Here is a 53,727-nt window from a genome sequence, read left to right as displayed (position 1 = left end):
AAAGGGGCATCGGAGTACATCTGTTGCTGAAGCAATGGGATAGCGAGCAAAAGGGAAGTCGGGGCTCATCTGCGGCTGAAGCGATGGGATACTGAACATAAGGATTGAATAACGACAAGCAGTAAGGGAAACCGTCTTTCAGCGGAACAAAGCCGCAGGTCGGGGCGGAAACGCTATGTTCCGGCCCCGAGCCTTGACTATTTCGGAGACAGGCTCGCCTCCGCAGCCGGCGCGTTCGCCTCTCCGGGCTTGTCATATTGAAGGAATATCCATACGCCGGCAATGAGCAGGACGCAGGCGGATGCCTGGAGCGCCGTCATCATCTCGCCGAGCAGAATCCAGGCCAGCAGGCTGGCTCCGACCGGTTCGCCCAGTACGCTCATGGAGATGGAGGTGGCGCTGACATATTTCAGCAGCCAGTTGAAGAGCATATGACCGAGCACTGTCGGAATGAGCGCCATCAGCAGGAATAAGAGCCACTCGCGTGAAGGATAGCCGGTCATCGGATTGTCGGCCCCAATGTTATAGAGGGCAAGAACGGCTCCAGCAACAAAAAAGACGGTAAAATTATATACGTAGGATGAGATGCGTTGACGTAAATCTTGGCCGAGCAGCATATGTACGACGACAGCAACGGTTCCGAGCACGGACAGCAGATCGCCGTACAGCGCTTGGCCCGATAAGCGGAGATCGCCCCAGCCGATCAGTAAGACGCCGAAGATGGCGATGACAATCCCGGCCAAAGCCGCCGGCGTCGTCCGCTGCTTGAACAGCCAGAATGAACCGAGCATGACAAGAATAGGCTCTAAGGACAGGATCATTGTCGAACTCGCCACGGTCGTATGCCGAAGCGATTCCATCCAGAGCAGGAAATGAATCGCCAGGAACAGGCCGGACATCCCCATGCGCAGCCAGTCCTTGCCGCGAACGGCGCGCCATTCCGTACGATAAGCGAACGCCAAGGGCAGCAGCACGAGATTCGTGAGCAACAGACGATACATGGCAATAATAGAAGCGGGCGCTTCCGACCATTTGACGAAAATGGCGGAAAAGGAGATTGCGATAATTCCGACAATGAGAAGCAGATGGAGATGGGATGATTTTCGGACAGACATCAGTTTATGCACCTCGTAGGTTATTTATCTTGTAGCGTCACGATCAGCTAGTATAGCGCATTTGGAAGGAACAATAAAGAGGGGGGCGGAAAGAGTTTCGAGCAGGGCGTTTGGCTGTAAGAAATGAGAAGCGGGAGTGTAATCAAAATGGAGGTGAGTCCGATGGATGTTCGGCTGGAACGGGACACATTCGGCGAATTGCAGGTTCCTGCGGATAAGCGGTGGGGGGCCCAGACTCAACGCAGCCTGGAGAACTTCAAAATCGGCGCGGAGAAGATGCCGCGCGAAGTTATTTACGCGCTGGCCTTGATTAAACAATGTGCCGCTCGCGTGAATGGCGAGCTCGGACAGCTGGAGAAGGAGAAGGGCGAGGCGATTGTTGCGGCGGCACAGGAACTGCTGGACGGCCGGTATGATGATCATTTTCCGCTGGTGGTATGGCAGACGGGAAGCGGAACTCAGACGAATATGAACGTTAATGAGGTGATTGCCCACCGGGCAAATGAGCTGCTGGCCGAACAGGGGAGTGGCATTCGGGTGCATCCGAATGATGATGTCAACCGTTCGCAGAGCTCGAATGATACGTTCCCGACGGCGATGCATATCGCCGCCTTCATCGCTGTCGAGGATCAAGTGCTGCCGATACTGCATCAGCTGAAGAGCACGCTGCTTAACCAATCGAAGCAGTTCCGCGATGTGATCAAGCTTGGACGGACGCATTTGCAGGACGCGACGCCCCTTACGCTGGGGCAGGAGATCAGCGGATGGCACCGGATGCTGGAGAAGTGCGAGGAGTACATTATTGAGAGCTCGGGCGCCCTGTTGGAGCTGGCGATTGGCGGAACGGCGGTCGGCACCGGGCTGAACGCGCATCCGAAGTTCGGACCATTGATGGCCAGGGAGTTGAGCAAGGCGACCGCGCGCGAGTTCATCACGGCCCGGAACAAGTTCCAGTCGCTGACCAGCCATAACGAGATCGTGCATCTTCATGGCGCGTTGAAGGCGTTAGCAGCCGATCTGATGAAGATTGCCAACGATGTGCGCTGGCTGGCAAGCGGTCCGCGATGCGGAATTGGAGAGATTCTCATTCCGGCGAATGAACCGGGGAGCTCGATTATGCCCGGCAAGGTGAATCCGACGCAAGCCGAGGCGCTTACGATGGTCGTCTGTCAGGTGATGGGCAACGATGTCACGATCGGGATGGCGGCCAGCCAGGGCAATTTTGAGCTGAATGTATACAAACCGGTGATTATATACAACTTCCTGCAGTCAGCGAAGCTGCTGGGGGATGCGATGCAATCATTCCATGACCATTGCGTCGTCGGCATTGAACCGAACCATAAGGTGATCGAACGCAATCTGGAGCAGTCGTTAATGCTTGTGACTGCGCTTAACCCGCATATCGGCTACGAGAAGGCGGCGGCGATCGCGAAGCTTGCGCATCAGGAAGGGCTTACGCTGAAGGAAGCGGCCCTTCGCACCGGCCTGCTTACGGAGGCGCAGTTCGATGATATCGTGAAGCCGCAATCGATGGTCTGATGATGTCAGGGAGGGAGCTGCCTGATCGTTCCGGCCAGTGGGCAAAAGAACATTCAGGCAGTTCTTTTCATAACATTTTGGACGTTCAATCGGCATCGCCTGTGGTATGATGATATCGATAAACGCACCTGGAAGGAATGAGAGAAATGACAGCTCATAAATACATATTGGCCGGTTATGCGGTGGATGGTGTCCTGCCGGAGATTACCCCGGTGGATGCGGCGAGATTGACGCATTTGAATGTGGCGTTCGGCTACGTGAAGGAAGACCGCATTACGGTTGCGCATTTGAAAAATCTTGGCTCGATTGTTCAATTGAAGGAATATAACCAGGGGCTCCAAGTGATTCTGTCGGTCGGCGGCTGGAGCGCCGGCGGATTCTCCGAGGCAGCGTCTACTGCGGAAGGCCGCCGCAAGTTCGCAGAGTCTGCGGTTGAGATTTTGCGGAACCATCCCTTCGACGGGATCGATCTTGACTGGGAGTATCCATGCTATTCGGAGGCGGGAATTCAATCCAGTCCGGCGGACAAGCAGAATTTCACGCTGCTGCTGCAGGAGACGAGAGAAGCCATCGATAGACAAGGGCAAGCCGATGGCCGTCACTATTTGCTGACGATTGCCGCCGGAGCCGACCAGTATTACATCGATGGTACCGAGATGGATAAGGTGCAATCGTACCTCGATTTCATTCAATTGATGACCTATGATATGCGCGGCGGATTCCAGACCCTGACCGGGCATCACACCAATCTGTATGCATCGACGGGAGACCTATTCCGCATCAGCGTGGACGCATCGGTTCGTCTGTTCACGAACGCGGGTGTGCCACGCGAGAAAATCGTCATCGGCGCCGCCTTCTATTCGAGAATGTGGAAGGATGTTCCTGCCGTCAATAACGGCTATCTGCAAATGACCCCGGGATCCGGCGGCTATGGGCCGGATTACTCCCGTCTCGCGGAAGAATATATCAACCGCAACGGCTTCACCCGCTACTGGGATGACGAAGCGAAGGCGCCGTATCTGTTCGACGGCAGCACCTTCATTACGTATGATGACGAAGAGTCGCTGGCGTGCAAGTGCAGCTATATACAAGAGCAGAATCTGAGAGGAATCATGTTCTGGGAGTACAGCTGCGACAAGACGGGCACGCTGCTGAGCGCGATGTACAACGGGTTCAGGGGCTAAGCAGGACAATTGGAGCTCCGGATCGACATATTCCAGTCCGGTGTATATCGAGGACAGGTAAAAAGGCAGAGAGACAGCGGCGAATCGATTGGTTCGCTGCTGTTTTGGATCCATGGGTAAGGGAATGCACCGCGAAGCGAGGAGCACGCGAGGCGGCAGTGAAAGAGGAAAAGGAACATTTTGTCACCATAAGTTCAAATATCGTTCACCTCTCGTTCATAATACGTCCATATTCGTGATCTAAATTATAGCTATACTGGTTGATGAGGGAGAGAAAATGATGAAGCATGACAGCAAATGGTTCATCCGCATCGCAGCCATCGCTCGCTTATAGGTTCCTTGCCCGGCTCTAGCCTCGCAGGAGCACAGCTTCTACGATGGTCCCGGCTCATGCGATTTTCGAAGGCGTCGGGTGACTGACGTGATTCGCTTAAGGCCTTTTCTACTACACATTTTCAGATCGCATCAACATGACAAATGACGGACGCTGCGTTGCTGATGTTTATTGTTTCCGTTTTCATTTTGCTGGTCGCTATTTTTCTCTTTCTTGCCATTGTCCTGTTCGACAAGCGGCTGTTCGCCAAGAGTTCACGCTCTTGGGCGGTAGGAACGAGTCAATTGGATAAGGAGGTCTTTGTGGTGAACAAGAAATTTGCTCTCGCGGCAATAACAATGCTGATGGCTGTCTCGTTGGCTGCCTGCGGCGGAGGGAACAAGGATACGGGTGCATCCGGCAATGAAGGAGCGGCTCCGGCAGCATCTTCCGGCGATGTGCAGGCGGTAACGCTGAAGGCCAAAAACTTCGCGTTCGATCAGACCGAGATTCGGGTCAAGAAGGGTCAGACCGTCAAGCTTACCTTCGAGAACGAGCAAGGCATTCATGGCGTGGAGATCCCGGATTTGAACGTGAAGCTCGATCAGCCGGGCACAACCGAATTCGTGGCTGACAAGGAAGGAACCTACGAGTTCAAATGCTCGATTATGTGCGGCTCCGGCCATAACGATATGGTCGGCAAAATTATCGTCGAGTAATCGGAATCAGGATGAATGTTTCAACACAACGCATGGCCTGTCTGCGCAGAGGCTGTGCGTTTCTTTGTTGGATGCCGCAGTCATCGCCTAAGGAGTGAATATGTTGTCTCGGAAAAAAGGCTGGGTTGCCGTCATTGCGGCCGCTATCGTTATCGGGACGCTCTTCGTCGTTCCGGTAACGCTTCATCCTCCAGATTCAACCCGGATTGTCTTGGAACATACCTATCAGACGTATATTACGCCTCCGTGCTACGATCGGGCGGAGGTCACCAACAATGTGGCGGAGGGCGCTCTCAAGCACTTGAAGGATTACCCGTCCTACTCGCCTGAATCAGCATGCACCCGAGATTCGCTGGTGCCGCAGAAGGTTACGGCCATCGTCTGGCTAGGCCAAATGATGGGCATCGGCAAGGGGCCATGGGATTAGTAAGCCTTCATATTGAAGCGAAGCTTCCGGTAGAGAACAAAGCAGCTCCTGTGAGCTGCTTTGTCCGATCATCGGCTTCTGCCGGTATGAAGCGGATTGGGCGGGAGTATTCCGCCGGCTCCACCCTTGGCCGTTCTCCGCGAGACGCGTGGAAGCTGGAAGCTAGTCGATCTTGGCGCCATGGGAGCGGGCGAAGGCGACGGCTTGCCCGCTATCAAGACGCACGCCCTGAATATCGAGCCCTTTCCAATTAATCCCCTCTAGATTGGCTCCGCGCAGATCGGCGCCTTTCCAGGATACCTTTGTCAATATCGCATGCGTCAGATCGGCGTCCCGCAAATCCGCCTTATCGAGCCGGCATTCCGACAAGTCGGCCTCGATCAGCCTCACGCCTCGCAGCTTCTGCTTGGTGAGATTCGCATGCCTCATATGGGTGTACGACCAATCGCCCCCAACTATCGTAATTCCGTCCCAGTTCGCATTGGCGAAATCGGTGCCGACCATTTTGCATTCCTCGAACTTGGAGGCGAACAGGTTGACGCCGGTGAAGCGGCAGTTGGTGAATGCGCTGCGCGTATGAATGGAGCCGTTCAGAAGGGCGCCTGTAAAATCGCAATCGATGAACTGGCAACCCGAAGTCCATGCTTCCTCCATACCGGTGCTGCGGAAGCGGCATTTGGTGAAGACGCAGTTCCGCAGCTCGCCGTCCCGCAGATCAGCATGGCTGAAATCAACGCCTTCATAGTGCTGGTCAACATATTGATACATCGCAATGAAGCCTCCAATAACTGTTTGCCTGAAGCGAAATTTTTCAACGGACAAGTTCGTTGCTAGCCTGATTATTCTTCATCGTACCAAGATTGCCGCCAGCGGGCAATGCGATATCGTTCCGGTGTTACCGTTACAAATTCGGGCTAGCTCGTCGGCTGCCCGCATCATACTCGGCGTGCTTACAACCGAAGCTTGAACGACTTGCCCCAGAGCGGGTACAGCCATTTGACGCCGCGCGGCGTGAGCGTATCCGCGATGAGATGGGACATATACCCGGCCGTGGCGACAACGGCGATCCCGTCCAGCTGCAGATCATGCTCCAGTCCCAATCCTATGTAACCCCAAGCACAGGCAGCCCATACCGTATGCGTCAGCCCCCGATGCCGGAGCCAGGGAGCGATCGCGATGAACAGGCCGAGTCCGATGAGCCAATACCGGTCCGATGTCCAGCCGGAATAAATAAGTGCGCAGCCTACCAAGCTGACCAGGCCATTGCGAATGGCTCCTTCCTTGGCGATAAAGCCGGTAAGCAGAAGAACGACGGAGATGACGGTCCATTCCCGGTACTCGATTCCATACACGGCATACAGAACCAGGACGGCCGAGACAAGCAGCCCTCCGGTCCATATCAGCAGCTCATGAAGCAGCTTCGACAGCTTGCCCAGCTTGCTGCTAAGCAGTGAGGGGCCGTCCAGATCCGCGCTTAGAGCGGAGAAGGCCGAGACCGCGACATACAGGGCGGCATGCTTCCAGCTGAACGGATAATAGATTGCAGCAGCCGTGCCGATTGCGGTTCCGATTGCAAGATGTGTTGAGCCTTTCATGATAACCTCCTCTGGTTCCCTTGCAAACATATGTTTGCGTATCCCTGATTATACTTGCTTTCGTTCCTTGGGGCAACCAGCAGCGGACCCAATTGTCGCTTCAGGACAAGGTATAAAAAGCAGGGAGGGTTTGCACATTATGAAAAGGCTGGAAACTTGGAATGGAGGGTCAACATGAGAGCGGTTACGTATCAGGGTCCGAAAAAGGTCGAAGTGAAGCAGGTGGAAGACCCGCGCATCGAGAAGCCGGACGATATCGTGATTCGCATTACGTCGACAGCGATTTGCGGATCCGATCTGCATTTGTATCAAGGCAATATTCCGCTGCCTGACGGATATATTATCGGCCATGAGCCGATGGGCATCGTGGAAGAGGTGGGCCCGGAGGTAACGAAGGTGAAAAAAGGTGATCGCGTGGTCATTCCGTTCACCGTCGCATGCGGCCAATGCGTATATTGTCAGGACGGATTAGAGAGCCAGTGCGATCAGTCCAATCCTCACTATGATTCAGGAGGCTATTTCGGCTATAGCGAGAAGTTCGGCAACTATCCGGGGGGACAAGCAGAGCTGCTGCGGGTGCCGTTCGGCAACTTCATGCCTCTCGTCATCCCGGAGTCATGTGAGCTGGAGGATGAATCGCTTCTCTTCCTCTCGGATGTGCTGCCTACGGCGTATTGGAGCGTGGAGAATGCCGGCGTCAAGGCGGGTGATACGGTCATCGTGCTCGGATGCGGGCCGGTCGGCCTGATGGCGCAGCGCTTCGCCTGGATGAAAGGGGCGAAGCGGGTTATTGCAGTTGATCACCTTCCTTACCGGATGCAGCACGCGGAACGCATTAACAAGGTGGAGATATTCGACTTCACCGCTCATGACGATATGGGCGAGCATCTGAAGGACATCACCTCCGGCGGGGCTGATGTCGTCATCGATTGCGTCGGCATGGACGGCAAAAAGTCGGCGCTGGAGTTCATTGAGCAGAAGCTCAAGCTGCAGGGCGGCACGCTCGGTCCGATTCAGATCGCGACCAAAGCGGTGCGTAAATGCGGCACGGTCCAGATTACCGGCGTATACGGCAGCACGTTCAACATGTTCCCGCTAGGCGCATTCTTCGCGCGCAATATAACGTTGAAGATGGGGCAGGCGCCGGTCGTGCATTTCATGCCGGAGCTGTACCGCAAAATTGTGAAGCGGGAGTTCGATCCGCGCGAGATCATTACCCATAAGCTCCCGCTGGCGGAAGCCGGGCGCGGGTATCAGCTATTCAATGATCACGAAGACAATTGCATCAAGGTCGTCTTGAAACCATAGCCGAGAACGTATCGGAATCGCAGTGCTTCTTGCCGGGCAAGCCATGAACGGAAGCAGTGTTGCTTCGGCCAAGCCTAGTCGGCGTAGCAGTAACGTCTCCTCCACCCCTCTCCAGTTGAAAAGGAAGCCTCACCCAATTAAACTAAAGAGATTACCGTTGCGCAACGTTTTAGTTGGGGGAGGCCGAGAAGGTTCTCGGCAAGCCGCCAACAATTCAGATTTAGAACATATCGTAAAAGAACGGCTGAAGACGGGGAAGGAGCCGCTCCAGCTTCGCGACCGCGGCTTCGGAACCGTGAAGCATGCCGAGCTGATGGAGCTCGCCTGGCCTCCGGTAACCAAAAAGAAGCGTAGTCAGCGCAAGGATAGACAACCGTAGTTCATGATCTGCGATGGTATCGGGCCTTGCATTGCGGGCGATGACTTTCATGTCGCCGTCCTGCAGGGAGACGCTGATATTGTTCCATTCCGCGTGCGGATCATCGATATGGAGGATAAGTGCCTCGTCCATGCCCTGCCACTGGAACGGATAGCGGGCAAGGAACGTCTCGGCGTCGACGATGCGTCCCATCACAAGCGGCGTCGCATCTCTCGTAATGCGCGGGTTGCGCAGGGCGAAGTTCAACGGCTCGTCCGGAGCGGCCCACAGTTCCACCTGCTCGACCATCGAATCATGCTGGCAGATGAAGTTCCACAGCCCGATGCGGGCTTCTCCGTTCAGCGGAACGAATTCCTTCACCTTCATCCGCGACTCCTTCACTTCATACAGTATATAGCCTTGCGGCTTCTGGCCTTCATCATAGTAGACGGCGGCGAACATATTCCCATAGACCGCATGCAGCCATCGGTCGGTGGTGCGCTTCAGCATGCCTGCATGCCGCCGGGCAAATTGATCGTACACCTGCTCCAGATCGGCGGAATGGTTCGCTTTCGAGTAGCGGCGTATGATGCCGTTGGGTGCAGGCTGCAGCGGGACGAGATCCGATTTGGCATAGACGCTGCGGCAGTAATCAGTGATCAGTTCCCAGCCATATTTGCGGTAAAAGGACACGGAGAACGGATGCAGCATGGATACGGTCTGCCCATCCTCCTTCATAACGGCAAGCAGATGAGTCAGCAGCCCTTTGACATAACCTTGACGGCGGTATTCGGGATAGGTGGCAACGCTGCCGATGCCGCCCATGCGGAGCCGCTCGCCTTCCAGATAGATCTCGAAGGGGATGAGATGCGCCTTGGCGGCCACCTCGCCGTCCTCCACAACGCCGAAGATGCGAAGATGATTAAGCCGCTCGAATCTCGATTCCCGTTCCTGCTCCGGTACCTGATATTGAAATGCGTATTCCGACAGACGGAGCGCTTCCGGGAAATGGGCTTCGGTCAATTGAATGATGTTCATCGAATCTCCTCCTTATCATTCCATTATGATCCAGGGCGTGGAAGGAAGCAAGCGGTTCCGGCATTCCGGCATCGCAAAAAAGGAGCCTCCCGAATCGGTTCGGACAGGCTCCTCTGTTACTCTTCTATGTGCCGGGATCAGGCTTGCTTCGACATCGAATAAGGAAGCGCCGCCTCATCGTAGTTGTCAGCGCCAGGCGCATCGGTCATCTCGAAGGAGAGCGTGCCGCCGGCTTTGACCTGGTCGTGCGTTACATACAGCTGATCGACCGGAGCTCCGTTCCACTGGACGCCGGCCACGTATTTGTTGACAGCCGAGTTGTTCCCGGCCTCGATGACGAGCTGATTGCCGTCTTCGAGATGAACGGTCATCCGCTGGAACAGCGGCGTGCCGAGCACATATTCCGGCACCCCCGGGCTGAGCGGATAGAAGCCCATCGCGCCGAAGACGTACCAGCCGGACAAGCTGCCGTTGTCCTCGTCGCCGGGAAGTCCGTCCGGGCGGGCGCTGAACAGCTCATCCATCGTCTTGCGCACCCAATGCTGCGTCAAGGACGGATAGCCGAGCGCCGCATAGATGTACGGGAAGTGGAAGCTAGGCTGATTGCTGATGGCGAACTGGCCGAAATCGATCGCCGCCATCTCTGACATCTCGTGAATCTCGAAGCCGTACGAGCCGACCTTGAACTCCGGCTTCGCCGCGAACAGCGCATCGAGCTGGCGCTTGCACGCTTCGCGTCCGCCCATTAGATCGGCAAGACCGCGCAGATCGTGCTGGACCGCCCAGCTGCTCTGGTAAGCGCCGCCCTCGGTATACGGTCCGCCCCACATCGTCGGATCGAACGGCTCCAGCCAGCTGCCGTCCTGAAGCTTGCCGCGCATGAAGCCGACGGACGGATCGAACAGGTGCGCATAGTTCTTCGCGCGCTCCATGAGCTGTGCGTATTCCTCCTCGCGGCCAAGATGCTTCGCGATCTGGGCGATGCAGAAGTCGCCGTAGACGTAATCGAGCGTATTGCACACGCTCTCATGCGTATGGATATCGGCAGGCATATAGTTGTATTTCAAATATTCGCCCATGCCTTTGCGCCCGTAGCGGTTGTCGCTGGATACAGTCATCGCATGCTTGAGCAAGCCTTCGAATGCCGTCTCGACGTCGAAGCCGGTATTGCCCTTGACGACGGCATCGGCGAAGGACACGTCGATGAGCGTCCCCGGCATCATGCTCCGCTCGCCGGGAGATGCCCACTTCGGCATCCAGCCAGCTTCCTTGTAGGCATTGACCCAGCCCTGCATCATCTCGTTCACGAACGAAGGATAGAGCAGGTTATAGAGCGGGAACGAGGTGCGGTACGTATCCCAGAACCCGATGTCCGCGAAGAGCGGCCCTTCTTCGATCTTGCCGTTGTACGGGCTGTAATGAATCTGCTTCCCGTTCGCATCATATTCATGGATCGCATGCGGATACAGGCTGGTCCGGTACAAGCAGGTGTAGAACGTGTCGAGACGTTCCGTGTCTTCACTCTCGGCTTCAATGACGCGAAGCTGCTTCTCCCATGCCTCGGTCGCCAGGCTTCTGACTTCGTCGAAGGAGCGGACGCCGATCTCGCGCTCCAGGGTGATGCGCGCTTGCTCCTCGCTGATGAACGAGGTGCTGACGCGGACTTGAACGGTTCCGTGTTCGGGAACGTCGAGCCCGACATACGCGCCGATACGCTCGCCCGTCGCAGACAGGCTGCCGACCGCCTTGTATTCCTGATCCGACAAGCCGCTGGCATTGGCCAGGACCGGACAATCGAATGTCATGACGAAGTACATGCGGTAGTTGTCCGGCGTGCCTCCGGCCTTGGCCGTCGTATAGCCGCTCAGCGTTCGCTTGTCCGGATCGATCGTCATCGACGCTTCGCCAGTGAACGTCGACAGGATGAAGCGCGCGTCGTCGCGGCGGTCGAACGTCAGGCGGATGCTAGCGCAGCGTGCGGTCGGAGTCAGCTCCATTGTCGTCTCGTAGCGGAGCAGGCGAACCTTGAAGTAGTCCGGCTTCACGACCATGTCCTGACGGCGGAACGAGGAAGAGCGCTCCGGCGCCCATACTTTGAGCGGACCGGTCTGCGGCATCATTGTCATATGACCGTAGTCGCCGATCCAAGGGCTTGGCTGGTGAGTGAGCCGGATCCCTTCCAGCCGGTTATGATTCGGGCTGAAGTACCAGCCGCCTGCGGCTTCATTCGTTTGCGGGCTCCAGGCGTTCATGCCCCAAGGCATGGAGATGAGGGGCAGTGTATTCCCATTCGAATACGGGTAGACCGAATCCGTGCCTTGCAGCGGATGGACATGCTTGAGTAAGCTCATGTATATTCGCTCCTTCGGAATGAATGTTATATTAAATATGGCTATCATAATTATTTTAGAGCGAAATGTTATAAATCACCTATCATTATTTTATAACATCTCTCATTTTTAATGATAAAATGGGCTTAATGCGATCTTCGCAAACATTCGGGTGAAAAGAGGGATCGGGATGTTCCCGGATAATCTGCATGGCGACGAGGAAATTCATGGCGAATTTCCGTTCACGTTGAAGATACATCGGCTGAAAGGCACCGTGCCGGCCCATGTCCATCATTTTATTGAGTATACGTATGCGATCCAGGGGAGAGGGACGGAGCGGATCAACGGCGTCGAGAAGGAGCTGGCTCCCGGCACCTTCACTTTACTGTTTCCCCATCAGGTGCACGAAATAGACATTCCACCCGAGGAGGAGCTCGTTCTCTATGTCGGGGCGATCGGGCTGAAGGCGTTTTTTGGCGCGGGGGATTCGTTCCTGACCTTGCACCGTCTGTTGAAGGATGCGGAGAATGACGAGAACTCGACCTACAAGCTGGACGACGCCACCGCGGTTGAGATGCTCCCGCTGTTGCATCAGATGTATGACGAGATCCGGGAGGAGAAGCCGTGGAGCCGCACCATGTTCCTGGCGAAGCTGACCCAGTTGTTCGTCCTGTTCGAGCGCTACCGTCTGGAGCGGTTGGAGCGCTGCCAGGAGGGCTACTCGGGCATGCAGCGCCGGGGGATGTGGGAAGTGATCCACTATGTATATCAAAATTTCAAAGAAGACATCACCTTGGAAATGCTGGCCGAGCGCTTCAGTTACAGCGTGCCGTATATTAGCGCCGCCTTCAAGCAGGCTGTGGGCGAAAATTATTATTCCTTCCTGGAGCGGAACCGGACTGCCCATGCGTGCAATCTGCTGATCGGCACCGATATGAAGATTACCGATGTCGCCTATGAGGCCGGCTTCAAATCGTATCCGACCTTCGTGCGCGTCTTCCAGGCCCGGATGGGCATGTCTCCGACCGCCTACCGCAAGCGAGAATATATCGCGCTGACATGACGGCGGAGGGTATGCAATGTCGGCCGGTGCGAAGTGGCGTCCAGCAGCAGTGCTCCCTGATTGGAATCCCGTTCCGCTTTCCGTTTCTGAATTCGTCCGGCGACTGATCCGGATAGCCTGACAACCCGAGGAAGTTTGGAGATACGGATTTTCAACGATCGTTTCCACCGTTACGCGGTCGGATTGTTGCAGTCTCTCTGGTACCAAGCGCCACCCGTATAGACACCGCCCGCTGGCCTGATACGATTTCTTGAACGACGATAAAACCAATCTTAAGCCTTTGTGGTTACTGGATTTTCGGATCGTTCAGCAAGCCCTGCATATCATCACCTCCAACAAGAAAAGAACGAGCCATTTTAAAGGCTCGTTCAACTGATCATCCGTCATCAGAATGGTTTTTTGTATTCTTTAAGATGATATCTGATAATAAATATCCCAACTATCAAAGCCAATATAGGAATTGTCACTAACCAATAACGTCCAGTATTTAAAATTAGGATAATTCCTACTACACAAAGCAACAAGTAAATAACGTCAGATATAAGTCGTCTTCTTATATATGTAATTCCTGATGTGTTTTTCATATCGAAGACCCTCTCTTTTAACCAAGGATAATTACATTGTAAATGGCATCATCTATCATTTGATCGTAGGTACGACCATCTCCACCATTATGCACTTGTTTAAGCACCCCGTTTACTTTCGCTTCTAAAATATATTGTTCACTTCTTAATCCAAGTTTGTCTTGCGAAAAAACTTCAATCTCTGTGAAGTATTTAGTAGCATCAAGGACTCCATACCAGGCCGTATCAATTGCTGCTCCAGTAATTGTAATAGCAAACGCTTTTAATATAGCGGTTAGTCCACCCTTTGTCCAAATAATATCGATGGCCGACAAAATTGTGGCTACGGCAGTTCCGGCAGAGAATTGTACATCAATGTGCGTCGTATCGGATACGGTAGTCTTTTTATATAATGAACCATACTGTTTCCAAGTAGAGTTATACTTTTTTTTCACAAAATTATAACCTGGTGAAGGTGAATCCGTAGCAGTCATCTCTACTGGACGTTTTAACTCTGTAACTAATTCATCGATATTCTGTATAATTTCTTCTCCAGTTTCGATATTTTTAGTTACAATCACGCCAGTTTTTGTAGTATATCTAGCCTCCGCTACCAACTTACCGTCAATGTAATGCTTCACATTTCTTACACCGTCCGACTCGTTGAGAGCAAGATGAGCAGTCTCATTTGTTGATTCATCCTTATAGACTCCCTGAATATTCTTTTCACCACGGTTCTCTGTATAAGAATAAGAGAGTTCTTCTAATGACTCGACATCTTGAGAAGAGGCATAAGATCTACCTGAAAATCCAGAAAACACAAATGTCACAAATACAACTAAAGTTAATAACATAGAAATTCTTTTCATGTAAGACCTCAGAAAATATAATTTTATAGTTTACACCTGCCCCCCCTTTCCTTAACTTGGGAATAATTTTAACATTAAAATGATTCTTTGTAAACACCTGGGTTTTATTGTTGCAAAGAAAGATAAATTTTTAAAACTCATCCTTCAGCAACTCAATATCTATTTCGATGAGCTTTTTCAATTCATCCACGGTCTTGATTTCGATCCGGCCGTCTTGAAAGTCCTTGACCCAGCGAGCGATTCCGGCTTTTACGATCTTCCGGTATTGCTCCAGCCTTGAATTCTTGCTTTAAAATGCGTACCGTAACGTTCCTTTGCGTAAGTGGTTAACGCTTACGAACCATTCGTAACATTACATTCATTACCTTATTCACCACAACCATACCCTTAATTTATTGCTGTAATGTTAACTTGCGTTGAACAGCTATTCAAGCCACTTTTAACCGGTTTCTGCGTCTGAATTTTGTCTATATAACTTTTGAAGTTGCTTCTTCATCATTTCATTAAAATCGTGATTCTCCCAAAGCGTTAACACTTCTTCTATACCCAATCGTTCTGCTAAATTAACGACAACCCTGTAACCAAGATAATATCCTAATCGCATATATATAAAGTGATTGCCGCCGTACCGTATCCATTTTTTACCTTCTTCAAATGCAAAATATTCATCTAAATCCGCTTGAATGATTTTTGTAGATAAATAAGTTGCAATTCCTTCTTGCAAAAGCCAAGTATGTGGATTGATCCAATCGACTTTATCCCATGAAATTTGATTTATATCGTTATATAAATGATGTGCGGCATGACCGAATTCATGAGCAATGATAATCTGGATGTATTTTTCGTTATAAGGTAACTTTTCCAAACAGAACGCAACTTCGGGATTATACTGGCGATATGTGTACGCATTACTGCCATATAACCCTACAAGTAAATGCACATCTTTTGTGAATGTAATAGGAAACATAGATTCGTAAGCATTTGTTATTTTGGGGATGATGAATAAATCTCGCATCGGTAAAAGATCTTGTAATTTTGCAGGATGTAAATCGATTGCCTTTTGCTTCTTTTCTTCAACATGTAAACAGTGATATTTAAAATATTCCTCATAATCGTTTTCATATTTGCTGTAGTAATCATTTAAGTACTCTACAGATGCTTCATAGTTTTTTACAAATGGCTCTACCAAATCGATTATTTTCAATATTATTTTTCTCCCTTTAGTACAGTTCCTGTCCTTTTCTTAACTAAAGAAATTTTTTCATTATAGATTATTCTGCAAATATTCCCAAAGGACTTTTCAAGCTGTCATTTTTCTCAAATCGATTCAACTTTTCATTTCATTGATAATCGCAAAAATCAAATATCATCAGTGTAGTGAAACATAGCCTTGCCGTGTGCAGTTGTGGATAACACTTTTAATCACACCGATCTTCCTCTTCAGCCGTATCCAGGAAGCTGGATGAAGCTTCCACATTAACGAATAAGGTTCTTTCTTTTTCCGGCATTTGGGCTAACAACGAATCGTATAGTTTGGGTAAGTATTTATTGTATCCGTTGTTCCAATATTAACCAATGGGCTAATGACTTGTCTGCTTCTGGACGTAAGTCCAGTGAGAATGGAAACGAGTTATTGAAGGAAGAGTATGTCGTAATTTCAGGCGGGATTGGCTTTTTTCTCGACTGTGACATCAAAATATTGCCCAGCTGTTGCTGCGGACTAGAGGATTGGGGTGAAGTGTACGAATCGGTAAGAAGTCGAACCAGCCCTTGGCTTGGACATGATCCGAGTCCGAGAAGCACGTATCATGACCAGACTGCCAGGGTCTGGGCCGATGCTCCCGCACCGATGCCGGAAGGAACGGAGCAAGGTGCGTTTATTATCGATTACAAGTACGAAGAATTGCTGTAATCTGGAACAGACGAAGCAGGATTTGAGCGATTTTGTGCATGGATTTGTATCATTGGGTGAGCAGACGCAATCGCGACGTGGCCAATGAACTGACACGCAGGATGGTTGACTGGTTCCTTGAATCGTTATGAAGGGGACGGTTCATTTTGAACTGAATTGTTGCTGCTTGAGCACCCAAAAAACGCTTGGACAACAATCCAAGCGTTTTCGAGTTATATCTTTATTTTTAACTTCCAGATTGTCTATTATAATTCCGCAAAATCATGCCATTGGTATTCATAATTCCGAACTTGCCATAATAAGGAACTAAGTCATCGTCACAGCATAAATCAATCATATAGATGTCATCCAGTTCTGTTAGCATCCGAGTTACTAATTCCTTGCCTATGCCTTTATTTTTGTATGCTGGTAACACTTCAAACAACGGAATGTAGGCAGATAGAATTCCGTCACTTATCGCTGTAATAAATCCAACCACTTGATTCGCAGTATCATCAACCGCAAGAATCACTTTACTGCTTTGCTTAAGTAGTCTTAAGTGAGTGTCTGGAGCCGGCGGATTCGGCCAATCCACAAAAAAGCCCTGTAACATATCCGAAGTAATCCCATCGAGTGAATTCTTATATATCATAGATATCATCTCCTAATTCATATGAATTGATTAGATAGATGATGTATATCAAAAGTAAAGTAACAAAATATGACCTCCAAGCATGCTACTATTCTACTTACATTTCAAAATTCCTTCTCTTTGTGATGAATACATATTCATGCTTTATGATCTTCATAGAGTCCGGTCACCACGAACCCTGCATCGATTTGCGCCTGGATCTGATCCTCCGCCCGATGCGAGACATACAACTCTCAAGCCGGTTAAGGCAGGGAACCAGGTGCGGGGGACAGGGCGTGTCGGCGTAAGCAAGATATCCCATTCTCCCTGTCTAGCTTTTTCGATCGTTGCGGATGAGACGGGCAGCGTCCACTCGTTGAAGGACTCGACATTGTGAGTCCAGGCCGAGCGATTATGTTCCAAAATATCCATGAAAACCTACACTTCCTTCCTGAATGAAACACCGCCGTTCCACGCATTGTTCATTTCATGCTTGTGTATTAGTATAGGGGGAAAGTGGAAAACGGACAATGAAATGACGGTGTTTTGGAGTCAACCCTATGATGAGGCATATACAATCGATAAGGTGGGGAAACGATGGAGAAGCAGAAGTTGATTCAAATTTTCGACAGGCAGGCGAACCAGTACGATAAGAAAAGAGAAGGCTCAAAAGTAAAGCAATGGCGGCAGCAGCTTCTAAGTGATGCGAAGGGCGAAGTGCTTGAGCTGGCCGTAGGGGCAGGCGCGAATTTCCCACTTTATCCTCCCGGCGTACAGGTTACGGCAGCCGACTTCAGCCCGGCTATGCTGGAGAAGGCGCAGCGGGCCGCCAAGGAGCATCGCCTTGATGCCCGATTTATTTGTGCGGATATTGAAGAGTTGGACTTCGCCGCGCATTCATTCGATACGGTCGTGTCCACGTTATCAATGTGCAGTTATGACCAGCCGCGCATGGTGCTGGAGAAAATGAAGCGGTGGTGCAGACCCGATGGCTCGATTCTTCTCATGGAGCATGGCATCAGTTCCAATCGTGTATTATCCGCCGCTCAGAAGGTATTGGATCCGTTACTGTACCGGGCATATGGATGTCATCATACCAGAGATATTCAGGAGCTGATACATGAAGCGGGTCTCGAGATCGTCAGGGCGGAAAGCTATTGGCTTGATATGGTCCAACTGGTCTGGGCACGGCCCGGAGCTCTGGGGGAGACAGGAGGATGATCGATTCTTCAAAGCGGGTTTGCGATGCATGTATATGATGGGGAGCGATTGGTTGGCACGGGGAGAGTCGTAACAGATGGATTTATTAATGCCTATCTGTGCGGAGTCGGGGTTCATCCCGATTATCAGCAGCAGGGGATAGGCAGCGAACTCATCCGCCGCCTGGGCAGAACTTGCAGGGAAGCCGGCCTGCATGTTCAATTATTTTGTTCAGCGGAAAAGATTTCGTATTATGAGAGATTTGGCTTCGACACATTTGCGATCGGAATGATGATGCGGGAAGAGTAGGGAATGAATAGACGTCTATCCCGAGCCAGATGGCATGATCTTTTACGAATCCGAGCTAATACATACAGATATCGTAGCAATAACTCTTTGATTACTGTCAGATCGGGGAAGCCATCATCATGGAGGAAGGCTGACAGTTCTTGATTTCGCAGCATGGCATTCCGTCTTTATTCGATATGAATGCAAAGAGCGGTTGGTTTGACTGACTTTTCAAAGACATGGATATGCCCGTATGATCCTGTTTGAACTGGAACGGCAAGCGGTGAAGCAAGGAATGAGGCGCCTCGTTGTGGCGACAGGAAGGCTATGAGCCGCCGGGATGGAGATCGAATGAAAGGAGAGCAAGAGGGGAGAGCATGTTATGAACTGGGCAGAAGCAAGCCGGCCTGCGCCGAGATCACTTTGCTGGATATGTATGAGCTGATGGATGGCGGCAGTTGGCTGGAAAAGGACGATGAAGGGCGGGCGGAAGCGGAGGAATATCGGCGTTGGCAAGAGCTTGCCTTACGGTTGAAGGACAGGCTGGCTTCCCGGCGCCATCATCATGGGGAGCAGGGAGGTTCGTCATGAAGAATTCGAACAAGCCAGGCGATGGACAGGAACGTCCTGCAGACGGGAGATTCGGCATTGGATGAAGAGGAGGCCCGGATGCCAAGCGGATTGGTATCCGGCCCCCTTGAATGAAGCTTGAACCGCTGTTAAATGAACTTATATTTTCGCAGGATATGATTCATCTCCGGCACGATATGCCATTCGGCTTCGCCCTTGACGGCTTCTGCGAACATTTTTGCGTGCTCCGGCGGCGTTTGAATATCGTTCGAGCCCGTGATGGCCAAAAGGGGACAGGACACTTTCTTCACGTACTCCGCGAGGTTCAGAGCGGCATGTTCTTGAAACCATTTGTCGCAAAATTTGGTGCCTTTAAATTGTAAAGTTGGCGTAGCGGAGGAAATCGCCATTTCCATAAAAGCGGCACGTTGCTTTCTGGTTTTCCCCGGCACATTGAACAAACGGAACAGCAAGCCTTTGATCCCTTTCGCGCTCTCCATTTCTTGCAGCACCTGTGCTGATTGACGCGGCATGGTGTCATGCACCAAATTCTCGAAGGCGCCGGCGATCAGCATCAGCCCCTGCACCGGCTGGTTCGCCTGCACGACGGGGGCGATTATTGCTCCTTCGCTGTGTCCCAATATGACAATTCGATTCGGATCGACTTCTGGCCGGGACTGCAGGAAGCGGACGCAAGCCGTACTGTCCTCCACCAGATCCCAGAATCCGGTTTCATAAAACTTCCCTCCGCTCGCATGTGTGCCGCGCTTGTCGTAGCGCAGCGTAACCAACCCCATTTTTCCCAATGCATCCGCCAGGTCTTTTTAAATATTCATGTTGAGGCCGCCACCGTTGCCGTCCGATCGCTCTCCCCCGTCCCGGAAATCAGTAAAATCGCGGGGACAGGTTGTACCGCCGCATGCTGCACCAACAATGTTCCGGCCAAAGGATAAGCGCTGTCAATCGTTACTTCGATGTCACTACAATGTGCGTTCAATCCATCTATTCTCCCTCGCTTTTATTTTCCGCTTCCGGAATGACGACGAGTGAAAGTGTTCGGCGCCGTCTCCCCGGCGCGGGGCCGTGCTGCATTGCTTTGTACAGTGCTTCCTGAAAAGGAACCATCACTTCTTCAAATTCATCGTCACTCAAATAGAGGGAGCTTTGGCGGTAACCGACGCCGTCTTGAGCCATATTAATATCGGGTTGTTCTAAATATTGAGAAAAATCATGGAGCAGACTGGAAACGAACGTAGTGAAATATCGCATATGGTCATCTTTTGTTATATTTTCTAGGTCGGCTTCCGTTAAGTTCACTCCTTCCTGAGACAATGCGTATACTTTCTCGACTACGCCGCGAACTTGATATTGCTCGACGACAATCAGCACCTCTGCTTCGGCTAATTTATGGAGATGACGATAGAGCGTAGCCTGCGGAACTTCGGGCAGCAGCTCGTGCAATTGCAAAGCGGTGGCCCGTTGTTGACGCATGACATTCAGAATGATCTTTATCCTTACCGGATGCAGGAGCAAATCGGCTTTATTCTTTTTCAAATGGATTCCCGCCTATTATTTATTGTTATCAAAAATGATTATATTCTCAAATATGATAATATAATTCGGTTCAAGGGATGTCAAGCAGACGTTGTCATCCTAGTGATAATGAGGAGGCAAGCAAATGGCGGCCAGCGGTGGATGAGATGAGCGGCATGCTTAACAGAGGCTGGAAAAACAGTTGAAACTCCATTATGATCGAACGGTAAGCGAGTTCGGGGGTCGTTACACATGAGCAATTAGGACGAAAATGGTAGAGACAGGAGGGGCAATTGCTTGGGCTTTCAGCTTGATGATCAGATGATTCGACTGCTGTGCGGCCGGTTCTCCTATGAGGACGGGGAAGTTTGGTTCCAATCGCACAAAGTGAGGATAGCAAGGGAGACAGGATCAGGTACGCAGCGTTACGAGGCATCGATCGAGGAGGGTGATCGCATCCTTCAGGTTACCGTTAAGTTCTCGCATGGGGAAGAGGTGAAGGCTTCATGTACTTGTCCGGCATTTCATCCCGAGGACCAATACTGCAAGCATATTGCCGCAGCGCTGATGGCTATTCACGCTATGCAGCTTGGGGATGAAGCCCCGGAGCAGGGAAGGGACGGCAGGCTGCAGACCGTCGAAGAGGCAGGGGAGCGGATATTGAAGCTGTTCGACGAGAAGCCGCTTCGTCCAACCGAAGCCCGTCCTCTCTTCGATCCCAGGGAAGTGCTTGACGTGGAATTCCTATGCAAGCCCGTGATCTGCAGGGATGAGAAGTATAGGTTCGGGATAGAGCTGAGAATCGGCCCGCGCCGGTTATACAAGGTTCAATATGTAGAGGAATTGCTCCGGCGCATCCAGCATCGCGAAGCGTGCAAGGTGTCCAGATATTTTACGTACGACCCGGAGCTTCACAGCTTCCGTTCTGAAACTAACGCGATCCTCCAGCTTCTGATACGCATGCTCGACAGTGATATGAGGTATTTAGAGGCGGGATATGATTCCGAACGGCTGCTGCTCATTCCTTCTTCCATGTGGGAAGAGCTTCTTCCCCTGCTCACGGCGGCTCCGGCAGTTAAGGTGATGCAGGGCGGCAGCCGCTTCGATGGGATCGTCATCGCGGACGGGCCGCTCCCGCTTGTCTTCGGCTTCGATCAGTCGCAGATAAAGGATCAAGGGTACGAGCTGGACATAGCAGGTCTGGAACGGGTTATCCCGATGACGGCCTATGGATGGGCGCTCTCCGAAGGGAAGCTGTGGAGCCTTTCGCAGGAGCTGCTCGAGCGTCTTGCCGATCTGCAGCGGATCGTCGACGCATCTCATAGCACCCGGATTGCGATTAAGCCGGAGCAAGCGGAGCCATTTATGGAGAAGGTCATCCCGGGCCTGATGAAGCTGGGCCAAGTCCGGATTAGCCAATCCGTCTCCGATCAAATGGTGCGGACGCCGCTTGTCGCCAAGCTGTATCTCGATCGGGTCAAGGATCGCCTCCTTGCCGGATTGGAGTTCCATTACGGCACGATGGTCATCAATCCGCTGGAGAGCAGAGGACAGGGGAGCGGCGAGGGCCGGATTCTGCTCCGGGACGGCGAGAAGGAGCGGCGGATTCTAGGGCTGCTGGAGCGCAATTCCTTCGTGAAGACGGAGGGGGGGTTCTTTCTGGCCAATGAAGAGCAAGAGTTCGACTTCCTCTATCATGTGCTGCCTGAACTGGAGAAGCTTGTCCACGTCTTCGCGACCACGGCGGTAAAGTTGAGGCTGCATCCCCTGTCTGTTCGTCCGGCTGTAAAGGTCGACGTTGATGAGCGCAACGATTGGCTGGAGTTCCAGTTCGAGATGGACGGGATTCCGGAATCAGAGATCCGCCGGATTATCCAGTCTCTCGAAGAAAAACGAAGATACCACCGGCTACCCAACGGCGCGCTGCTGCCGCTCGATCGCGCCGAGCTTCAAGAAATCATCGCCTTCCTCAATGATATGGGGATGCGGCAGGAGCATATCCAAGGGACGAGGCTGCGGCTGCCGGTTGCGCGCGGACTTCAATGGATGGATACGGTGCACACAGGAAGTGCGATCCGTCTCGGCAAGGGGTTCCGCAAGCTGCTGGAGCATATGCGCAATCCCGATCACCTGGAATTCCTCATACCCGCTTCGATTGCTCCGATTTTACGCGAGTACCAGCAGTATGGGTTCCAATGGCTGAAGACACTCGCCCATTATCGCCTCGGCGGGATATTGGCGGATGAGATGGGATTGGGCAAGACGATCCAGAGCATTGCTTTCGTGCTCTCTGTACTGCCGGACATCCGGGAAGCCGGCATGCCGGCCCTGATTGTGTCTCCGGCTTCTCTCATGTACAACTGGCGCAATGAGCTCAACCGATTCGCCCCCGAGCTTCGCGTCGTGATTGCGGACGGTAGCAAGGAAGAGCGAAGCCGCATCGTGCGCGATGCATCCCGCACCGATGTCATCATTACCTCGTATCCTCTGTTGCGCCAGGATATCGGGCAGATTGCGAGCACGAGGTTCCATACGCTGATATTGGACGAGGCCCAGGCGTTCAAAAACTATGCGACACTGACGGCCCAAGCCGTAAAGGCTATTCAGGCCCGGCATCGCTTCGCTCTGACGGGAACTCCTGTGGAGAACCGGTTGGAGGAGTTGTGGTCGATCTGCGACGTTATTTGTCCTGGACTGTTCCCGGGGAGACGGGAATTCAATGAGCTCTCGCGGGATGCCGTGGCGCGGCGGGTGCGCCCCTTCCTGCTGCGCCGAATGAAGACCGACGTGCTGAAGGAGCTGCCGGAGAAGATCGAATCGCAGCAAGCGTCGCAGCTGCTGCCGGAGCAGAAGAAGCTTTACGTAGCGTACCTCGCAGAGCTGCGGCAGGAGACAGTGAAGCATTTGCGCACAGGCGGCTTCCGGAAGAACCGGATCAAAATATTGGCGGGCTTGACCCGGCTGCGCCAGCTCTGCTGCCATCCCGCCTTGTTCGTCGAAGGCTATGCCGGCAGCTCGGCGAAGTTCGAACAATTGCTGGATATGATCGCGGAGTATCGAAGCGCTGGCAGGCGCATGCTTGTCTTTTCCCAATTCACGGAGATGCTCGGTCTGATTGCGCGGGAGCTGGGCAAGCATGGCGTGCCGTATTTCTACCTGGACGGGCAGACGCCTGCCCGCGAACGAGTCGAGCTGTGCGGCCGATTCAACGAGGGGGAGCGGGATCTATTCCTTCTCTCGCTGAAGGCGGGAGGAACGGGATTGAACCTGACCGGAGCGGACACGATCATTCTGTACGATCTGTGGTGGAATCCGGCGGTGGAGCAGCAAGCGGCTGATCGGGCCCATCGGATCGGGCAGAAGAATGTCGTTCAAGTTATCCGCCTCGTGACGCAAGGCACGATTGAAGAGAAGATGTATGAGCTTCAGCAGAAAAAAATGAACTTGATTCAAGAAGTGCTTGAACCGAATCAGGAAGCATTATCCGCCATCACGGAAGAGGAAATCCGGGAGCTGCTTATGCTCTGAACCAGCGCTCGGACCGCGAGGGGGCCGCGGGCGCACCAGCCCGTAGCGCGAATATTGCAATCCGCTTCCGCCGCAGGAGGCGCTAGCCCTCTCCGAGAAGAGTAAGGATATATGGCGTCCTGACAAAATGGAAAACAAATGATAAGCTGGAACAAATGGATCAAGGAAGGTGGACTATGCTTAATGAAGGCTATTTCGTTGGCTGGGGCACGTTGGCTCTGATCAACGCCGGCTTGGCCCAGGGGAAGAACCGGAGCGGATTGAACTGGTTCTTGCTGTCTTTGCTGCTTGGCCCGATCGCTACCTTATGTATCGTGCTGTCGGATAAAAAGTAAGCATGATTCATCCGTTTAGCTTACGTTTGCTATTGAATTCCAGATGGATCCTGCGATAATAGAGGCAATATAATGAGAGGGTGAGCGAAAGCCGATGATCTGCTAATACTATCCGCCGCAGAATGAAGAATGCGAAGTGCTATGGATAGGATCGGTCTGGGCTTTTGCCGCCATACGGGACAAGAACGACTCTGCTTATGAAGCAGAGCTTGTCTTTGTGCACGCATGCCAACCTCCTATCCGTTGATCGGATCAGGAGGTTTTTTGATGTGAGCCTCCTCTTTCCGGCGCATGACAAATTGAAGCGCTAAAAGGATGATGCGAAGATGGAAGGACCGAATCCGCAAGACAAATATCCGATCCCCGGAAATAAAAACGTGCAGTTCATCCGCAACGTCATTACGATGCCCAACATCGTCGCAGGGGAATATTCGTATTATGATGCCATGAATGGAGAATCGTTCGAGGAGCAAGTGCTGTACCATTATGAAGCGGTCGGGACAAGCTGATTATCGGGAAATTTTGCTCCATCGCCGCGGAGGCGCGATTATTATGGGCGGGGGCAATCATCGCATGGACGGCTCCACCTACCCGTTCAATATCTTCGGCCATGGCTGGGAGATCCATGCGCCGGCATTGGAGCAACTGCCGCTCAAAGGCGACACGGTCATCGGCAAGAATGTCTGGATTGGGCGGCGTGCGACCATTATGCCCGGCGTCACGATAGGGGACGGCGCCATCATCGGCGCGAAGCGGTAGTCGTCCGGGATGTGGAGCCATATACGATAGTCGGTGGCAATCCTGCCCGGGAGATACGGAGGCGCTTCTCCCCCGAGACGATCGCGAAGCTGCTTGAGATTCGATGGTGGGATTGCGGCATCGAGCTTATTAATCGCTATATCGGGGCGATTGTGAGCGGAGATATGGCTCTTGCCGGGTACAAGCTGCGGCAGACGGGGGGAAGGAGCAGAGAAAATGAGCAATATGCACCGGATTCAATGGTTCGATCAGCAGATCAGAGCAGGCTCTACCCGAACAGCAGCAAGCTGGCGGAGCAGGTCGAGATCTCGAAGCGGCAGGCGCAGCGGGATATCGGGTATCTGGAAGTCTCTCTTCGCGCTCCGCCGTTGTATGTTGCCAAGCATCGCGGTTATGTCTATGAGGATAAGGCCTATATGCTGCCGCTGCTGTACATTACGGAAGAAGAACAGGACGTGTTGAGATTCCTGGCTCATCGGTACCCTCAATATAACTATGAGAACGCGGCTGTAGTGCAGCGCATTGCCCATGTTGCTGCGGTCTTATAGCTTTCATTCTACACCGGCAAGCCCCCATCTGTTCTCCGTTCCGAGGAATAGATGGGGGCTGATTTGCGTATCTATGTGCAGCAGGGATCAAAAAAACTTCCCGTCCATGACGAGAAGCTGCATTTGCAATCCACACGAAAATGAAGGAAAATAGAGAATGCCAGAAATTGAAAAACCATCACTTCATCAATTATGTATTGAAACTATCACGAAAATATGATAAACTATCCGTTGCCAATTGTTTATGTGCACATTTAATTTCGATCTTAGCACATTCGGCATATTGTGTCAAGAATAATATATACATTCCAGCTAGCGGGTTACAGGGGGGATTGGATGCTTACGAACGATCAACAGGACTACGACCTGATGCTGCCACCCGGGATCAAACTCGATGACCCTGTGCGCATGTACTTAAAAGAGATTGGGCGCGTACCGCTGCTGTCCGCAGAGGAAGAGATCGAATTGGCCAAGCGGGTCGTCCAGGGGGATGCCGAAGCGAAGCAAAGACTCGCGGAGGCGAATCTCCGTCTGGTCGTCAGTATTGCAAGACGGTATATCGGGCGCGGCATGATGCTGCTCGATCTGATTCAGGAGGGCAATATGGGCCTGATGCGGGCCGTCGACAAGTTCGACTACACGAAGGGCTACAAGTTCAGCACGTATGCGACGTGGTGGATTCGTCAGGCGATTACACGGTCGATTGCGGATCAGGCTCGCACGATCCGGGTTCCGGTTCATATGGTCGAGACGATTAACAAGCTCAACCGGATCTCGAAGGAGCTGCTGCAGGAACTCGGCCGGGAGCCGTCGCCGGAAGAGATCGCGGTCAAGATGGAGATTACGCCGGAAAAGGTGCGGGAGATTATGAAGATCGGCCAGGAGCCGGTCTCGATAGAAACTCCTGTCGGCGACGAGAACGACTCCAGCCTGGGAGATTTCATCGAGGATCAGGAGGCGCTGGCTCCGGCAGATGCCGCGGCTTACGAGCTGCTGAAGGTCCAACTGGAGGATGTGCTCGACACGCTGACCGAGCGGGAGCAGAACGTGCTGCGTCTCCGCTTCGGACTGGATGACGGCCGCACCCGGACGCTTGAAGAGGTAGGCCACGAATTCGGGGTGACCCGCGAGCGCATCCGGCAGATCGAGGCGAAGGCACTCCGCAAATTAAGACATCCGAGCCGCAGCAAACGGTTGAAGGATTTTCTCGAATAAGCGGGGCTGTTGCTGCCATGATGCAATTATAAGATATAATATGCTGCCGAGGGGCACGCGTTCGCTGCGCGTGCCCCTTTTGCGTCTGTGAGGCGACACGAAATTTTCAGTTGAAGTGCGTATGATTCAAGTTATAATGAAGAACGGGGCATGACTGCCGCAAGGGTCAAGCCTACGACTGATTTGAATGAGGATCTTCAGGGCCAGGTGCAATTCCTGACCGGCGGTAAGGTGCTGTTCTCCAGCCCGAGCCCGCGACTCGCCGCTGTCTTAAGCGGCGACTGATTTGGTGCAAAGCCAAAGCCGACGGTATAGTCCGGATGGAAGAAGATCGCTTATCCCGATTCACGTGGTGTATGTTGTATGTCATCTTAACCACATATGATCATTGGCGAAGTAAGTCTTCTTAGGCCTAGATCCTGTTCAACGACCGTGGAGGTTATTGAATATGGACGAAGCATTGCAGCCGGGACATGGTGCTGCCCGAGCATCTAGAGGGATCTGGTACGTCGTGCTGGGTGCCGCTCTATGGGGGATCGGACCGGTCTTCCGCACCTTTGTGTTGGATTATTTGACATCCACACAGATCGTTTTAGTTGAACATCTTATTTTGCTGCTGTTCGCGGCGCCGGTATTGTGGGTGAACCGCCATGAGCTGAAGAGCATCACCTGGCGGCATCTTGTGGCGCTGCTCTTCCTGTCCTGGGGCGGATCCGTCACCGCTACCATTATGTTCACGGACGCATTTGTGATGGGCAATCCGAACGCGGTGCTTCTGCTGCAGAAGCTGCAGCCGCTGTTCGCCATCCTGCTGGCGCGCATTCTTCTCCGGGAGATGCTGCCGCGAGGCTTCGGGCTGCTGCTGGTGTTGGCGGTAGCCGGCACCTATCTGCTCACGTTCGGCTGGACTTTGCCGATCGGGCATGTGCGCGAGGTCATCGGCGTAAGCAGCCTGCTCGCGCTCGGCGCCGCCTTCCTGTGGGGCGGTTCGACCGTCATGGGGCGGTTGCTGCTGAACGATATGAAGTATGAGACCGTTACGGCGCTCCGGTTCGCGCTTGGCCTGCCATTATTGTTCGTCATCACCTGGAGCGAACATCCGAGCTGGGACATCCCCTCGGGCGAGTGGGGGAAGCTGACCTTCTACATTTTGCTGCAAGTGTTGCTGCCGGGTCTGCTGAGCCTGCTGCTGTATTACCGCGGCCTGGCCGTCACGAAGGCTTCTTATGCGACGCTCGCGGAGCTGTCCTTCCCGTTGGTCGGAATGCTGGTGAACTGGATTGTCTTTCATGAGGTCGTGACCGTGGCGCAAGTGGTTGGATTCGCTTTGATCTGGATTGCGCTGTTCTGCGTGGCCCGTCAGCAGGAATAATACCATCATAGATTGCCGCGAATAGGGGCTGTCTCATAATGTAGTTGTTAGCTACAGTGAGACAGCCCCGCCTTGCTTCTGACAGCCCGACTTGCCGAGAATCCCATCAGATAACGGCTAAAATAACGTAAATTCCTGCACAATGGCAGGATTCGCTGCTCAACCATCGTCCCCCGCTCATCCCGTCTCCCATTCTCTGTTGTTCCGTCTTGCCCTGCGTAATGACTCGATGCCCATAGGACAGTTCCTTTTATTGCTGGAAGGGCTGCAGCGCCTCCTTCAAGTGCTGGATGAAGCGAAGCCGTACAGTGCTTCTGGTGTGCTCCTGGCCTGCGACGACTCTCTTCCTACATTACCGGACCCAGTCTGTTGGCGGATGGTGGCTTAACGGCGCAATAATCGGATCGCGACAGGCCAGGCCGGCCGCTTCGCTGAACGTTGCGCTCCTTGAACGAAATATGAAGCTTGCCAATATACAATATCGCAAAGCAAGCGGTTGCTCAGCCGGGCGGTTGCCCTGGAGCGGCCGCTTGGTTTGCATTTGGCGGCATGTCGGCAATTGTAATCATTTGTCGGTTGTTCAATATGCCGATTCCATTTAATATCAGTACAGGACAGCCATTAGTTGGCATAATCTGCTGAATTATCTCGTTGTAAGGAGCAATGGGCATCATGGCTTTTTGTGCAAAAACATCTATGAGACAGTTAAGGCAAGAGAGAAGACGACAGGGCCAGTGCGCACAGTGCGGGAATGCATCTTCCCAATACCTATGTCAGCGCTGCAAAGCGATGCGGCGCAAGCCTGAACCGAAGGGGTTCCGGGAGTACCCGATTCAGCGCAAGCTCAAGAGCAGCTTGACGGACAAGCGCCTCTACGAGGATATGATCCGGCTGAAGCTGCGGACGGCCGATATCGCGCAGTATTGCGGCGTTACTCAGCGTACGGCCGAGAAGTGGGTATTCGAGGGCAGTGTGCCGAACCCGGAACGCGTAGTCAAATTATGCGAGCTGATGGGACGGGAAGTCGGCTATTATTATCCACTGTATAAATGGACGAACAAATAGCATGTATCTGCACGCGAGAAGGGCGGAGCCGCATGAATGCAGCCCCGCCCGATGCATGATCGGCAGCGGGCGAGGGATGCCCCTGTGCCCCCTGCAGCTATTCGCTGAGGAACTGAAGCGAATCGAGCGCCTGCATGACGAGCCCGTCCAGCTCGCCCAGATGACGCTCGTCGATAGGATGATTGAACGTCAGCACGATGCGGTGCGTTCCTGCGTCCGCGGCGGGAGAAGCTGTCCCGGTCCGAGGCAGGACGGGAACCGTTCGTTCCTGCCGCATGAGGAACGAGTCACCCCAGATGGCGGCCAACCGTTCACCCATCTCGTCCGCCCGCGCCGTATAATCGCCCGCCAGCTCGAAGGACAGCTCCAGCCGGGCGCCGGGCTCCTCCCCGACAAGCCGCAGACCCCGCAGCTCGGCTGCGAAATCGGCCAATCCGCTCGCAAGCGTCAATGCGGCTATACAGGCCTTTCCAGGCCGCTGCACCCGCATGCGGAATGTCCGCCCGAACCCGGCTAGATCGATCAGATCCTCCCGCCCGATGACGAGCCATTCTCCTTCCTGATCCAGATCATAGATTTTACCTTCCATCACGACCTTCAGATTGTCAAAAATCGTAGGATCAAACATGGCTAAGCCTCCTCGCAACATGCGAATGATGTGTACGATCATAATACAAATTTGCGCCTGCTGCAAAAAAGCGGGAGGCTGTCCGTTCGTAATCGATTCGTACAGCTCCTTCATCGGGCGCATCAGATTCTGCTTCATCATCGTCCCGGCCGCCTCAGCGGCCCGGGCTTCGAGCGCGCTGACCAAGGGCCGTATGCTCCTGGACGGATGCATCGTTAGCCGGAGCCCCGAGGCAGAAGGGCTCTCTGAACCACAAGAGCAGCCCTTCATCGGGCTGCTCTTCGTCTGTCCGGACGGATGTCCGGGGAGCTATGTTATTTGCGCAGCAGAATGTCGCGGATTCGATGATCGGCGGCCTTGCTTAATATGAGCTTGGCGCGGAAGCGGGTAGGCAATATATTTTCGACCAGATTGACCCGGTTGATGTCCCGCCAGATGTTCTTCGCCCTCCGAACCGCCTCTTCCTCGGTCAAGCTGGCATAGCGGTGGAAGTAGGAATCCGGATTGCGGAAGGCGGTGTCCCGCAGCAGACGAAAGCGCTCGATATACCATGTCTCCAGGTCATGCTCCTGCGCGTCGACATAGATGGAGAAATCGAAGAAGTCGCTGACGAACACGCTCGCTTCCTTGCTGACCTGCAGCACGTTGATTCCTTCGACAATCAGAATATCCGGCTGGCATACGGCAATGCGCTCCTCGGGGACAATGTCATAGGACAGATGCGAATAGACCGGCGCATGCACTTCGGTCTTGCCTGATTTAATATCCATCAGGAAGCGAAGGAGCCGCTTCGCATCGTAGCTCTCGGGAAATCCTTTCTTATTCATGATGCCCCGTTCCTCAAGCGTCCGGTTCGGGTACAGGAAGCCGTCCGTCGTCACGATGTCGACGCGGGGGTGTTCTTTATACTGGGACAGCAGCGCTTGGAGAAGCCTCGCGGTCGTGCTCTTCCCCGCTGCGACGCTGCCGGCAATCCCGATAATATAAGGTACGTTATCGGTGGCGGTGCCCAGGAAGGAAGATGACGACGCCTTCAAATGCTGCGCAGCGGTCACATAAATATGAAGGAGCTTCGTCAGTGGAAGATAGACCTCCTCCAATTCGTCCAGGGCGATACGCTCATTCAATCCCTTCAATTGATTGAACTGCTCGGGGGTAACCGACAGATGGGATTGGCCGTTCAAGCGGGCCCATTCTGACCGCTTCATTGTGATATAGGGACTAGGGTTATACATCGTTCTACCTCTCGCTCCGAGTAATGACTGCAACTGGAATTTAGATAAGATAATAGACTCACATATCATGTTCCAAAATGGGCGATCTTGTCAAGTAAGTTCGCCTTTCCGGCTGCCGGGAAGAGTCTGACGGAGGGGCGAAACCGATTGATTTCTTGCTTCGTATATGCTACATTCGGTTCATTCTTGGTTCGGAGCGAATCGCAAGCCAAATGCCCCGGCACGGGCCGCGGCATGGAAGGAAGGAGCATTGAACTTGTATAGAATCATGATCGTGGAAGACGATCCGAAAATCGCGCAATTATTGCAATCTCATATTGAAAAATACGGTGACAAAGGCATTATCGTCGACGAGTTCGATCGAGTGCTCGATACATTCCGGGACATTCAGCCGCATGTCGTCCTGCTGGACGTCAATCTGCCCAGCTTCGACGGTTATTATTGGTGCCGCCAGATCCGCACCGTCTCGACCTGTCCGATTCTGTTCATCTCGGCACGAAGCGGAGAGATGGATCAAGTGATGGCATTAGAGAATGGGGCGGATGATTATATTACGAAGCCGTTCCACTCGGAGATTGTGCTGGCGAAGATTCGCAGCACGCTGAGGCGGGTATACGGCGATTATGCGGTCAAGGCGGATGAGCGCACGCTGGAACGGTACGGGCTGGCGCTCTATCTTGAGCGGCTGGAGCTGCGTCTGGGCGAGAAGACGATTATGCTGACGAAGAAGGAAGCGATTCTGATCGAGACGCTGCTGGAGCGCTGTCCCCGCGCTGTCACCCGGGAGCTGATTCTGGACAAGCTGTGGGATGACTCGTTCGTCGATGACAACACGCTTAGCGTCAATATTACGCGGGTCCGCAAGAAGCTGGCGGAGCTCGGCATCGATGACGCCCTCGAGACCGTGCGCGGCGTCGGCTACCGGCTGAATGTGACCTGGGAAGCCCTATGAAGCTGTTCTGGCGTGAGCATCTTCCGTTGGCCGGATTCACCTGCGTCCAACTGCTGCTTGTCCTGCTTGTCTTCTGGTATGACGGTTATGATCGCCCGTTGACGGCGATGTATGCGATGTTCCTCGGCCTCTGCGTCTTCGCCCTATATCTCGGGTACCGCTATGCGACTCACCGGCTCATGTACAAGCGCCTGACCGATCCGCCGGCTTCGCTGACCTCCACGATTCAGCTCGCGGATGCGGCGCCGCTGTCCCGAGCGGTGGACGATACGATCGACCATCAATACCGCTACTATCAGCAGCAGTTGAAGGTGTGGGAGCGGAAGCAGCAGGATCATCTGGCCTTCATGAACCAATGGGTGCATCAGATGAAGACCCCGCTCTCGGTGATCGAGCTGATTACGCAGGATGCGGAGGATCCGAAGCTTGCCAGCATCTCGGAGGAGGCCGATCAGATGAAGCGCGGGCTTGACATGGTGCTTTATATGGCGCGGCTCGATACGTTCGAGCATGACTTCCATGTGGAGAAAAAATCATTGCGCGCCATCGTTCATGATGTTGTGCATGAGAACAAGCGCTATTTCATCCGCAGCTACGTCTATCCGGATATTCAGATTGGTCCGGAGCTGACGGTCGAGACGGATGTGAAGTGGCTGCGCTTCGTCCTGCAGCAGGTTGTGACGAACGCGATCAAATATTCCGCCGGCAGCCGCTCGAAAGTAACGGCCACGGCCTATACGGAGGGGCGGGCCGTCGTCCTGGAAGTGAAGGATCGCGGAGCCGGCATTCCGAAGCAGGATAGGAAGCGGGTGTTTCAGCCCTTTTTTACGGGGGAGAATGGACGGAAATATAAAGAATCGACCGGAATGGGGCTGTATTTGGCGAAGGAGATTCTCGACAAGCTGCATCATGAGATCGAACTGGAATCCGAGGAGGGCCAAGGCACGACGGTCCGGATTATTTTCCCGTTCGCCCGTACTTGAACGACCGATGAGGGAGCGATCCCTTGTCGGTTTTTTGTTCTGGGAACTATTATTTGGATCGAACCTTACAAAGCTGTAGACTTTTTGAAAGATTCGGCAATAGGACGAAAGGGAAAAGAGGATTACACTAGAATCATAAGCTCTACGCTCGCTACACTGGGCGTTCCAATGGATGCAAGTTATCGAATCAAGGAGGATGTGCACGTACGATGGAAATATTGCGAGTCAAGAACTTGAGCAAAATATACAAGGGAATGGTCTCTTTTGAAGCATTGTCCAATATTGATCTGTCAATTCAAAAGGGGGAGTTCGTCGGCATCATGGGCCCGTCCGGGAGCGGCAAGACGACGCTGCTCAATCTCGTGTCCACCATCGATGCTCCGACCTCGGGGGAGGTATGGGTTGACGGGAAGGATCCGCACAACTTGTCGATGGATGAGTTGGCCGTGTTCCGGCGGCGGGAGCTGGGCTTCGTGTTCCAGTCCTTCAACCTGCTTCAGACCTTGACCGTCAAGGAAAATATGATGCTGCCGCTGACGCTGGACGGCACAGACATTGCCACGATGCGGGAGCGGGCCGATCGGATCGCCGGCAAGCTGGGCATCGCCGACATCATGGATAAGCGCACCTACGAGATTTCGGGCGGCCAGGCGCAGCGCGCTGCCATCGCCCGCGCGCTCATTCATGGACCGAAGCTGGTGCTGGCCGATGAACCGACCGGGAACCTGGACTCCAAGGCGGCGCGCGACGTGATGGAGCTGTTGAGCCAGCTCAATAAGGAGGAGCAGGCGACGATGATGCTGGTTACCCATGATCCGGTGGCGGCGAGTTATTGCGACCGCGTCGTGTTCATCAAGGACGGCCGGCTCCACAACGAGGTGTACTGCGGTGACAGCCGATCCGCCTTCTACCAGAAGATTATTAATGTGCTGTCGCTGCTGGGAGGGAACGGCCATGAATTTTCGCCAATTCGCGTATAACAACATCGTCCGCAACAAACGGACGTACATTGCTCATTTTCTAAGCAGCGCGTTCTCGGTCATGATCTTCTTCACCTATGCCCTGCTGCTGTTCCATCCGGATCTGCAGGGCCAGCTCCGCTCGACAAGCGAGACGATGAGCATGCTCGGCACGATGGGGATGAGAGTCTCGCAGATTATGATTTTTGTGTTCTCGTTTATTTATTTGTTCTATTCAGTGGGCGCCTTTCTGAAAAACCGCAAAAAAGAATTCGGGCTTCTACTCGTGCTCGGCATCTCGCGCCGGCAGCTGAGGCAGCTAATCTTTATCGAGAACATGATTATCGGCACCGCCGCCATCGTGACCGGCATCGCGGTCGGGTTGATCTTCGCGAAGCTGACGCTGTTGATTTGTGCGAAGATGCTTGTCATCTACGAAGGGCTGCGCTTCTATATACCACTGCAGGCGATCTGGACGACCGCGGGCGCCTTCCTGGTGCTGTTCCTGCTCATCGCACTGTTCACGTCTCGAATCCGCAAGACGGAGCAGCTGGTAGAGCTGTTGAAGTCGGAGGACAAGCCTAAGCCCGAGCCGAAGGCTTCGCTGTGGCTCTCTTTGCTGGCGGCCGTTCTTATCGGACTTGGCTACTTCTGCGTCATGGTGTTCGCCGTTGAGCGAATTTTCTCGTTCGTGCTGCTATTCGGCGGGGTCGCGCTCGTCGTGGCCGGCACCTACTGGCTGTTCACACAGGTAAGCGTGTATGCGATCCGCGCTTTGAAGAAGCGCGAGCGGCTTTATTTTCATAAGACGAATCTGCTGACGCTGTCGGAGCTCGCATACCGGATGAAGGATAATGCGGTCATGTTCTTCATGGTTGCCGTTATCTCTGCCGTCGCGTTCACCGGCATCGGCACCTCGATGTCGATCGGCGATCCCGGCTTACAGGAGATGAAGAATCCGTATGCCTTCACCTATATTTCCAGTCAAGGCAACGATCGCGAGCAGGAGCATCTCACCGCCATCGAGAAGCGGCTGTCCGAAGCGAATTTCACGTTCCGGATGGGCAGGGTTTCCCCGTGGTATTCCGATAACGGCCTGCTCATTATGAAGCTCAGCGAATATAACGGCCTGGCTGCCGCCCTCGGCTATGAAGCGGAGACGTTGGGTGACGATGAGGCGATGCTCGTCCCGACGAGCGTCAACCTGCAGAACCAATACAAGAACGCGTCTGCGGAAGACTACGGGCCGGTAGACATTGTGGAAGGGGACTGGACCGCTGATTTCCGCATCGCGAAGCTGGGAACACACATTGTCTATCCGGAATACAGCATGCTCCTGGTGGTAAGCGACGCGAGCTTCGATCGCATCCCCGGCGTGAACGAGGCTTCCGTAACTTATTTCCTGTTCGTCGTCGACCATTGGGAGAAATCGAAAACCGTCTCGCAGCAGCTGCTGGATCAGTTTGAGAAGGATGCGGAGGAGCAGCCGGACCGGAATTTCATGCTGCACGCCCATATCTTTGACTGGCTTCAGATGAAGCAGGGGAACGGGCTGCTGCTGATCGTCAGCGTGCTGGTCGGAATCGTATTTTTCACCTTCGCGGCAAGCCTGCTCTACTTCCGGCTGTATGCCGACCTGGATCGGGATGAGCGGCAGTATCAAATGATTGCGAAGGTTGGCTTGAGCCGCAAGGAGCTGAAAAAGATGGTGACGCGCCAACTGCTGCTTATGTTTTTCCTGCCGATTCTCGTCGCCGTCATTCACAGCAGCGTCGCTTTCACTGCGCTGCAGCAGATTGTTAGCTTTCCTGTGGCATCGTCGGCTGTCATTATCTTTATTAGCTTCCTTTCGATGCAGACGCTTTATTTCTTTGTTGTCCGCTGGCGGTATTTGAATCATTTATATGGGAAAATCAAGTGAGGCGGCGGCTAGGGGCGAGGCTTAATAGCTTTGCAGGGCGCGGAATCGCTTGGGAAGACGAGGAAGAGGAGAGTGAGGGAGAGCGATTCATGATAGGAATTCGAGGCTGGAAAAAAGGACTCGCCGCCATACTAGCCATTAGCGTACTTAGCGCTTGCAGCCTATTCGGCGGGCCGAAGGAGGAGCCGCGGAACGGCATTCTGCTTGTCGGGGAGAAGGCCGCCCTGGAACAAGTGGCGGAGCAGCATCGCGATGCCATCGCGGCTAGCGAGATGTATCCGGTCAAGAGATCGGAGACGGAAGAGAAGCAGCTCTTGGTCCTGAGCCGGACGATCGCCGACAGCGTCGTGAAGACCGGCATTATCCGCAAGGCGGATAACAAGGATGATGTCTGGAGCTCCGATCCGATCATGTCGCTGCCGGATGCCGAAGCGGATCAGGCGCTTCTGCTCGGGCACCCGACGATGAAGGATGTGAAGCGGCTGAACGTCGGCGGACAGGAGATCAGTCTCGCTTACGGGAGCCAACAGCTGGATCGGACATGTGCGCAATACCGCCTATGCCGAACTGATATTGGTCTTCGATGACGCGGCCTATGGGCAGTTGGCCATCCCGGAGACGCAGTTGGCCCTGCTCCTTCTGAAGCAACAGTCATACGGAGAGACGAAGGACGGCTGGATGGAGCCGCCCCCGGATCGGGTGCTGGCCAATACCGAGTGGCTGAAGCTGACGAAGGATATGAAGGCAAGCGCAGACCACCTGGAAGGCGTGACGATCATCACGCAGAATCAAGAGTGAAGAAGGCCGCCGGCAAGGGGCGGTCTTTTGTTATGGCTTCAGAATGTATAATGTTAAGGAGCGAGAGCCTTTACTATATACAGTCAGGATGAGGGAAAGGCAAAGGAGGAGCGAGGCGGATGAAGCGGTAGGCCGGAGCAGAGGGCGCGCCGGATGGGAAAACTGCATTTCTGCAGTTATTTTTGCTGTAATAACATATATTTTGGATAATTGATGCAAAAATACATCTTTTTCGATGGTTTCTACTGCTTTTAGAGTGATATGGACGAAATTGATGTATTTGCGCAGGAATTCCATTACGGTGTAGGCTCGATCACATTAAAACTGCGGTTTTGCAGGCTTTTTGGGGCAAGCCGAGCCGAGATGAGCCAGAAGAACCGGATTAGCTGAACTAACTTCGCCCTCAGGCGCACCATCTCGATGCTGAGGAGATAGTTGGCATCGGGTCGATCGGGCATGCGGAAGGACACCTCCATCGGATTGGTGTCCGCCTCGTCCTTGCCGGGCAACGGCTTGAGGCTGACCGTGGCCACGCTCCCGGCCTGGATGTCCCCGGAAGGGAGGGAGGAGATGAGATCGAAGCCGTCCGTCTCCATCGAACCGCTTGCCCGTCCGGGAACGATAATCGTCTGCGGCGATCGCGATGCCGCGCGGCAGCCCGGGCGAAGCCCGCAGCTCATCCGGGCGGACGATCGTATCGGTCAATGCCGCGATGCCGGTTCCGCCGCCATCGGCTCCGCAGCGGAGGTCACAACCGCAGCGGCAGGATTGGCCTCCGCCCCGGAAGGAAGGCGGTCTGCTGCCGGTCCGGGGCCGAATTGGCTGCCGCAAACAGACAGCGCCATGAATGGGACGGCCCGAGGCATATCGCCGGATATGGCGGTTGCCCGTAGGCAATTCCGTGCAGCAAGAACGGATTCCGCTTGCCAATCGGTTCGCCACGAGTTATAATTCAGACCAATCGGTCTTTTTTTATTTATCAGGGAGGAGATGGCATGCGTAAGGGAGAACAGACGAAGGAGCATATTGTGAGCCAAGCCGCCAAGCTATTTAACCGGCAAGGCTTTCATGGTTCATCGATTACGGATATTATGCGGGAGACGGGGCTGCGGAAGGGCGGCATCTATAATCATTTTGCCAACAAGGATGAATTGGCGCTGCAGGCATTCGATTATGCGGTCGAGCTGATGAGAGAGCGCTACCTGCAGGCGATTGCAGGGAAGACATCGGCCTGCGAGCAGCTGATATCCTTGTTCTCCGTATACAATGAGATTGTCGAAAATCCGCCGCTCGAAGGGGGATGCCCGCTTCTGAATACCGCCATCGATACGGATGACACGCATCCGGCCCTCAAGGAGAAGGCGCGGACGGCCATGGATAGGTGGCGCGGGCTATTGCGTTCCATCATTCGCTCGGGCATCGATACGGGAGAGTTCCGGGCTGACGCCGATTCGGAGTCGGTCATTATACTTCTGACCGCGGCGTTCGAGGGTGGAGTGATGATCAGCAAGCTGTATGACAACAGTGAATATATGCGGGTCACCGTCAGACAGATGGCGCAGTATATAACGACGGAATTAATGGTTACCGGTGAACGGACGCTGTAGGAGGCGTCCTCTCTTTTGACAAAAAAACAGACCGTTCGGTCTCGAGTCGGAAGGCCGGCAAGTCTGTGTGCATGGTCCGATGCTGTCCAACCGGCTGCGTTGAGAGAAGACGCTCGAAGGAGCGGAGGGAGAAACAGGGGGAGCCGATCCTGCCTAGCGATGAAGATAGCGATGAAGATAGCGATGAAGATGAAGGAGGAGAAGCAATAAATGAAACGAAGACGAGTCGGCATATTCGTGTATGACGGCGCAGATCATTTGGATATTGCCGGACCGGCTGAAGTCTTATCGTTAGCATCGAAGTATAAGGCAGAGCAGTTGCTGATGCTATATCACAGCAAGCTGATGCCGACGAGACCGTTCCATGTATGCACCATATCCGCCGCAGGCCAGCCGATACAGACGCACACCGGTGTCCGGATTCATCCCGATTACAGCTTCGCCGACGCGCCCGAGCTTGATATCCTTATCATTCCCGGCGGATCGTTCCTGGCCGTCAAGGCGCTAAGCGGTAATCGGGAAGTGGCGAACTGGATCAAGCGGCATCAGAATGTTGAGTATATTTGTTCCGTCTGTACAGGCAGTTTCATTCTGAATGAGGCCGGTCTGCTGGACGGGAAGCGGGTCACGACGCATCATCTGGCTGCCGACATGCTGCAGCGGAGCAATGCCTCCCTGCAAGTGGAATCCAAGAGCAAAATCGTTCACGATGGCCATATCGTCACGTCCGGTGGTGTCACCTCAGGCATCAATATGGCGCTCTATCTCGTCAGGTTAATCCTAGGGGACAGGGCGGCGGCTCGGACAGCGGCGTATATCGAGTTCTCCGAGCCTGCCACCGATTATAGCGGCTTGACGAAGCCATAGGCCCTATCCTTCAAGAAGCCCAGCTTCTCATAGAAGCGGTGCGCGTCGCTGCGCCAGGTGCTGGAGAAGAGCATGACGCTGTGGCAGCCGCGCTCCTGTGCCGCTTGCTCCACCGCTTGGACGAGCATTTGTCCGATGCCGGAACGATGGAACTCCTCGGTTACAATCATATTTTCCAGCACCATGAACGGGCGGCAGTTCCCGGTCAGATCCTGGCATGTAATGCCCATTACCGAACCGACGAGCCGTCCCGATTCATGCACGGCGCCGAGCAGCAAGTAATCCGGGTGGTCCCGGAGCAGGGCGAATTTCTCCCGCAGCCGTTCCCGGTTCGTCGCGCTGCCGTCCAGCTCGGTATATAATGAGGCCAAGTCCTCAAGGTGATCGGCCGTAATGGGGGCAATTCGAATCATAGTTTCAGGCTCCTCTCTCCATGATCTCCGCTGCCAATGTTTGGCACACGATGACTCCATTGTAGTCACTCGCAGCCTGTCACGCAACACCCATTCGCAACACAAGGCGGCACATAGGCGCACATCATGGTTAGAAGAGCCGCTGCAAGCAGACAAAATGCGCTCCCCGCCGGACTGCCGGCTGGAAGCGCATTTGTGTCAGGGATTCATTAGTGGCTGCACGGAACAGTCGCGCCTAGCGGCCGCCCCATCTGAGCCAGGCGGCAAGGCGGGAAGGGTTGCCTATTCATCGGGCTGCAGGCTTGGGATCGCCGTGAAGAACACGTCGAGAAGATCTTTATGGAACGTCTGCCTGACATACTCCGTTATCTGTTCGAGTTCCAGTTCCGAAGTGTATTCGAGCACGGGGCGCCCCTCGCATTTTAACACCCGGCAGTTATATTTTTCCCTCACCTGATCGATAATGACATCCTGATTTACAGCAGCGGATCCCATTACTTCGATTGCCATGCCTTTTCCTCCTTAATGAGCTGCGTAGGGCCATGATATATGCCCTTTCTATCAAGTTCCTCGCTTATTGTCTGTGATGGATATCATAGAATGGGAGTGCTCCGCGAATCGCGAAATGGGCATGTTGCGACAGGGACTGACTATTGTTGACTTTTGCGTCCTGCCTTCTTATATTAATACTAACTCTAAAATGGAGAGCCGCTATGGCCCGCCAAGGATGGTTGACGGCTGGGCGCCGGACAATCGGCGGAATTACGCCCGCAAGCGGATCATCATCTGGCGGATCCGGGAGCCATCGCCGTCCGGAGGAGCGCGGCTTCCGCATGGAAGGCTTCGTCCGAAGCGGATCCCGCGGTGATGCCGGCACCATATGCGGACAGGAAGGACGGCTATGAGGCCGCCGAAGAGGAGTTTATTGGCAAAGGAGTGTGTGCGGCGTGCAGTCATGTGAAGACAACGGTTCCGTCGATGACGGAAAGACAATGACCTTTGCGGATGATGAATTGGGACAATTTTGCGAGACAACCCGGCGGATCGTGATCGTCAGCCCTTTCCCGGCTACGATCCGCTCGCTGTTCGTCGCGTTAACGATACACTGTAATGATGTGCTGCTCTTCCACCAGGAGCATGATCCGATGCTGCAGACGATGAACAGTGATCTGGTCATCGTCGATCGGACGAAGGCGGTTCCGGCTGACCCGTCGGCCACCATCCCGGGCAGCCATGGCGCCATCCTTCTGCTTCAGGGCGAAGGCTCGGAGAAGGGGCCGGATGAGCAGGGCAGGGAAGTGATGATCTGGCCTTGTCCGATCGAATCGGCATTGTCGCGAATCGAAGAGCTGGCCAGCCGGAACGCTGCCCAGCCGGCGGTGGCGGGCAGCGAGCTGCTGCGCTTCAAGGATGTCGTCGTCGATCTGAAGCGCATCACGGTGCATCAGGCGGGCAACAAGATCGAGCTGACACGAACCGAGTTCGATGTGCTGAAGGGGCTGCTGCTGAATGGCGGCGGCGTCATGACCCGGCAGCAGATAATGGAGTTCGTCTGGGGCGAATCGTATATGGGCGGCAGCAATTCGATCGATGTTCATATCAAGAGTCTGCGCCAGAAGCTCGGCGACGCGCCGAAGCATCCGAAGTATATTGTCACGGTCCGGGGAATCGGCTACCGGATAGCCGATTAACAACTATCGCGAGCATCTTCATGAACCCTTCATGATTCCTTCATGAAGGGTTCATTGTGTCTTCATCAAGCCTTCATGATGAACGGAGGCGGCAGATGATAAGATAGGTTCTGCAAGCAAGAACCCATTATGAGGATTCCATATCACTCGATAGAAGATGGAGATGATTCGATGTACAAGACGGTCATAGTCGGAACGGGACCTGCCGGATTGACGGCGGCGATTTATCTGGCCCGTGCGAACCTGAATCCGTTGATTATAGAAGGTCCGGAGCCTGGAGGCCAGTTGACGACGACGACGGAAGTGGAGAACTTCCCCGGCTTCCCGGATGGGATTATGGGGCCGGAGCTGATGGACAATATGCGCAAGCAGGCCGAGCGCTTCGGCGCGGAATTCCGCACCGGCTGGGTCACGGCAGCGGATCTGTCCAAGCGGCCGTTCACATTGTCCGTCGAAGGGGTGGGCGAGATTCAGGCCGAGTCGCTTATTATATCGACAGGGGCCTCCGCGAAGTATCTCGGCATTCCGGGCGAGCGCGATAACGTCGGCCGCGGCGTCAGCACATGCGCCACATGCGACGGGTTCTTCTTCCGCGACAAGAAGATTGTCGTCATCGGCGGCGGCGACTCCGCAATGGAGGAAGCCAGCTTCCTGACGCGCTTCGCTTCGGAAGTGGTGCTGGTCAACCGTCGTACAGAACTGCGAGCCTCCAAGATTATGCAGGATCGGGCGCGCCAGAACAGCAAGATTCGCTGGTCCCTGAACCGGACCCCGCTGGAAGTGATGGCGGGCGAGCATGGCGTTACCGGCCTGAAGGTGCGCAATAATGAGACCGGCGAGGAGGAGATTATCGCGACGGACGGTATCTTCGTGGCAATCGGCCATACGCCGAACACGAAGTTCCTGGCCGGCCAGCTTGATGCCGGTGAGCAGGGCTATCTGCTGGTTAAGCCGGGCACGACCGAGACGAACATTCCCGGCGTATTCGCCTGCGGGGATGTGCAGGACAATCGGTACCGTCAGGCGATTAGCGCCGCAGGAACGGGCTGTATGGCAGCGCTGGATTGCGAGCGTTACTTGGAGAGCGCAGAGAGTGCAGAGAGCGCGGGCGCTCCGGCAGCGGTACGAGCGTAAGCTGCCCGGGGCCGGCGCTGCGAGCGAAGCCTGTGCGGGGCACATCATGGAGCGGGCCGCGGGAACAAAGACAAGCGGAGAGCGAGTAAAGGAGAGAGATCATGGAGGAGAAAGTGATTATCTATACGAGCACCTATTGCCAATATTGCTCACATGTCAAAAAGTTCCTCGGCGAGCGCAACGTCGACTTCGAAGAGCGGAACATCGACAAGGATGAGAAGTATGCCGAAGAGCTGTGGAATACCGGCTTGCGGGCGGTACCGGTAACACTCGTCGGGGAGACGATGATTCTCGGCTTCAACCAGATTCAACTGAATCAAGCGTTGGCCGCTCGCGAATAATCGGGGAGCGGCGGAAGGCCTATGCAGCCTTGCATAGATACGACAGCGACGGAATCCGCTCTATGGGCGGATTTCTCCTTATATATAAAGATGACAGAGATGCAGCACTTGCTGGAGCTGTGGATTGGAGGCGATCATATGAATGCAGCAACTTTACTACTATTCGGAGCGACGGGCGATTTGGCGAAGCGCAAAATCTATCCGCCCTGTTCAACCTGCATCTTGACCGCAAGCTGCCCGCCGGCTTCTCCATATTCGGCATGGGCCGCAGTGCGTGGAATGACGCGGACTTCCGCCGTCGCGTAGCGCAATCGATAAGCGACTTCTCCCGCCTGCCGGCGGCGGACGAGGCGGAGTTGAACGCGTTCCTGGATCGGTTCCGCTTCTGCCGCCTGAACGCGGCGGCTCCCGAAGACTTCGCGCGGCTGCAGGAGCAGGTGCGGGCGCGCGAGCAAGAGCTTGGCATCGCCGAGAACCGGATGTTCTATCTCTCGGTTGCGCCAGAGCTGTTCGAGCCGATCGTCCGCCACATTCATGAGAGCGGCTTGAGCCGCGCATCCGGCTGGAAGCGACTCCTGATCGAGAAGCCGTTCGGCCGCGATCTGGCATCGGCCCGCGCGCTGAATGCGCTGCTGGGCAGCGTATTCAGCGAGGAGGAAATCTTCCGGATCGATCATTATCTCGGCAAGCGGATGGTGCAAAATCTGCAGAAGCTTGAATATACGAATCCGATGCTCCAGGCCGTCTGGAAAAACCAATACATCGCCAATGTGCAGATTACGGCGAGCGAGACGGCCGGCGTAGAAGAGCGCGCGGCCTATTACGACGAAGCCGGCGCTATTCGCGACATGGTGCAGAATCATCTGCTCCAAGTGTTGGCGATGTTCGCCATGCAGCTTCCCCGCCGCGGCATGGCGGCGGATATGGCGGACAAGAAGCGCGCGTTGCTGGCCTCGATGCGGCCGCTGCTGAAGGAAGAAGCCGAACACTCCATCGTACGCGGCCAATATGCGGCGGGGGCGATGGGCGGACAGCCGGTGCCGGCCTACCGGGATGAGCCTGGGATCGGGGAAGGCTCCAGCAATGATACGTATATAGCGGCGCGCATCATGATCGATGATTATTTGTGGCAGGGGGTTCCCTTCTACCTGCGGACCGGCAAGCGGATGGCGGAGAAGGCGACCCGCATCGTGGTTGAATTCAAGGATCCGCTGGACAAATACAGCCGCACGAACGAGCTGACCGCGCCGAATCTGCTGATTATCGACATCGGGCCGCATGAAGGCATCTCCTTCCAGTTGAATGTGAAGGATGGTCAGCACCGCTTCAAGCCGGACCCGGTTCGTCTTCACTACGCGGCGGATCAGGGCGGCGTTCCCGAAGCCTATGAGAATCTGATGGAAGGGGCCATTCAGGGGGATGCCACGTTCTTCGCCCGCTGGGACGAAGTAGAGCTATCCTGGAAATGGATACAGCCGGTACTGGAAGCCTTCGCGGAGAATCGGGTGCCGCTGCGCTTCTATAAGGCGGGCAGCGACGGCCCGGAAGCGGCCCAGCGCCTGCTGGAGGAGGGCGGCTTCCACTGGTGGCCGCTGACCGGACCCGAAGCGGATCCGAATCGGGACGCGGACGAGTCCCGAACGGAACGCGAGGCGGTCTATGAAGCGGCGCGATAAGCGGGCGGAGGTACCCGGTCTCCGGTATTCCCGCGGATAGAGCGGTGAGGAGGGGCCGGCGCTACAGTGCTGCGAAGCAAGCAGCGCCGGATGTCAGCGAACGGTTCTCGCCACAGCGCCGCAAGTCATCGGCCTCCAGGAGAGTGCAATGGCTTGCGGCGCTGCGTCGTTCTATCGGATCGATAAGGCCGCAGCGATCGGGTAATGATCCGACGCCACCGAACGGACGACCTCGCGCCGTGTGCCGGTGGCGATGCCTTCGTTGACGAGAATATAGTCGATCGTCTCCGTGGCCCCGCCGGCGGGGTAGGTATAGGCCGCGGGAAAATCGGCGAACACATTGCGGAACGAGCGGGACATCGCGGCGAGCTCCGGACTGTCCGGATGGGCGTTGAAGTCGCCTGTCAGGATGGCCGGTCCGGTCTGTCTGGCGGCGATTTCGCGAATCTCCGCTATCTGTGCAAGCCGTTCCTGCTGCTCCAAGCCGAGATGGGTGACATAGAAGCATACTCTCGTATCCTGAACGACCAGTTCGGTCTCCAGCAATCCCCGCTGTTCCTGGCCGCCGCTGTCCAGCAAGTAATGCTGATGATGTACAATCGGATACTTGCTCAGGACGGCAATGCCGTACTGTCTCCGTTCGGTCCGCCCCGGCTCGGGATCGCCGTCCAGGTTGGCGCCATACGCATACTGCATCCCCAAGCGTGCGGCCAATACCGTAATCGTATCCTCGTATTTGCTCCGCCTGTCGAAATGGCGGTCGACCTCCTGCAAGCCGACGACGTCGGCGCCCGCCCTGCGGATAACGCCCGCAATCCGCGCCGGATCATACCGGTCATCCATTCCGCGCCCATGCTGAATGTTGTACGACATGACGGTAAGCGATGCTGTACCTTGTGTCATGAACTCCCCCCTGAATTGTAGCGTAGTCTCCTCTACTGCTAACGTTCGCACAGATGATGACCGCCGTCAATGGGTCGGATCCAGCCTTTTTTTGCGGAGCTGCGGCCCTGTACAATATTTTGGAAAAATTTTATTTTCGGCACGAGGAAATTTGTGGGCGGCAGCGAATTACATTCGTACAAAACAGAAAATTGGAGATTCCCGTTCCTGGAAAAAGACAGAATCATTCCGCTCGAAGTCATTTGGGGATGTGGCGATTGAAAGGGGATACTCATATGCATTTGAAGCAAATTGACTTGTTCGATTTCGCCTTCAACAATGCGTCTATCGGAATGTCGATCGTGTCTCTGAAGGGCCGGTTCATTCAAGTCAACCGTGCCTTGTGCAGCATGCTCGGTTACGATGAGCGAGAACTGCTGGCATTGAATTTTCAGTCGATCACCCATCAGGATGATCTCGAGGAGAACCTGGAGTACATCTACCAGCTCTTGAACATGAAGATCGAAGCGTACCGTATGGAAAAGCGGTACATACATAAGCAAGGGCATCCGGTATGGTGCTTGGTCAACGTCTCGATTGTGCATAACCAGAAAGGAGAGCCCGTTTTTTTGTTCTCGCAGTTCAACGATATTACGGCCGAGAAAATGACGGAAATCGCACAGCGAAAAACGGAAAGGGTGCTGCGGGAGAAGGAGGAGTCGTTCCGCATCCTGCTGGAGGAGCTGCCGCTCGCCGTCATCATTACCCGGCACGGGATCTGCCAGTACGTCAACCGGGCGGGAATACAATTGATCGGCGCGCGCGGCCCCGAGGAAGTATTGGGCGTATCCACGAATGAGTTCGTCGATCCGAGCAATCATGACAAGATCGGGGACAGACGGCGAAGATACCGTCAGGGAGGGAAGCTGGGCACGGTCAAATATAAGCTCCGCTGCTATGACGGAGAGATTAAATTTGCGGAGGGCGTCTCGATACCGACAACATTTCTCGGCGAAGAGGCGGTGATTGGCGTATTTCAGGATGTGACGGAGCGGAAGAAGGAAGAGGAGCGTATCATCCAGTCGGAGAAGCTATCGATCGTCGGGCAGCTGGCCGCGGGAATCGCTCATGAAATACGCAACCCCATCACCTCGATCAACGGCTTTCTCAAGTTGCTGCGATCCTTGAAGACGGAGAAGGAGCAATATTACGACATCATCGAATCGGAGCTGAAAAGCATTGAGCTCATCTGCAACGAGCTGCTTATTTTGGCGAAGCCGAATATGGTGACGACCCGGCGCACGAATCTGGCGCAGCTGCTGGAGCAGAGCATCGCGCTGATGAGCGCCCAGGCGACGATGAAGAACAGCACGATTGCTGCCGATCTTCCGCCGTGGGAGATATGGCTGCACTGCGAGCCGAATCAGATCAAGCAGGTGTTCGTCAATTTAATTAAAAATGCGATCGAAGCGATTCCGGACGGCGGACATATTTATATAGGCGCAGCGGTGAGAGACGGATTTGCGCTGATTACGATTGAAGACGAGGGCTGCGGCATTCCTCCGGAGAAGCTGGAGATGCTGGGCCAGCCGTTCTATACGACGAAGGATTCCGGGACGGGTCTCGGTCTGATGGTCAGCTACAACATTCTGGACAATCACGGGGGGAGCATATCGGTGGACAGCCTGCCGCAGCAGGGGACGACCTTTACGGTGGCTCTGCCGATCCTCGATGAGTAGGGACGGCGGCGGATTGAGCGGAGCAGAGAGCTGGGCAGATCCGATAGGCAGACGAATAAGGCTGACGAAGCACTTCCGAAGCGCAGGATGGATACGCGCCGACGGAGGTGCTTTTTGCCGCAATCGCGGATCCGGGACTAGTTCAAATTTCATCTATCCGTTATATTGATATATAGTACTGCCATTTTTGTAAAAATAGGCTAGAAAACGCGAGGTGACCAAGATAGCACACGGTCTCAAACTATTCTTTTTGCCCAATCGGCCCTATCAATTAAAGACGCTTATCCTGCTGCTCGTAACTATTGTGGTGGCTCTGTCTCTCATTTTGACCGGGATCCTTATCGCGAACGACTATGCGGCCGCAACCCAGAGAAGCCAGGAGGAGAGGGCGCAAGCCATCGCAAGCGCGGTCGGCCAGACTCCGGCCATTCTGGACAGTCTGCGCAACGGAACCTATGGCGGCCCCGTCCAGACTTATACGATGAAAGTGAAAGCGGATACAAACGTGGAGTACATCGTGGTCATGGATATGAACAGCGTTCGCCTGTCTCATCCCAATGAAGAGATGATTGGCCGCGCGTTTATCGGAGGAGATGAAGGGCCGGCCCTGGAAGGGAAAAGTTATACGTCCGTTGCAGTCGGTACGTTAGGAGAGTCGATGCGCGCCTTTATGCCGATTTGGGACGGGGGAGAGCAGCTTGGCGCAGTGGCGGTCGGGATAGCCAAGGATAAAATCAATGACGCGGTATGGCGCAGTCAACAGATCATCCTTCTCGGCATGGGGGTAGGCTTGGCGGCAGGCTTGATAGGGGCGCTCCTGCTGGCGCAGAAGGTCAAGCGCTCGATGTACGGCCTGGAGCCGGTTGAAATCGCGAAGCTGCTGGAGGAAAAGGAAGCGATGCTCGCTTCCGTTCGCGAAGGAGTCGTCGCTGTGGATGAACGGGGGATCATGGTGGTAGCCAATCGGGCCGCGCGGGATATGTTCAAGCGGGCGGGGCTTCCCGCCGATCCGATTGGACAACATGTGCGGGATTACATGCCTGCATCCAAATTGCAGGACGTGCTGGTCCACCAAAGAATAGAGCTGGATCAGCAGCAAACCTTGAACAATCTGGAAATCGTCGTGAACTGCGTTCCTGTCAAGGCTGCCGGCAAGCTGGTGGGCGCATTGGCTACGTTCCGGGACAAAACGGAGCTGACGAGCATGCTGGAGCAATTATCGGGCGCCAAAAATTATGCGGAAAGCCTGAGAGTCCACACCCATGAGTTCATGAATAAGCTTCATGTTATAACCGCTATGGTGCATACGGAATCGTACAAGGAGCTTCAGGCGTATATTAAGCAGATTTCCCATCATTATCAACAGGATGTGGGCTGGGTCTCCAACCAGGTGAAAGACCCGGTGTTAGCGGGATATTTGCTGAATAAGCTCAGCTTCCTGCAAGAGCATGACGTCGAAGTGACGCTGACCGGGCGGGAAGCGTGGCCTGCCATTACGCGGCCGGATGTTCTTGACACGCTGATCACCATTATCGGGAATACGCTGGACAACGCCTATGAAGCGATAGCCGGGCAGGAGGACAAAGAAGTCATGGTGGAACTGTCTTCTACGATGGAAGGCTGGCTGGAGTGGACGGTGCGGGATAATGGCCCGGGTCTGGCGGAGGAGCTTGCCGGGGAGATCCGCAAAGGGAATTCGACCAAAGGTGAGGGACGGGGGTACGGTCTGCATCTGATCTACAAAGCGGCGGCAGACACGGACGGAACGGTGCATATATCTTCACGGAAAGGAGACGGGATGACATTGACGGTGCGCATTCCATACCAGGCATGATTCAGGTCTTGATTATTGAAGATGATCCGATGGTAGCGAAGTTCAACGGGATGTATGTGGACAAGGTGCCGGGCTTCGCATTGGCGGGAACGGCCGGCGGAATCGAAGCAGGCTGGGAGATTCTGCAGAGCAGAAAAATCGATCTAGTGTTGCTTGATGTGTATATGGCGAACAAGAACGGACTTGATCTGCTCGTCGATGTAAGGAAAGCCAACCTTGCAATTGATGTTATCGTGGTCTCTTCTGCGAATGACCAAGCTTCCGTACAAACGGCTCTTCGATACGGGGCCGTTGATTATTTGATCAAGCCCTTTGATTTTGAGCGGTTCCAAGCGGCGCTCATGCGGTACAAGTATAGATGCATCCATATGCGGAAGGAAGGCATTCAGCAAGAAGAGCTTGATGCGTTGTTTTATCCGGGGGGCGGGAATAAAGGATGGGTTGAGGAGAGCCTGCCAAAAGGGATTACGAAAGAAACGTTTCTTCGCGTCCTGCGCGAGATTAATAAGCTGGAGGGCTGGTTCTCCACGGCAGCTTTGGCCGAGTTGACAGGGATTTCACGAGTGTCTCTGCGCAAATATCTCCGCTTCCTGGAGGAAAGCAACACACTGCTCAGCGATGTCAGCTATCAAGGCAGCGGCCGCCCGCTTCAGCAGTATAAGCTCAGCGCAGAAGGGCTTGATTATGTGCTTTCTATTTTGCAAAAATCCAATTAAATTACTAGACGGGTGAGCTCGTGTGCTGGGGCGGCGAGCTTTTTTTTCGTCCCAGGCACTTTTTTTAGTTACAAAAGCCATGACATTAGTTAAAAAATGTATACAGATAAATAAATCTGTAAGAAAATTGGACGAAAACGCTTACAAATGGGGGATGAATGATGAAGCAATTGGTAGTATCCGCTTGGCGTAGCCTGTGGGCACAGCACAAGCGAACGAAAGAGGTATTGACGGTCTCCGGCCAGGCGGCGGCTCAGGTTCAACCTATCGTCAAGCCGAACAAACCGTATGCCACAGCTCAGCTCGTCGGATTTCTACTGGGGCCTGCTTTGTTTATGTTTACGATGCTATTTTTTCAACCCGAGGGGTTGTCTGCGGAAGGGAGATCCGTGCTCGCCGTTACGTTATGGATTTCTGCATGGTGGATTACCGAGGCGATTCCGATACCGGCTACTTCTCTGCTGCCGCTAATCCTGCTTCCTGTCACGGGGGCGATGCAAGGCAATGTGGTCGCCTCATCCTACGGCAACGATATTATTTTCTTGTTCCTGGGCGGCTTTTTTATCGCCACCGCGATGGAGAAGTGGAATTTGCACAAAAGAATGTCTCTGTCGATTATCGCGGTAATCGGTACAAGCACGCAGCGCATCCTGCTAGGCTTTATGGCCGCCACCGGATTTTTGTCGATGTGGGTGTCCAATACGGCAGCCGTGATGATGATGATCCCGATGGGATTGGCGATTACGGCTCAGATCGCGAGCACATTGGCAGGCAAGCCGGAAGAGAAGGAGTTGCCGAAATTTGAGAAGTCCCTTATTTTTGGGATCGGCTATGCAGGGACGATCGGCGGGCTCGGAACACTGATCGGCACTCCGCCCAACATAATTCTTGTCGCCCAGATGAATGAGCTGTTCGGCATTACGATCTCCTTTGCCCAGTGGATGCTGTTTGGCGTTCCCGTCGTCATGCTCATGCTCTTTTTTACGTGGCTTTATTTGGGGAAAATGAAGTTCAGAACATCGATCCGCCAGCTTCCGGGCGGAAGAGAGTTAATTGAGAGCGAACGCAGCAAGCTTGGCAAAACCACCTTTGAAGAAGGCATGGTTGGACTCGTGCTCGTCTTTGCTGCTTTTATGTGGATCACGCGCGAGTTTTTATGGGTGGAGGGCGGTTGGTTCATGGCCATTCCCGGCATCTCGGACGGTATGATTGCGATTATGGCCGCAGCCCTTTTGTTTATCATTCCGGCCAAAGCAGGATCAGGCTCCCGCATTTTGAATTGGAGTGATTCCAAGGACATTCCGTGGGGCGTGCTCCTTCTGTTCGGAGGCGGTCTAGCGATTGCGGCAGGCTTCCGCTCCAGCGGTCTGTCTGACTGGATGGGCGAACAGTTGACGATGCTTGACGGTTACCATCTCATTGTTATTATTTCATGCGCTACGCTTCTCATTATGATGATGACCGAGATCACGTCCAATACGGCAACCGCGACGATGATCCTGCCTGTTGTAGCCGCGCTCGCAATCGCCTTAGGCATTCATCCGTTCGCTCTTATGATCCCGTGCGCCATGGCGGCGAACTGCGCCTTCATGCTTCCTGTCGGCACGCCGCCCAATGCGATCATATTCGGTACGGGCAAATTAAAGATTATGGACATGGTCCGGGCCGGATTTTCCGTTAACGTATTCGCCACACTTATTATAATCCTTGCCGTCTATTATTTAATGCCGATCGTCTTCGGGATTGATCTGAACGTTATTCCCGACAATTTGTTGACCAAGGCGCAGGGCTAGGTTTCGATTCTGCGAAAAGCCAAAGAGCCGAAGCGTTGCGTGCAGCCCTTGGCTCCAGAGCTTTCATTAGCTGCTTGTACTAATTGTTGGCCGAACCGGTTCCTTTGCGGAGCCGGTTTTTTGTTGGGTGTATTCTGCCGGGGACGCAGAAGGCCCGCCTTCGTGACTGGGTGCATTGGATGCGGGGCACACTTGACAGAAGGAAATAAATATAATATCTTTAATTCGAGATATTAACTGGTGTAATTGATTTATACTGAGATAAAAAGGAGAGATCCATATGACTTTGCATACGGCAGGGATTCATCATATTACCGCTTTTGCCCGCGATCCGCAGGCGAACGTTGACTTTTATGCCGGCGTTCTCGGCTTGCGGCTTGTCAAGAAGACGATTAACTTCGATGCGCCGGAAGTATACCATTTGTATTTCGGGAACGAGGCGGGCGGTCCGGGGACGATCATTACGTTCTTCCCGTGGCCGGATTCCCGCAGAGGCCGCATCGGGGGCGGTCAGGTCGGCATGACGACGTATGTCGTTCCGCCGGGCGCACTGGACTTCTGGGAAGCGCGGCTGAGACGGTTCGGCATGTCCGTCATGAGTGGCCGCCGCTTCGGGGAGAACTACGTGCAATTTACAGACAATGAAGGCTTGCGGCTGGAACTGGTGGAACGGGAGGAAGGCCCGACCAGCCAATGGTCGTTCGGCGGAATTCCGGCGGACAAGGCGATCAAGGGCTTCGGTGGAGCGGTACTGTTCAGCGTACATGCCAATGAGACGATGAACGTGCTGGAGCATGTGCTCGGCTTGACCCGAGTCGGGGAGGATGCCGGATTCGTCCGCTTCCGGGCGGCCGGGGAGCTAGGCAATCTGATTGATATTCCGAAGTCGGACATGGAGCCGGGAGTCGGGGGCGCAGGGACCGTGCACCATATCGCCTGGCGTGCCCGCGATTACGAGGAGCATGCGGAGTGGCGGAGCAAGGTGGAGCAGAGCGGCTATCATCCAACGCCGATCGTCGACCGCCAATATTTCAACGCTGTCTACTTCCGGGAGAGCGGCGGGATTCTGTTCGAGATTGCGACGGATCCGCCAGGCTTCACGCGCGATGAACCGTTCGAGTCGCTTGGAGAGAGCCTGATGCTGCCGGAATGGTTCGAGCCGCACCGCACCCAGATTGAAGCGAACCTGCTGCCGATTGAAGTAAGACCGCTCAAGGAGGGAGAGGCATGAGACATTTGTACGAAAAAGGGACGGACGAATCGGCCCCGACGCTGGTGCTGCTGCACGGGACGGGCGGTTCGGAGCGCGATCTGGTGCCGCTGGCCCGGATGATCTCGCCGGGTTCGGCAGTGCTCAGCCTTCGCGGCAATGTGCTGGAGAATGGGATGCCGCGCTTCTTCCGGCGGCTCGCGGAAGGCGTCTTCGATGAAGAGGATCTTCTGTTCCGGACGGGGGAAGTGAACACATTCCTGGATCAAGCGGCGGAACAGTACGGCTTCGATCGGCGCAATCTCGTGGCCGTCGGATATTCCAATGGCGCGAATATCGCCGCCAGCCTGCTGTTCCATATTCAGGAGGCATGGGCTGGCGCCATTCTCCACCATCCTATGGTACCGCGCCGCGGCGTCGTGCTTCCCGATCTGAGCGGGATCCCTGTCTTTATCGGGGCAGGCAAGAACGACCCGATCTGCTCGCCGCAGGAGACGGAGGAGCTGGAAGAACTGCTGGGCGGAGCTGGCGCCGACGTGACCGTTCATTGGGAGCGATATGGCCATCAATTGACCTCTAGCGAGGCGGAGGCGGCAGCGGACTGGTTCCGCGACAAGTTTTTGCCGTAAGGCCGTAAGGGAGTATCGAAATTGCCTATCGATGATTGAGCACATGGGGCTGTCTTCTACGCAGTGGTAAGCTACTGTGAGACAGCCCCAGCTTGTGAATTTGGAGTACCGCGTTTTGCCGGACATGACCAATTATTCATTCCTTACTCAGAATTGGAGGTGACGGTCGGTTCGCTTTGTTTCGTTCCGCTGATTTGGTGCTGTCTGATTCTACTTTGATTTTGTTGATTCCACGCTGATTTTCCTCTGAATCTCGCTGACAGTCTCTGACCCTTAGTGATGCTAACTGCTCCTGACTGACTCCTTGCTGCTTCTCACTGATTCTCGCTGTACCTCGCTGACTGCTGATTGATTCTCGCTGTA

General features: G+C 54.2%; 51 protein-coding genes, 2 pseudogenes and 1 riboswitch. Of the genes and pseudogenes, 36 read left to right on the top strand and 17 right to left on the bottom strand.

What is annotated here, in order from left to right; all coding sequences use genetic code 11:
* Positions 1-197 precede the first annotated feature (197 nt).
* Complete coding sequence (locus DQX05_RS25365) at positions 198-1,115, bottom strand: DMT family transporter (RefSeq protein WP_119796126.1); 918 nt, start codon at positions 1,113-1,115, stop codon at positions 198-200.
* Positions 1,116-1,277: 162 nt separating this feature from the next.
* Between DQX05_RS25365 and fumC the strand changes: the two genes are divergently transcribed.
* The 4 genes from fumC to DQX05_RS25345 all read left to right on the top strand — a co-directional run bounded on the left by fumC (position 1,278) and on the right by DQX05_RS25345 (position 5,297).
* On the top strand, positions 1,278-2,654 hold the full coding sequence (fumC, locus tag DQX05_RS25360) for a class II fumarate hydratase (protein ID WP_119796125.1): 1,377 nt from the start codon (positions 1,278-1,280) through the stop codon (positions 2,652-2,654).
* Between the two features lie 146 nt (positions 2,655-2,800).
* Positions 2,801-3,838, top strand: a complete 1,038-nt coding sequence (locus DQX05_RS25355; protein ID WP_119796124.1) for a glycoside hydrolase family 18 protein — start codon at positions 2,801-2,803, stop codon at positions 3,836-3,838.
* A 639-nt stretch (positions 3,839-4,477) separates the two neighbouring features.
* On the top strand, positions 4,478-4,870 hold the full coding sequence (locus tag DQX05_RS25350) for a cupredoxin domain-containing protein (protein WP_119796131.1): 393 nt from the start codon (positions 4,478-4,480) through the stop codon (positions 4,868-4,870).
* Between the two features lie 100 nt (positions 4,871-4,970).
* A complete protein-coding gene (locus tag DQX05_RS25345; protein WP_259392224.1) occupies positions 4,971-5,297 on the top strand; it encodes a hypothetical protein in 327 nt (108 codons plus the stop codon).
* A 162-nt stretch (positions 5,298-5,459) separates the two neighbouring features.
* On the opposite strand, the gene DQX05_RS25340 is transcribed toward DQX05_RS25345, so the two are convergent.
* Both DQX05_RS25340 and DQX05_RS25335 read right to left on the bottom strand, forming a co-directional pair.
* Positions 5,460-6,065: a pentapeptide repeat-containing protein gene (locus tag DQX05_RS25340; protein ID WP_119796123.1), complete on the bottom strand. Its 606-nt coding sequence runs from the start codon at positions 6,063-6,065 to the stop codon at positions 5,460-5,462.
* Between the two features lie 182 nt (positions 6,066-6,247).
* Entirely contained in the window at positions 6,248-6,892 is a 645-nt protein-coding gene (locus DQX05_RS25335; RefSeq protein ID WP_119796122.1) for a metal-dependent hydrolase, read from the bottom strand.
* A gap of 174 nt (positions 6,893-7,066) precedes the next feature.
* On the opposite strand from DQX05_RS25335, the gene DQX05_RS25330 reads away from it, so the two are divergent.
* Positions 7,067-8,200, top strand: coding sequence for a zinc-dependent alcohol dehydrogenase (locus tag DQX05_RS25330; RefSeq protein WP_119796121.1), 1,134 nt, complete (start codon positions 7,067-7,069; stop codon positions 8,198-8,200).
* 220 nt (positions 8,201-8,420) lie between these two features.
* On the opposite strand, the gene DQX05_RS25325 is transcribed toward DQX05_RS25330, so the two are convergent.
* Both DQX05_RS25325 and DQX05_RS25320 read right to left on the bottom strand, forming a co-directional pair.
* Positions 8,421-9,596, bottom strand: a complete 1,176-nt coding sequence (locus DQX05_RS25325; RefSeq protein WP_119796120.1) for a GNAT family N-acetyltransferase — start codon at positions 9,594-9,596, stop codon at positions 8,421-8,423.
* Between the two features lie 137 nt (positions 9,597-9,733).
* Complete coding sequence (locus DQX05_RS25320) at positions 9,734-11,947, bottom strand: GH92 family glycosyl hydrolase (protein WP_397336033.1); 2,214 nt, start codon at positions 11,945-11,947, stop codon at positions 9,734-9,736.
* A gap of 169 nt (positions 11,948-12,116) precedes the next feature.
* On the opposite strand from DQX05_RS25320, the gene DQX05_RS25315 reads away from it, so the two are divergent.
* Positions 12,117-12,989, top strand: coding sequence for an AraC family transcriptional regulator (locus tag DQX05_RS25315; protein WP_119796118.1), 873 nt, complete (start codon positions 12,117-12,119; stop codon positions 12,987-12,989).
* 601 nt (positions 12,990-13,590) lie between these two features.
* Here the strand turns inward: DQX05_RS25315 and DQX05_RS25310 are convergent.
* Together DQX05_RS25310 and DQX05_RS25300 are read right to left on the bottom strand one after the other, a co-directional pair.
* Positions 13,591-14,421, bottom strand: coding sequence for a hypothetical protein (locus DQX05_RS25310; protein WP_119796117.1), 831 nt, complete (start codon positions 14,419-14,421; stop codon positions 13,591-13,593).
* A gap of 439 nt (positions 14,422-14,860) precedes the next feature.
* Positions 14,861-15,625, bottom strand: a complete 765-nt coding sequence (locus DQX05_RS25300; RefSeq protein ID WP_119796115.1) for a hypothetical protein — start codon at positions 15,623-15,625, stop codon at positions 14,861-14,863.
* 534 nt (positions 15,626-16,159) lie between these two features.
* Between DQX05_RS25300 and DQX05_RS31120 the strand changes: the two genes are divergently transcribed.
* Complete coding sequence (locus DQX05_RS31120) at positions 16,160-16,333, top strand: hypothetical protein (protein ID WP_182914899.1); 174 nt, start codon at positions 16,160-16,162, stop codon at positions 16,331-16,333.
* 226 nt (positions 16,334-16,559) lie between these two features.
* On the opposite strand, the gene DQX05_RS25290 is transcribed toward DQX05_RS31120, so the two are convergent.
* Positions 16,560-16,964: a GNAT family N-acetyltransferase gene (locus tag DQX05_RS25290; RefSeq protein WP_119796113.1), complete on the bottom strand. Its 405-nt coding sequence runs from the start codon at positions 16,962-16,964 to the stop codon at positions 16,560-16,562.
* Between the two features lie 576 nt (positions 16,965-17,540).
* On the opposite strand from DQX05_RS25290, the gene DQX05_RS25285 reads away from it, so the two are divergent.
* The 3 genes from DQX05_RS25285 (at position 17,541) to DQX05_RS25275 (ending at position 19,022) form a co-directional block, all read left to right on the top strand.
* A complete protein-coding gene (locus DQX05_RS25285) occupies positions 17,541-18,164 on the top strand; it encodes a class I SAM-dependent methyltransferase (RefSeq protein WP_119796112.1) in 624 nt (207 codons plus the stop codon).
* Between the two features lie 3 nt (positions 18,165-18,167).
* A complete protein-coding gene (locus tag DQX05_RS25280; protein ID WP_472924378.1) occupies positions 18,168-18,452 on the top strand; it encodes a GNAT family N-acetyltransferase in 285 nt (94 codons plus the stop codon).
* Positions 18,453-18,782: 330 nt separating this feature from the next.
* Complete coding sequence (locus DQX05_RS25275) at positions 18,783-19,022, top strand: DUF4274 domain-containing protein (protein WP_259392223.1); 240 nt, start codon at positions 18,783-18,785, stop codon at positions 19,020-19,022.
* A 128-nt stretch (positions 19,023-19,150) separates the two neighbouring features.
* On the opposite strand, the gene DQX05_RS25270 is transcribed toward DQX05_RS25275, so the two are convergent.
* Genes DQX05_RS25270 through DQX05_RS25265 form a run of 3 tightly spaced genes read right to left on the bottom strand, consistent with a single transcriptional unit; the run spans position 19,151 to position 20,555 of the window.
* The gene (locus DQX05_RS25270) at positions 19,151-19,798 is read right to left on the bottom strand and encodes an alpha/beta hydrolase (protein ID WP_119796109.1); all 648 of its coding nucleotides are present in this window, start codon (positions 19,796-19,798) and stop codon (positions 19,151-19,153) included.
* Between the two features lie 35 nt (positions 19,799-19,833).
* Entirely contained in the window at positions 19,834-19,998 is a 165-nt protein-coding gene (locus DQX05_RS31115) for a hypothetical protein (RefSeq protein ID WP_182914898.1), read from the bottom strand.
* A gap of 5 nt (positions 19,999-20,003) precedes the next feature.
* Positions 20,004-20,555, bottom strand: coding sequence for a helix-turn-helix domain-containing protein (locus DQX05_RS25265; protein WP_119796108.1), 552 nt, complete (start codon positions 20,553-20,555; stop codon positions 20,004-20,006).
* A 276-nt stretch (positions 20,556-20,831) separates the two neighbouring features.
* Between DQX05_RS25265 and DQX05_RS25260 the strand changes: the two genes are divergently transcribed.
* From DQX05_RS25260 to DQX05_RS25240, 6 genes and pseudogenes are all read left to right on the top strand, one after another.
* Positions 20,832-24,062: a DEAD/DEAH box helicase gene (locus DQX05_RS25260; protein ID WP_119796107.1), complete on the top strand. Its 3,231-nt coding sequence runs from the start codon at positions 20,832-20,834 to the stop codon at positions 24,060-24,062.
* Positions 24,063-24,238: 176 nt separating this feature from the next.
* Positions 24,239-24,397: a hypothetical protein gene (locus DQX05_RS31110; RefSeq protein WP_006677627.1), complete on the top strand. Its 159-nt coding sequence runs from the start codon at positions 24,239-24,241 to the stop codon at positions 24,395-24,397.
* 326 nt (positions 24,398-24,723) lie between these two features.
* Positions 24,724-25,323: pseudogene (locus DQX05_RS25255) on the top strand (Vat family streptogramin A O-acetyltransferase); the annotation flags it as partial.
* 717 nt (positions 25,324-26,040) lie between these two features.
* Positions 26,041-26,919: an RNA polymerase sigma factor RpoD gene (rpoD, locus tag DQX05_RS25250; protein WP_119796106.1), complete on the top strand. Its 879-nt coding sequence runs from the start codon at positions 26,041-26,043 to the stop codon at positions 26,917-26,919.
* Positions 26,920-27,108: 189 nt separating this feature from the next.
* A riboswitch (FMN riboswitch) is annotated at positions 27,109-27,255 on the top strand.
* 112 nt (positions 27,256-27,367) lie between these two features.
* On the top strand, positions 27,368-28,291 hold the full coding sequence (locus DQX05_RS25245) for a DMT family transporter (RefSeq protein WP_119796105.1): 924 nt from the start codon (positions 27,368-27,370) through the stop codon (positions 28,289-28,291).
* A gap of 789 nt (positions 28,292-29,080) precedes the next feature.
* Positions 29,081-29,356, top strand: coding sequence for a helix-turn-helix domain-containing protein (locus tag DQX05_RS25240; protein ID WP_087440113.1), 276 nt, complete (start codon positions 29,081-29,083; stop codon positions 29,354-29,356).
* Between the two features lie 97 nt (positions 29,357-29,453).
* Here DQX05_RS25240 and DQX05_RS25235 read toward each other — a convergent pair whose 3' ends face one another.
* Together DQX05_RS25235 and coaA are read right to left on the bottom strand one after the other, a co-directional pair.
* Positions 29,454-30,170 (bottom strand): hypothetical protein, encoded by a 717-nt coding sequence (locus DQX05_RS25235; RefSeq protein ID WP_259392222.1) that lies wholly within the window; start codon positions 30,168-30,170, stop codon positions 29,454-29,456.
* Positions 30,171-30,298: 128 nt separating this feature from the next.
* Complete coding sequence (gene coaA, locus DQX05_RS25230; RefSeq protein ID WP_119796104.1) at positions 30,299-31,219, bottom strand: type I pantothenate kinase; 921 nt, start codon at positions 31,217-31,219, stop codon at positions 30,299-30,301.
* 256 nt (positions 31,220-31,475) lie between these two features.
* On the opposite strand from coaA, the gene DQX05_RS25225 reads away from it, so the two are divergent.
* The 6 genes from DQX05_RS25225 (at position 31,476) to DQX05_RS25200 (ending at position 36,832) form a co-directional block, all read left to right on the top strand.
* Positions 31,476-32,171, top strand: a complete 696-nt coding sequence (locus DQX05_RS25225) for a response regulator transcription factor (RefSeq protein WP_119796128.1) — start codon at positions 31,476-31,478, stop codon at positions 32,169-32,171.
* A complete protein-coding gene (locus DQX05_RS25220) occupies positions 32,168-33,154 on the top strand; it encodes a sensor histidine kinase (protein ID WP_119796103.1) in 987 nt (328 codons plus the stop codon). Before DQX05_RS25225 ends, DQX05_RS25220 begins: the two co-directional genes overlap by 4 nt.
* Before the next feature lie 209 nt (positions 33,155-33,363).
* Positions 33,364-34,134, top strand: coding sequence for an ABC transporter ATP-binding protein (locus DQX05_RS25215; protein ID WP_119796102.1), 771 nt, complete (start codon positions 33,364-33,366; stop codon positions 34,132-34,134).
* Positions 34,109-36,034: an ABC transporter permease gene (locus DQX05_RS25210; RefSeq protein WP_119796101.1), complete on the top strand. Its 1,926-nt coding sequence runs from the start codon at positions 34,109-34,111 to the stop codon at positions 36,032-36,034. The genes DQX05_RS25215 and DQX05_RS25210 overlap by 26 nt, the downstream gene beginning before the upstream one ends.
* Positions 36,035-36,123: 89 nt before the next feature.
* Positions 36,124-36,621 carry a lipoprotein BA_5634 family protein gene (locus tag DQX05_RS25205; RefSeq protein ID WP_119796100.1) on the top strand — a complete coding sequence of 166 codons (498 nt, stop codon included), beginning with the start codon at positions 36,124-36,126 and terminating at the stop codon, positions 36,619-36,621.
* A complete protein-coding gene (locus tag DQX05_RS25200) occupies positions 36,578-36,832 on the top strand; it encodes a hypothetical protein (protein WP_119796099.1) in 255 nt (84 codons plus the stop codon). Before DQX05_RS25205 ends, DQX05_RS25200 begins: the two co-directional genes overlap by 44 nt.
* Positions 36,833-37,128: 296 nt before the next feature.
* Here the strand turns inward: DQX05_RS25200 and DQX05_RS30395 are convergent, their stop codons facing one another.
* Entirely contained in the window at positions 37,129-37,428 is a 300-nt protein-coding gene (locus DQX05_RS30395) for a hypothetical protein (RefSeq protein ID WP_147385230.1), read from the bottom strand.
* Here DQX05_RS30395 and DQX05_RS25195 point away from each other — a divergent pair.
* The 3 genes from DQX05_RS25195 (at position 37,403) to DQX05_RS25180 (ending at position 39,306) form a co-directional block, all read left to right on the top strand.
* Positions 37,403-37,783, top strand: a complete 381-nt coding sequence (locus DQX05_RS25195) for a hypothetical protein (RefSeq protein ID WP_147385229.1) — start codon at positions 37,403-37,405, stop codon at positions 37,781-37,783. The genes DQX05_RS30395 and DQX05_RS25195 overlap by 26 nt on opposite strands.
* A gap of 44 nt (positions 37,784-37,827) precedes the next feature.
* Positions 37,828-38,439 (top strand): TetR/AcrR family transcriptional regulator, encoded by a 612-nt coding sequence (locus tag DQX05_RS25190; RefSeq protein ID WP_119796097.1) that lies wholly within the window; start codon positions 37,828-37,830, stop codon positions 38,437-38,439.
* 210 nt (positions 38,440-38,649) lie between these two features.
* Entirely contained in the window at positions 38,650-39,306 is a 657-nt protein-coding gene (locus DQX05_RS25180) for a DJ-1/PfpI family protein (protein ID WP_119796095.1), read from the top strand.
* On the opposite strand, the gene DQX05_RS25175 is transcribed toward DQX05_RS25180, so the two are convergent.
* Both DQX05_RS25175 and DQX05_RS25170 read right to left on the bottom strand, forming a co-directional pair.
* Entirely contained in the window at positions 39,282-39,719 is a 438-nt protein-coding gene (locus DQX05_RS25175; RefSeq protein ID WP_119796094.1) for a GNAT family N-acetyltransferase, read from the bottom strand. The genes DQX05_RS25180 and DQX05_RS25175 overlap by 25 nt on opposite strands.
* A gap of 282 nt (positions 39,720-40,001) precedes the next feature.
* Complete coding sequence (locus DQX05_RS25170) at positions 40,002-40,229, bottom strand: hypothetical protein (RefSeq protein ID WP_119796093.1); 228 nt, start codon at positions 40,227-40,229, stop codon at positions 40,002-40,004.
* 203 nt (positions 40,230-40,432) lie between these two features.
* Between DQX05_RS25170 and DQX05_RS25165 the strand changes: the two genes are divergently transcribed.
* The 5 genes and pseudogenes from DQX05_RS25165 to zwf all read left to right on the top strand — a co-directional run bounded on the left by DQX05_RS25165 (position 40,433) and on the right by zwf (position 44,561).
* Complete coding sequence (locus DQX05_RS25165) at positions 40,433-40,624, top strand: hypothetical protein (protein WP_119796092.1); 192 nt, start codon at positions 40,433-40,435, stop codon at positions 40,622-40,624.
* 42 nt (positions 40,625-40,666) lie between these two features.
* Complete coding sequence (locus tag DQX05_RS25160) at positions 40,667-41,410, top strand: winged helix-turn-helix domain-containing protein (RefSeq protein WP_119796091.1); 744 nt, start codon at positions 40,667-40,669, stop codon at positions 41,408-41,410.
* A 171-nt stretch (positions 41,411-41,581) separates the two neighbouring features.
* Complete coding sequence (gene trxB / locus DQX05_RS25155) at positions 41,582-42,544, top strand: thioredoxin-disulfide reductase (protein ID WP_119796090.1); 963 nt, start codon at positions 41,582-41,584, stop codon at positions 42,542-42,544.
* Positions 42,545-42,645: 101 nt separating this feature from the next.
* The gene (locus DQX05_RS25150) at positions 42,646-42,885 is read left to right on the top strand and encodes a glutaredoxin family protein (protein ID WP_119796089.1); all 240 of its coding nucleotides are present in this window, start codon (positions 42,646-42,648) and stop codon (positions 42,883-42,885) included.
* A 138-nt stretch (positions 42,886-43,023) separates the two neighbouring features.
* Positions 43,024-44,561, top strand: a pseudogene (zwf, locus tag DQX05_RS25145) (glucose-6-phosphate dehydrogenase).
* A gap of 171 nt (positions 44,562-44,732) precedes the next feature.
* On the opposite strand, the gene DQX05_RS25140 reads toward zwf, so the two are convergent.
* Entirely contained in the window at positions 44,733-45,464 is a 732-nt protein-coding gene (locus DQX05_RS25140; RefSeq protein ID WP_119796088.1) for an endonuclease/exonuclease/phosphatase family protein, read from the bottom strand.
* A 275-nt stretch (positions 45,465-45,739) separates the two neighbouring features.
* On the opposite strand from DQX05_RS25140, the gene DQX05_RS25135 reads away from it, so the two are divergent.
* The 6 genes from DQX05_RS25135 to DQX05_RS25110 all read left to right on the top strand — a co-directional run bounded on the left by DQX05_RS25135 (position 45,740) and on the right by DQX05_RS25110 (position 53,364).
* Positions 45,740-47,182 (top strand): PAS domain S-box protein, encoded by a 1,443-nt coding sequence (locus tag DQX05_RS25135; protein WP_119796087.1) that lies wholly within the window; start codon positions 45,740-45,742, stop codon positions 47,180-47,182.
* 214 nt (positions 47,183-47,396) lie between these two features.
* The gene (gene dcuS, locus DQX05_RS25130) at positions 47,397-49,016 is read left to right on the top strand and encodes a DcuS/MalK family sensor histidine kinase (RefSeq protein WP_259392221.1); all 1,620 of its coding nucleotides are present in this window, start codon (positions 47,397-47,399) and stop codon (positions 49,014-49,016) included.
* Positions 49,017-49,024: 8 nt separating this feature from the next.
* Positions 49,025-49,732, top strand: coding sequence for a response regulator (locus DQX05_RS25125; protein WP_310735700.1), 708 nt, complete (start codon positions 49,025-49,027; stop codon positions 49,730-49,732).
* 161 nt (positions 49,733-49,893) lie between these two features.
* Positions 49,894-51,525 (top strand): SLC13 family permease, encoded by a 1,632-nt coding sequence (locus DQX05_RS25120; protein ID WP_119796085.1) that lies wholly within the window; start codon positions 49,894-49,896, stop codon positions 51,523-51,525.
* A gap of 280 nt (positions 51,526-51,805) precedes the next feature.
* Positions 51,806-52,756: a ring-cleaving dioxygenase gene (locus tag DQX05_RS25115; RefSeq protein WP_119796084.1), complete on the top strand. Its 951-nt coding sequence runs from the start codon at positions 51,806-51,808 to the stop codon at positions 52,754-52,756.
* Positions 52,753-53,364 (top strand): alpha/beta hydrolase, encoded by a 612-nt coding sequence (locus DQX05_RS25110; protein WP_119796083.1) that lies wholly within the window; start codon positions 52,753-52,755, stop codon positions 53,362-53,364. Before DQX05_RS25115 ends, DQX05_RS25110 begins: the two co-directional genes overlap by 4 nt.
* The last annotated feature ends 363 nt before the right edge of the window (positions 53,365-53,727 follow it).

Origin of the sequence: Paenibacillus thiaminolyticus, from assembly GCF_003591545.1 — a bacterium.
In the GTDB taxonomy this organism is placed as follows: Bacteria; Bacillota; Bacilli; order Paenibacillales; family Paenibacillaceae; genus Paenibacillus_B; species Paenibacillus_B thiaminolyticus_A.
The sequence above is the reverse complement of the archived record's forward strand: the minus strand, read 5'-3'. Positions and strand labels throughout refer to the sequence as shown.

Coding starts and splice junctions, on each gene's coding strand:
- DQX05_RS25365 (WP_119796126.1), bottom strand. CDS start 1,115: ATGTCTGTCCGAAAATCATCCCATCTCCATCTGCTTCTCATTGTCGGA.
- fumC (WP_119796125.1), top strand. CDS start 1,278: ATGGATGTTCGGCTGGAACGGGACACATTCGGCGAATTGCAGGTTCCT.
- DQX05_RS25355 (WP_119796124.1), top strand. CDS start 2,801: ATGACAGCTCATAAATACATATTGGCCGGTTATGCGGTGGATGGTGTC.
- DQX05_RS25345 (WP_259392224.1), top strand. CDS start 4,971: ATGTTGTCTCGGAAAAAAGGCTGGGTTGCCGTCATTGCGGCCGCTATC.
- DQX05_RS25340 (WP_119796123.1), bottom strand. CDS start 6,065: ATGTATCAATATGTTGACCAGCACTATGAAGGCGTTGATTTCAGCCAT.
- DQX05_RS25335 (WP_119796122.1), bottom strand. CDS start 6,892: ATGAAAGGCTCAACACATCTTGCAATCGGAACCGCAATCGGCACGGCT.
- DQX05_RS25330 (WP_119796121.1), top strand. CDS start 7,067: ATGAGAGCGGTTACGTATCAGGGTCCGAAAAAGGTCGAAGTGAAGCAG.
- DQX05_RS25325 (WP_119796120.1), bottom strand. CDS start 9,596: ATGAACATCATTCAATTGACCGAAGCCCATTTCCCGGAAGCGCTCCGT.
- DQX05_RS25320 (WP_397336033.1), bottom strand. CDS start 11,947: ATGAGCTTACTCAAGCATGTCCATCCGCTGCAAGGCACGGATTCGGTC.
- DQX05_RS25315 (WP_119796118.1), top strand. CDS start 12,117: ATGTTCCCGGATAATCTGCATGGCGACGAGGAAATTCATGGCGAATTT.
- DQX05_RS25310 (WP_119796117.1), bottom strand. CDS start 14,421: ATGAAAAGAATTTCTATGTTATTAACTTTAGTTGTATTTGTGACATTT.
- DQX05_RS25290 (WP_119796113.1), bottom strand. CDS start 16,964: ATGATATATAAGAATTCACTCGATGGGATTACTTCGGATATGTTACAG.
- DQX05_RS25285 (WP_119796112.1), top strand. CDS start 17,541: ATGGAGAAGCAGAAGTTGATTCAAATTTTCGACAGGCAGGCGAACCAG.
- DQX05_RS25275 (WP_259392223.1), top strand. CDS start 18,783: ATGAAAGGAGAGCAAGAGGGGAGAGCATGTTATGAACTGGGCAGAAGC.
- DQX05_RS25270 (WP_119796109.1), bottom strand. CDS start 19,798: ATGGGGTTGGTTACGCTGCGCTACGACAAGCGCGGCACACATGCGAGC.
- DQX05_RS31110 (WP_006677627.1), top strand. CDS start 24,239: ATGCTTAATGAAGGCTATTTCGTTGGCTGGGGCACGTTGGCTCTGATC.
- rpoD (WP_119796106.1), top strand. CDS start 26,041: ATGCTTACGAACGATCAACAGGACTACGACCTGATGCTGCCACCCGGG.
- DQX05_RS25245 (WP_119796105.1), top strand. CDS start 27,368: ATGGACGAAGCATTGCAGCCGGGACATGGTGCTGCCCGAGCATCTAGA.
- DQX05_RS25240 (WP_087440113.1), top strand. CDS start 29,081: ATGCGGCGCAAGCCTGAACCGAAGGGGTTCCGGGAGTACCCGATTCAG.
- coaA (WP_119796104.1), bottom strand. CDS start 31,219: ATGTATAACCCTAGTCCCTATATCACAATGAAGCGGTCAGAATGGGCC.
- DQX05_RS25220 (WP_119796103.1), top strand. CDS start 32,168: ATGAAGCTGTTCTGGCGTGAGCATCTTCCGTTGGCCGGATTCACCTGC.
- DQX05_RS25215 (WP_119796102.1), top strand. CDS start 33,364: ATGGAAATATTGCGAGTCAAGAACTTGAGCAAAATATACAAGGGAATG.
- DQX05_RS25210 (WP_119796101.1), top strand. CDS start 34,109: ATGAATTTTCGCCAATTCGCGTATAACAACATCGTCCGCAACAAACGG.
- DQX05_RS25205 (WP_119796100.1), top strand. CDS start 36,124: ATGATAGGAATTCGAGGCTGGAAAAAAGGACTCGCCGCCATACTAGCC.
- DQX05_RS25195 (WP_147385229.1), top strand. CDS start 37,403: ATGAGATCGAAGCCGTCCGTCTCCATCGAACCGCTTGCCCGTCCGGGA.
- DQX05_RS30395 (WP_147385230.1), bottom strand. CDS start 37,428: ATGGAGACGGACGGCTTCGATCTCATCTCCTCCCTCCCTTCCGGGGAC.
- DQX05_RS25190 (WP_119796097.1), top strand. CDS start 37,828: ATGCGTAAGGGAGAACAGACGAAGGAGCATATTGTGAGCCAAGCCGCC.
- DQX05_RS25180 (WP_119796095.1), top strand. CDS start 38,650: ATGAAACGAAGACGAGTCGGCATATTCGTGTATGACGGCGCAGATCAT.
- DQX05_RS25175 (WP_119796094.1), bottom strand. CDS start 39,719: ATGATTCGAATTGCCCCCATTACGGCCGATCACCTTGAGGACTTGGCC.
- DQX05_RS25170 (WP_119796093.1), bottom strand. CDS start 40,229: ATGGCAATCGAAGTAATGGGATCCGCTGCTGTAAATCAGGATGTCATT.
- DQX05_RS25165 (WP_119796092.1), top strand. CDS start 40,433: ATGGCCCGCCAAGGATGGTTGACGGCTGGGCGCCGGACAATCGGCGGA.
- trxB (WP_119796090.1), top strand. CDS start 41,582: ATGTACAAGACGGTCATAGTCGGAACGGGACCTGCCGGATTGACGGCG.
- DQX05_RS25150 (WP_119796089.1), top strand. CDS start 42,646: ATGGAGGAGAAAGTGATTATCTATACGAGCACCTATTGCCAATATTGC.
- DQX05_RS25140 (WP_119796088.1), bottom strand. CDS start 45,464: ATGACACAAGGTACAGCATCGCTTACCGTCATGTCGTACAACATTCAG.
- DQX05_RS25135 (WP_119796087.1), top strand. CDS start 45,740: ATGCATTTGAAGCAAATTGACTTGTTCGATTTCGCCTTCAACAATGCG.
- DQX05_RS25120 (WP_119796085.1), top strand. CDS start 49,894: ATGAAGCAATTGGTAGTATCCGCTTGGCGTAGCCTGTGGGCACAGCAC.
- DQX05_RS25115 (WP_119796084.1), top strand. CDS start 51,806: ATGACTTTGCATACGGCAGGGATTCATCATATTACCGCTTTTGCCCGC.
- DQX05_RS25110 (WP_119796083.1), top strand. CDS start 52,753: ATGAGACATTTGTACGAAAAAGGGACGGACGAATCGGCCCCGACGCTG.